This is a genomic window from Kribbella sp. CA-294648 (assembly GCF_050943845.1).
In the GTDB taxonomy this organism is placed as follows: Bacteria; Actinomycetota; Actinomycetes; order Propionibacteriales; family Kribbellaceae; genus Kribbella.
The window spans coordinates 7,291,749-7,347,387 of sequence record NZ_CP191981.1 but is presented as its reverse complement, the minus strand read 5'-3'; the positions used below and the strand labels follow the sequence as shown (position 1 = coordinate 7,347,387).

Below are 55,639 nucleotides of genomic sequence, written 5' to 3'. Positions count from 1 at the left end.
GAAGGCGTGCTCCATGCCGTACTGCTGGTCCAGCATCATGCCGACCACGACAGCGAACGGATACTCGTCGAGGACCTGGTCGGCGGCCGGTTCGTTAGCGATCTGGAAGCCCATGCCGCCGATTCTCGCACCACCAGGGCCGCGGGTTAACCCGTGCGGCCGCGGCGATCCACGCCGAAAGCCGGGCGGGCCGGGGAATCGCCGCCTATGCTCAGCGAGGGCAGGACGACGTGGAGGAGCGCGGATGGACATCCGGGATCTGGATCGGCGGGCCGGCACGCTACTCGGCGAGGTGGTCATGCAGGTGCGGCCTGAGCACCTGTGGTTTCCCACTCCCTGCCCCGACTGGACGGTGCGCGGCCTGCTGCGGCACCTGGTCAGCGAGAACGAAGGCTTCGCCGCCGCGGCGATCGACGGCTCGGCCCCGGTCCAGGTCTGGACCGGCGGGCGGCTCGGCGACAACCCCGCGGGCGCCTACCGCCGCTCGAACGTCCGGGTCGCCGAGGCGTTCGCCGACGGCGGCGCGCTGGACCGGCCGATGGAGGTGCGCGAGTTCGGCACCTTCCCGCGCCGGGTCGCGCTCACCTTTCGGCAACTGGACTGCGTGGTGCACGCGTGGGACCTGGCGCGCGCCATCGACGCGCCGTTCGACCCACCGCGGGACATGGTGGAGATGGCGCTCACGCTGGCCCGCCGGATCCCCGACACCGACTCGACCCGCGGTCCCGGCGCGGCCTTCGAACGCAGCGTGAAGATCCCCGGCGACGCCTCCGACCTGGCCACGCTGCTCGGCCTGCTCGGCCGCAACCCCGACTGGATCTCGCCGCTCGACTGACCGACAGCCAATTGACTCGGCGGTAATTTACCGTAGAGTCAATTCACTGATCCGGTGTTCCGAGGGGGTAGGTCCGTGACGAGATCGTGGTGGGGCTGGGGAAACGTCGAGGACGCGGTGGCCGGCTCCGAGCGGGCGGCGCTCACCGAACGGGTGGCGGCGCTGCTGCCCGACGCGGACCTGACGGTGCACGAGCCACCCTCGACGGCCTCGCTGGAGGTCCCCGCGTCCCGGGTTCAGGCGCCGGCTCCGTTGGCCGCGCTGGCAGCGCAGGACATCGCCGATCGGGTCGCGCACGGACGCGGGCAGGCCTTCCGGGACGTGGTGCGCAACCTGCTCGGCCGCGTGAGCGACGTACCGGATCTCGTACTGCGGCCGGAAACCGAGCAGGATGTGTTGGCCATCATCGACTGGTGCGGCTCGGCCGGCATCGCCTTGATTCCGTATGGCGGGGGCACCTCGGTGGTGGGCGGCGTGGAGCCACGGAACTCCGCCGGCTACGCGGGTGCCGTCTCGCTGGACCTGGGGCGGCTTGACCGGGTCATCGAGATCGACCGGACCAGCCGGGCGGCGCGTATCCAGGCGGGCATCCTGGGGCCGGCGCTGGAGGCCGGGCTGCGGCCCGCCGGTCTGACCTTGCGCCACTTCCCGCAGTCGTTCGAGTTCTCGACGCTCGGCGGCTGGCTGGCCACTCGGGCCGGCGGGCACTATGCAACGGTCTACACCCACATCGATGACTTGGTCGAGTCCCTGCGGGTGGCGACCCCGGTCGGGGTCAGCGAGTCGCTCCGGCTGCCGGGCTCCGGGGCCGGTCCGTCGCCGGACCGGATGTTCCTCGGGTCGGAGGGCATCCTGGGGGTGATCACCGAAGCCTGGATGCGGGTCCAGGACCGGCCGCGCTGGCGAGCCGGCGCATCGGTGGTGTTCGACGACTACGGTCAGGCGGTCGCGGCGACCCGCACGATCGCCCAGTCGGGCTTGTTCCCCACGAACTGCCGGTTGCTGGACCCGGTGGAGGCCTTCCTCAACGCGGGCACCCAAAGCGCCGGCGGCGTACTGGTGCTGGGGTTCGAGTCCGCCGATCATCCGGTCGAAGAGTCGATGCGCCGGGCCGAGGCCATTTGCCGCGACCACGGCGGCCGGGCGCCCGACGGGATCAGCGTCACCGACTCGGCCGACGAGGCGGCCCGGCCGGGAGCGGCCGACACCTGGCGATCGTCGTTCCTGCGGATGCCCTATCAGCGCGACGCGCTCGCAGCGCAGTCGATGATCGTGGAAACCTTCGAAACCGCCTGTACCTGGGACCGTTTCGACGACCTGCGCGCTGCCGTCCTCGACGCGGCGATGGCCGCGTTCGCCGCCACCGGGACGGTCGGGGTGGTCAGTTGCCGCTTCTCGCACGTCTACCCGGACGGGCCGGCGCCGTACTTCGGTGTGTACGCCGCGGGACGGTGGGGGCAGACCGTCGAGCAGTGGGACGAGATCAAGATCGCCGTCTCCGAGGCCTTGGCCGGTAACGGTGCCACGATCACGCACCACCACGCGGTCGGCCGTGATCACCGCCCCTGGTACGACCGCCAGCGTCCCGACCCGTTCGCGGTCGCCCTCCGCGCGGCGAAGTCGGCCCTCGACCCGGCCGGCATCCTGAACCCGGGCGTCCTGATCGACCCGATCCGATGAGCCGGCCGGGCACTAAAGGTGTCCCGCGCGAGCAACGCGAACAGCAGATCCTCGAGATCGCCACCACCGAGTTCGGCAGCCGCGGGTACGCCTACACCTCGCTGACCGACATCGCCGCTGCCGCCGGAGTCTCCAAGCCGCTCATCTACACGTACTTCGGCTCGCGGGACGGCCTGCATGCGGCGTGCGTCCGGCAGGCGGGCAAGAAGCTCGTCGACGCTGTCGCCTCCGCTCAGAGCGTCTCGGGCGCCGACAAGGCGCTCGCGACGCTGACCGCGATCTTTCACGCTCTCGACGGGCACACGCAGAACTGGAAGCTCATCTACGACACCACGCTGCCCCGCCCGAGCGAGCCTTACGCGGTCGCCCGCAAGTACCAGGATGCTCTCAACAGGATGGGCGCGGAAGGCGTTGCGGAGGTTCTTGCCGGTAGCAACGATTCCGACGACCATTCGCTGCTGCTCGCGCTCTGGTTCAGCATCGTGTCCACCACGATCGGCTGGTGGAGCGAACACCCGGCCCAGACCCCGCAGCAGATGACCGAGCGCTGCCTCCGCTTGTTCACCGCCGTCCGGCAACCTGCTTGAGGGTGATGGCGTCGGGCTGGGTGGCGGCGAGCTTGGCGAGCAGGGGGCGGAACGGGCGGGACGTCATCAGCCGGGTCGAGGCGTCGCGCAGCCGGATCCCGATGGCGGTCATCGGCATCGCCATCTTGACCCCACCCGGCGGCAACTCCATCCGCTGCTCGACGTACGGCTGCAGTTCCCGTTGGTACGCCGGGAACGCGCGGGCGTGATCGCCTTGGTGCGCCGCGAGTTCGCCCGCCAGCACGTAGGCGCCGACCAGCGACAGCGCAGTACCGTGGCCGGCCAGTGGTGAACCGCAGTACCCGGCGTCGCCCAGCAGGACGATCCGGCCGCGCGACCACTCCGGTACGACGACGCGGCTGGTGGTGTCGAAGTAGAAGTCGTCCGCCTCGTGCAGCGCATCGAGCAGGTACGGGGCACGCCAGCCGACGCCGGTGAACGTCTTGGCGAGCAGGGCCTTCTGCTCGGTCTGGTTGAGCCGGGGGAGCAGCGGAGACCTGAAGCTGAGCAGGGCTTTCGCGTACTGCGGGTCGTGGTCCGGCCGCAGTCCGACCCAGCGGCCGCCCGGAGCCGAGTGGATCTTCATCCAGCCGTCGAGCGGCTCCGGGGTCTTGACGGTGAAGAACGAGCCGTAGCCGCCGAGGTGTTCGACGTACTGCGACTCCGGGCCGAACGCCAGCGACCGCACGCGCGAGTGCACGCCGTCGGCGCCGACCACCAGGTCGAAGCGACGCTCGGTGCCGCTGCGGAAGGTCACCTGTACGCCGGTGTCGTCCTGCTCGAGCTTGGTGATCGAGTCGCCGTAGAGGTACTCGACGCCGGTCGAGGTGGCGTCGAGCAGGATCTTCGAGAGGTCGCCCCGGAGGATCTCGATCTCGGCGACCGGGCCGGCACCGTCGAGGAAGTCGGCCGGCATCGCGGCGGTCCGGCGGCCGTCGGCGCGGACGTAGGCCAGGCCGCGTTCGTGCATCCGGCGGTCGAGGACGGCGGGCATCAGGCCCATCCGCTCGACCACCTCGCGGGCGATCCCGCGGATGTCGACGGTCTGGCCGCCGGGTCGCGGCGCCTCGGCGAGCTCGACGACGGTCGGCTCGAAGCCGGAGTGCCTGAGCCAGAAGGCGAGCGCGGGACCCGCGATCCCGGCGCCGGAGATGAGGATCTTCATGGTGGTTCCTTCCGTCGGGGTAGTGCACGTACGGCGTATACGTGACAGAGTCACAGATCTGCGGGTGTGCCGTCGGGGTGCACTAGTTCGGAGGAACCATGCCAGCGCCGTACCAAGAGATCGCCGCGGAGATCCGCCACCTGATCACCACCGGAAAACTCCAGCCAGGCGACCGCATCCCGTCCACCCGCGCACTAGTGCACACCCACGGAATAGCCATGGCCACAGCCACCAAGGTCCTGGCCACCCTCCACCAAGAAGGCCTAACCCAACCCCTCCCAGGAGTAGGCACCGTGGTCGCCCCAGCCAGCCATGCAACTGGACCAGCCGGTGAGGGATCGGGTGGTGCTGCCGCCTTCCCTCCCGGCTCCGCGCTCCGCACTGGCAGTGCGGGCGGTACGCCGGGCTCCGCGCTCCGTGCTCGTGGGGCATCTGGCTCCGCTGGGCTGGAGGGTGGAGTGGGGCTTAGTCGGGAGGGGGTGGTGGGGGCTGCTGTGGGGATTGCTGATCGGGAAGGGCTGGCGGGGCTTTCGATGCGGCGGGTGGCGGGGGAGTTGGGGGTTTCGACTATGGCGCTTTACCGGTATGTGGGGGGTAAAGAGGCGCTGGTGTTGCAGATGGTGGATGCGGCGATCGGGGAGTTTCCGTTGCCGGCTCAGCGGCCGGCCAGTTGGCGGGCCGGGATCGAGACGGCGGCGCGGCAGCAGTGGGCGGCGTACCGGGCTCATCTGTGGCTCGCGAGCGCGGTCACCATGGGACGGCCGCAGATGCTGCCCAACCTGCTGCCGCACACCGACGCCGTACTGCGTGCCGTCGCGGGCTTCGGCGTTGACCCCGCGACCTCCATGTACGCCGCGATCACCGTGTTCGGCTACGTCCGCGGTGTCGCGCTCAATCTCGAGCCGGAGGCGCAGGCCGAGCAGGACACCGGGATGACGGCCGACGAGTGGGCCAGGCACCAAGCGGACAAGCTGGCGACGATGGTCGCCGCGCAGGATCTGGCCGGGTTCCGCGCGCTGACCGGGCCTGAGGAGTTCGAGTTCGACTACGACCTGGACCAGTTGTTCGAGTTCGGGCTGGGAATCGTGCTCGACGGGCTGGCCGTGAAGCTGCAGAGGATGCGGACGCCGCTACGCTGAGTATCGCCAGCACGACACGTAGCGGCAGCAGACCCGAGGAGGTGCGATGGGCCCGGAACCGGTGTTCGCGCCGGACGTGCCGGTGGAGGTCCGCCGGTTGTTCGAGCGCAAGCCCGAGCTCTTCGTGCCCGCGAGCCGCCCGAAGCCGAAACGGCAGACCTCCTGGTCGACCGAGCCGGCCGCGACCTTCGGCTCGTTGCTGGTCTGGCTCGCGGTCTGTGTCGGCGGCTGGATCCTCGCGCTGATCATCTTCGCGATGACCCTGCCGACGGCCGTCGCCGCCTGGGCCGCGCTCGTGCTGGCGGGGGTCGCCGTCGTCACCACCGGCGCGGTCGCTGTCGGCTCCGCGGTCGAGAACCGCAGCCAGAAGGCGGTCCGGCTGCAGCACGGCAAGTACCTGCTGGCCGAGGACTTCGACGAGGAGTCCGGCCGGTTGCTGGCCCGCGCCCAGCGCGCCGTGAAATCGGTGCTACAGGCAACGGTCACCCAACAGGGCTTGCTCGACGACGTGAAGAACGAGCTGGTCCTGCCGGAGCAACTCTGGGACATCGGCCAGATCCTGCACGAGCAGTCCGTACTCCGCGCGCGCCAGCGCGAGGTGGCGAGCGGGATGGCGACGGCCGAACTGGAAGCCGTGCTCGGCCCGCAACGCCGCGCACTCAGCCGCTCGGTCGAGGCGATCAAACGCAAGATCGAGTTGCTCGAGCGGTACGCCGACCGCGTCCGCTCCGCCGACGCCGCGCTCCGAGCCGAAGCCGCCCTCGGAGACGGCGACCGCTACATCGAGCTCCTCGCCCGCACCGAGCCGGTCGGCGACACCTCCGTAGTACAAGGCTTCGCCGACGAAGCAGCCATCCTCAAAGACACCCTCTCCCAAACCATCGCCGCCGCCCGAGCCGCCGGCCGCACCCTCGCCCTGCCCGACTAGAGCGCGAGGCGATTAGGGTGCGGGTATGACTGGGACTGTGGTGGTTGCCGGGGGCACCGGTGCGTTGGGGGTGGCGGTGACTGCGGAGTTTCTGGGGGCGGGGTGGCGGGTCGTCGTACCGGGGCGGTCGGAGGAGTCGCTGAGCGCGCTTCGGAAGGCTGACGGGCTGCAGACGGTGGTCGCGGATATCGCCGAGCCGGCGGGTGCTGCCGAGGTTGCGCGGGTGGCTGGGGCGGATGAGGGTGCGCCGGTGCGGGCGTTGGTGAATCTGGTGGGCGGGTTCGCTTCCGGTGGGCGGGTGCACGAGACGCCGATCGAGGAGTTCGAGGCGCAGTTCGCGCTCAACCTTCGGCCGACGTACCTGGTGACGCAGGCTGTCCTGCCGCTGCTGATCGCCGCGGGTGGCGGATCGATCACCTGTACGTCGAGCGGTGCGGCGCTGAAGCCGTTCTCGGGAGCGGCCGGCTATGTCACCGCGAAGGCGGGCGTGCTCGCGTTCGTGGATGCGCTGGCGGTCGAGTACAAGAAGGACAACGTGCGGGTGAACGCGATCCTGCCGGGCGTCATCGACACCCCGGCGAACCGGCGCGCGATGCCGTCGGCGGACACCGCGAAGTGGACGCCGCCGGCGCAGATCGCGACCGTACTGCGTCTGCTCGCCGAGACTCCCGGCGTGACGGGCGCTCATCTGCCGGTCTGACTTGCGCTGTATTCGAATGCATGTGCGATGCTTGATCCATGGGGAGCAACAGGCGCTATCCGCGCGAGCCGCCGCCTGACAACCGCCGCCGGCACTGCTGGGTGCTCGGTACGGCGTACGAGCGCGGGCCCTGGCCGGGGCTGATCCTCGAGTGGCGCCGGAACAACTCCGACGACTGGATGGCGCGGGTGGTGTACGTGCCGAATCCGAAGGAGGCGAAGTCGGTCGAGGCGTGGTTCGCGGCGGGCCTGCTGCGGCCGCTGGACCCGACGCGGGTGCCGCAGGGGCAGGTGGACTTCCGCTGAAGGTAAACCGTTTGAGCGCCCACGGCGTCTGAAGAAGTGTGCGGCTTGGGTACCGGTCGCAGGAATCTTCGGGCGACAGGGGAGTCCATGGGACGTCGTTCCCGCGCAAAGCGCACCCAAGAACCCCCCACGCCCACCACCCCTGGGCTGGCCGGCCCTGACCGGTCCAACGGTCAGCAGCAACAAGCCGACACGGCGGACGACGTCCGCAGTGGTGAGGGGGATGGCGGTGCTGCAGACAACGCTGGTGAGGTGGCTCGCGCTGCTCGGAACGATGCTGCGGGCGACGCCCGCGAGGCGGCTGGCCCGGCTCCGGCCGGTGACCTTGTGGCCGGGCCCGCTGGCGCGGATCCTGGAGGGGCGACTGGCGCTGACCTGAGTCGCGCCGTTGGCGCTGGAGCAGGTGCGGATGGTGGCCGTGATGGCGGGAGCCAACGCGACGGCGCGGGCGGTGGCGGCGAAGGTACTGGGGGTGGTGGGAACCGGGGTGGTGTGGACGGCGTCGGTAGTGGTGGAGGCGTTGGTGGTTGGGGCGCTGGTGGTGACGGTGGCAGTCTGGGGGACGGGGGAGTTGTGGGGGACGGGGATCGGCGGGATCGGGGGGCGGCTGAGCGGTTGGCTCGGCGGGCTCGGTCGGTACCTCGGGCGTTGGGGTTGACGCTGCTCGGTGCGTTGATGCCTGGGCTTGGGTTGATTCTTGGCGGGCGTAAGAAGCTCGGTGCGTTCGTGCTGACCGTGTCGGCGGGACTGGTCGGGCTCGGGGTGTACGTCGGGCTGACCCGGCGTGACGAGGTGCTCGCGGCTGCCGTCGTACCGAGTCGGCTGCTGGCCACCAGTCTGGTGATCGGCGTCATCGTGCTGTCCTGGATCGCGGTGATCGTCGGTTCGCACCGTTTGTTGCGTCCGGCAACTGTCGCACCCGGTGGACGGGCGGTCGGCGCGCTGTTCGTCGGCATCCTGTGTTTCGCCGTCACCGCCCCCGCGGCGATCGCCGTGCAGAGCGTGCTGGCGCAGCGCGACCTGGTCCAGGACGTGTTCGTCTCGCAGAGCGAGAGCAAGAGCGCGACCCGGCCGAAAACGGTCAACGTGAAGGACCCGTGGGAGAACCGGCCGCGACTCAACCTGCTGCTGCTCGGCGGCGACGACGCCGAGGACCGCGTCGGCGTCCGCACCGACACGGTGATCGTGGCCAGTATCGACACCGCGACCGGCGACACCGCGCTGATCTCGATGCCGCGGCAGCTCACCTTCATGCCGTTCCCGAAGGACTCGCCGCTGCACAAGTTCTACCCGAACGGGTTCGGCAAGGAAGGGCTCAGCCTGGAAGGCCGGCTGGAGTGGATGCTCACCGCGATGTACCAGAACATCCCGGACGCGCATCCCGGCATCCTCGGCCCGTCCGACAACGAGGGCGCCGACGTGCTGAAGCAGTCGGTGGGCGAGGCGGTCGGGCTCAAGCTCGACTACTACCTCCAGGTCAACCTGCAGGGTTTCGACCAGATCGTCGACGCGCTCGGCGGGATCACCGTCAACGTCAACGAGCGGGTCGCGATGGGTGGCAACACCAGCGCGGGCATCCCGCCCAGCCAGTGGATCGAGCCCGGCCCGAAACAGCATCTGGACGGCCGGCGCGCGCTCTGGTTCGCCCGCGGCCGGTACGGCGCCGACGACGACCAGCGGCAGATCCGGCAGCGCTGCACGATCAAGGCCATCGTCGATGCCGCCGACCCGCGGACGCTGGCGACGAAGTACCAGGCGGTCGCGAAGGCGGGCAAGAACCTGCTCCGGACGGACATCCCGCAGGAGCTGTTGCCGGCCTTGATCCAGCTGGCGCGGAAGGTGAAGGCGGGCACGGTGTCGAACGTGTCCCTGGATGTTTCGAAGCTCCGCCTCAAGTACCTCCACCCGGACTACGAAGGCCTGCGCGCTACCGTTGCCGCGGCGCTCGCCCCGAAGGCCGAAGAGCCGACCACGACTCCGACCACGACGCCGACCACGACCCCGGCGGAGACGCCGAGCACGAAGTCGCCGAAGACCCTCGCCCGTCCCGGCACCGGCAAGGCCACGCCGCCCGCTCCCACCGAAGACCTCGCCGAGTCCTGCGCCTACAACCCGAACGGCGACTAGCCCAACTGATCAACCCCGCTCGATTGATCAACCCGCGGAGTCATCCCCGGCCGGCGCGGGGATGGGGCGGCCGAAGAGCGCGGTGGCCACCGCGGCGAGATGCGGAGCCAGCTCCTCAAGGCCGGCCTTGGTGAGTTCCGGAGTACCGACGGCCGTGCGCAGAATGCCGATGCCCAGCAGCCAAGCGCCGAACAACTCGGTCCGCAGCGCCGCGTCATCGTTGCCCTCGGCAAGCTCTTCCAGTGCGCCGAGATACCCGTCGCAGACCTGCTGACGAACCCGGTCGCGCATGTCCTCGTGACCGGCCGACCGCAGCATCGCGATCAGCGGGTGCTCGCCGGCGTACTCCGCCCAGTCCTCGAACACGAGTTGCTGCAGCAACTTGCCCGGCAACTCCTCGACCGGTCCCGACGGCAGGACGACAGGCTCCGACGAACCCGCCATCGCCTCGGCGAACAGGTTCGACTTCGACCCGAAGTACCGGAACACCAGGGCCGCGTCGACCCCGACGTCGCCGGCGACATCGCGCACGCTGGCGCCGTCGTACCCGTCGCGGGCGAACCGCAGCCGCGCGCACTCCAGCAACCGCGCCCGGGTCGCCTCCCGGTCCCGCTTGTGCGCCACCGCCGCCTCCAAGTCATCGATCGTTGACATGGTACTCCGCCGCTGCCTACAGTGAAGCCAAGTCATCGATCGATGACTTACCTCTCCAGGCAAGGGAAGCACCGATGAAAGATGTCTTCGTCGCCGGTGGTACGACCGGCATGGGCCGCGCGATCGCCCTGCACTACCTGCGCCAAGGCGCCCGCGTGACAGTCGCCGGCAGTACTGCGGCGCGCGGCGAGCGTTTCCTCGCCGACGCTGCCGCGCTGGCCGCCGGCACTCGGGAGCGGGCCGCCTTCATCCAGGCAGACCTGTTGTCGATCGCGGAGAACCACCGGGTGATCAAGGAGGTCGAGGCGCGCCACGACTCACTCGACGCGCTGGTGCTGACCGCGATGCTGCCGTTCCCGAAACGGCACGAGACACCCGACGGGTACGAGGGCACCTTCACGCTCTACTACCTCAGCCGCTTCGTCCTCAGCTACGGCCTGACGCCACTGCTCGAGCGGGGCGAGCGACCGATCATCGCGAGCATCGGCGCGACCGGGCTCAAGGGATCGGTCGACTGGGACGACCTCAACAGCGCCCGCAAGTACAGCATGATCCGCGCCACCGTCCGGGCCGGCCGCGCGAACGACCTGCTGGGCGTGCACTACGTGAACAACCATCCCGAGGGCCGGACCAAGTTCCTGCTGCAGCGACCGCCGTACACGAAGAGCGGCAACAACCACCTCCCGCAGCCGTACCGCGCTGCTGCCCGGACGCTGGCCGCGCTCTTCGCCAAGGCGCCCGAACAGAGCGTGCGCTCCACGATCGCCGTACTGGACAACCAGCCGGCCGAGCGCCTGATCCTGCGCGCCATCGACCGTCCCGTCGACCCGGCGCTGCCGACGTTCGACCCCGAGGACGCCCGCCGCCTGTACGACGCCACTTCCCAGGTGCTCGCCGAGAGCTGAAAACTGTTGCTCGCGGGGTGTCGATCTGGTGCTGACCCGGTCGACGTGAGATCACAAGGGTCGACACCATTGACGAGGGAGTTGCACAGATGCGTTACATGATCATCAACAAGGCCGATGCCGAGTCCGAGGCCGGAGTGATGGCGAGCCAGCAGGTTGTCGAGGGCGTCGGCAAGGTCATCGACGACCTGTCGAAGGCGGGTGTGCTGCTGTTCGCCGAAGGGGTGCACCGCAGCTCGCTGGGCGCCCGGGTGAAGGTGGCCAGTGGTAAGCGCACGGTCACCGACGGGCCGTTCGCCGAGACCAAGGAGCTGATCGGCGGCGTCATCGTCGTCGACGTCCGCTCCAAGGAGGAGGCGATCGAGTGGGCCGCCCGGCTGGCCGAGGCGCTCGACGACGAGGTCGAGGTCCGCCGGGTCGTCGAAGAGGCCGACTTCGCCCCCGACGCCGACGTGTTCCAGCAGCGCTGACCGCCCGCCTCTGGTGGGTTTGAACACCTGATGGCGACCTTGAACAAGTAATACCGTGTCCAAGGTCGCCGCTTGGGGCACGAACCCACCAGATCTGGGCGCGGGCGGGCAACCGGGTTGTGGTTGCGGCTGGGGTGTTGTTCTATCGGTCGGGTGACGGTTACCGAGACTCATGGGGCGATCGACGCGGTCTGGCGGATCGAGTCGGCCCGGATCATCGCCGGAGTGGCGCGGATCGTGCGTGACGTCGGCCTGGCCGAGGAGCTCGCCCAGGACGCGCTGGTGGCGGCGCTGGAGCAGTGGCCGGAGTCCGGCGTACCGAACAATCCGGGTGCCTGGCTGATGGCGATCGCCAAGCGGCGCGCGATCGACCTGATCCGGCGCAAGGAGACCTACCAGCGCAAGCTCGCCGAGCTCGGTCACGACCTGGAGATCGACGGCGAGAGCGTCGAGGATGACGTGGAAGCGATCCTCGAGGACACCATCGAGGACGACCTGCTGCGGCTCGTGTTCACCGCGTGCCACCCGGTGCTCACCACCGACGCCCGGGTCTCGCTCACGCTGCGGCTGCTCGGCGGCCTGAAGACCGACGAGATCGCCCGCGCCTTCCTGGCTCCCGAGGCGACCATCGCGCAGCGGATCGTCCGGGCCAAGCGCAACCTGGCCAAGGCCGACGTGCAGTTCGAAGTACCGACCGGTGAGGACCTGGTCGCGCGCCTGTCCTCGGTGCTCGAAGTCATCTACCTGATCTACAACGAGGGCTACTCGGCGACGGCCGGCGACGACTGGATGCGCCCGGCACTCTGCAACGAGGCTCTCCGGCTCGGTCGTCTCCTCGCCGAACTGATGCCGGCCGAGCCCGAAGTCCACGGTCTGCTGGCCCTGATGGAGATCCAGGCGTCGCGTGCGAACGCGCGCGTCGGCCCGAACGGCGAGCCCGTCCTCCTGCTCGACCAGGACCGCCGCCGCTGGGATCGCCTGCTGATCCGTCGCGGCCTGGAGAGCATCGATCGAGCCTGGGCCATCGAAGGCACGCCGGGGCCGTACCTGCTCCAGGCTGCCATCGCGGCCTGTCACGCGAGAGCCGCCGAACCCGAGGACACCGACTGGGCCCGAATCGCCGGCCTGTACGCCGTACTGGCGCAGGTCGTCCCGTCGCCCGTGGTCGAGCTCAACCGGGCGGTCGCGATCTCGATGGCGTTCGGCCCCGAGCGTGGGCTGGTCGCGGTGGACGCGCTGGCCGACGAACCGTCGCTGAAGGACTACCACCTGCTGCCGAGCGTCCGGGGCGACCTGTTGTTCAAGCTCAACCGGCTCGACGAGGCGCGCGCCGAGTTCGAGAAGGCGGCCGGGCTGACCCGCAACGAGCGCGAGCGGACGCTGCTGCTCGACCGCGCGGCGGCCTGCTGAAAGTTTTTTCGCGACCGTGTCGATTTGCGCCCTGGTCGTCCGACGCAGCAGTGAAGGCCAGATGACAGGCATCGGCCGCTGCGAAGGAGCACACCATGGAAAAGGTCATCTCGGCCGACGGCACGACGATCGCGTACGACCGGCTCGGCGACGGCCCCGCGGTCGTCCTGGTCTGCGGCGGATCGGTCGACCGGATGTCGAACGCCCCGCTGGCCGCGTTGCTGGCGCAGAACTTCACCGTCTTCAACTACGACCGGCGCGGCCGCGGCGACAGCGGTGATGCCGAGGTCTACGCGGTCGAGCGCGAGTTCGAGGACCTGGACGCGATCTTCGCCCTCGCCGGCGGCTCGGCGCACCTTTACGGTACGTCGTCCGGCGCCGCACTCGCGTTGCTGGCGACCGCGGCCGGCCGGCCGGTGAACCGCCTGGCGCTGTGGGAGCCGCCGTACTTCCTCGAAGGTGCGGAGGGGCGTCCGCCGACCGACACCGCGTCGATCTACCGCGCCTTTGTCGCGGAGGGCCGGCGCGACAAAGCCGCGGAGTACTTCATGGCCGAGGTTGTGGGGATGCCCGCCGAGTTCGTGGCGCAGGCGAAGGCTTCGCCCTGGTGGCCGGCGCAGGAGGCGATCGCGCACACGCTCGCGTACGACGCGACGGTGATGGGCGACTACTCGATCCCGTTCGAGGCGGTCAAGGCGATCCATCAGCCGACCCGCGTGCTCACCGGGAGTGTGGCGTGGCCGTGGATGGTGGAGAGCAACAAGGCTCTGGCCTCGTTGCTGGAGGACGGCAGTCACGTAGTACTGGCTGAGCAGCAGCACAATGTTGACCCCGCAGTACTGGCGCCGGCGCTGAAGGAGTTCTGGTCATGAACACCGTGGTCTCGAAGGACGGAACGACGATCGCGTACGACCGGGCTGGTGAGGGTCCTGCGGTGGTGTTGGTTGATGGGGCGCTGTGCAGTCGCGCGCAAGGGCCGCTGCCTGAGTTGGCCGCTTTGCTGTCGACCGGGTTCACGGTTTACCACTACGACCGGCGCGGGCGGGGGGACAGTGGCGACGCAGCGGAGTACGAGGTGGAGCGGGAGATCGAGGACTTGGCCGCGGTGATCGAGGCGGCTGGTGGGTCGGCGTATGTCTACGGGACGTCGTCTGGGGCGGCGCTTGCGTTGCGGGCTGCCGCGGCTGGGGTGCCGATCACCAAGCTGGCGGTCTTTGAGGCGCCGTTCGTGGTTGATGGGAGTCGCAAGCCGATCCCGTCTGAGTGGGTCAGCGAGTTGCGGGGGTTGGCGGATCGGCCTGGAGATGCGATCCGGTACTTCATGACGAAGGGGATCGGGCTGCCCGGTGTTGTTGTCTCGCTGATGAGGCTGATGCCGGCCTGGAAGGGGATGAAGGCGGTCGCGCACACCATCTGGTACGACGCCTCGGTCGTGGGGGACAACGCGTTTGGCCGGCCGCTCGATGCGTCCCAGTGGGCCGGGATCGAGGTGCCGGTGCTCGTCGTGGGTGGCGGGAAGAGCCCGGCGTGGATGCGGACTTCGGTGCGGGCCGTCGCGGACGCAGTACCGGGGGCTTCGTATCGGGAGATTGCTGGGCAGAACCACATGATCAAGGCCGCGGCGATCGCGCCCGTGCTGACCGAACACTTCGGAGGCTGAGATGCGGTTCACGACGACACTGGTCGGTACGACGACAACGGGGATCGTGGTACCGGCCGAGGTGATCGAGGCGTTCGGGCGCGGGAAGAAACCGCCGGTGGTGGTGACGGTGAACGGGTATCGGTATCGCAACACGGTGGCGGTGATGGGCGGGCGCTACATGATCTCGCTGAGCGCCAAACACCGCGAGGCGGCTGGGTTGGCGGCCGGGGATGAGGTCGAGGTCGAGCTCGAGATCGACGATCAGCCGCGGGAGGTCAACGTACCGGAAGACTTCGCGGCAGCCCTGGACGCTGACCCGAAGGCACGAGCGTTCTTCGACGGGCTGTCGTACAGCCAACGCAGCTGGTTCGTCCTCGGCATCGAAGACGCGAAAAAGCCAGAAACCCGAGCCAACCGGATCACCAAAGCAGTAGAACGCCTAGCCTCAGGCCGAGGCCAACGCTAACCACCTCGCGCGATGCGGGCTCGTGACGCTGGGCGTCACGTCGCAGTCAGACGATGCGACACGGGCAAGGCGAGCCTTCAACCAGGTTGGACTGCCCGAAGTTCGATCAGCCGCTGCGCTCACACCGCCATGCCGACCACTGGCCTCCTGCACGTGCCCCGCAGCCATGTCCGGGCGACCGCGGTCGCATCAACTGATAGCGAGGCGACGCGTAGCGTCACGAGCCCGGACCAAGACGGCCCGAAGAACCCCGGCGGCAAACCGGGGATTCTTCGGGCCAGAGGTGTGTCAGGCGACGGTGATCAGGCCGCCGGCGTTGGCGCGAGCCGCGTCGAAGCGGGCTTGGGCGTCGGCCCAGTTGACGACGTTCCACCAGGCCTTGACGTAGTCCGGCTTGACGTTCTTGTACTGGAGGTAGAAGGCGTGCTCCCACATGTCCAGCATGACGATCGGGATCTGGCCGGCCGGCAGGTTGCCCTGCTGGTCGTAGAGCTGGTGGATCAGGAGCTGGCCCTGGAGTGCGTCCCAGCCGAGGATGGCCCAGCCGGAGCCCTGGATGGTGGTTGCGGCTGCAGTGAAGTGGGCCTGGAAGGCGTCGAACGAGCCGAACGACTCGTCCAGCGCGGCGGCCAGTTCGCCGTCGGGCTTGTCGCCGCCGTCCGGGGAGAGGTTCTTCCAGAAGATGGAGTGGTTGACGTGGCCGCCGAGGTTGAAGGCGAGCGTCTTCTCCAGCCCGACGATCGAGCCGAAGTCACCCTTCTCGCGGGCCGCGGCCAGCTTCTCCAGGGTGTCGTTCAGGCCGTTCACATAGGTCTGGTGGTGCTTGGAGTGGTGCAGCTCCATGATCTCGCCGGCGATGTGCGGCGCCAGCGCGCCGTAGTCGTAGCCGAGGTCCGGAAGCGTGTACGACGTAGTCAACTCTGCTCCTTCGTCAGGGCCCCGAAGGGCCGTGTTCTGCGAGATCCGGACGATCTGGCGCCTGTGCCCATTCCGGCGCAGGCCAACCAATCCTCCGAGGTCTACCTTCAAACTTCAACCAGTGTTGAGGTCAAGTGGACACGCAGTGCCGCCTCGACCCGGTCTGGCCAGTCCCGGCCAGGGAGGCCGCTACAGCCACCCCGACCGCTCCTAGTCTGCCCCGTCCGCCCACTGGTCAGTAGGCCGCCTCGCGACAGTTCACCCTGTGGTCGCTTCCGGGCGCCCTCAGCACTCGGCCAGTACTGCGCGCAGTACCGGCTCGAAACCCTTGGCATCCTCGGCGAAGCCAGTGTGATCGCCGGGGAAGCGGGTCGGGGTGATGCCCAGTCCGGTGGCCAGCGCGGTCGAGGTGCGCCCGCAGAGCTGGCCAGTCGAGTCCACGCCGATATCGACCACGATGTGGACGGGCTGTCTCGCAAGGCGGCGATGTCCGGCTGCCAGCTGACGCTCTCGCCCAGTTCGTGCGCGAACCAGAAACCGCTCGTCCGCGACCGACTGCGGGTCGCGCTCCCCGCCGAACATGCCCTCGAGCGCCCCCTCGGGCAGGATCGGAGCGGGAGGAGTTGTGGGCCTTTGAAGGGTTTCTCTGTCGCTTGAGGGCAGCGAACTAGAGAACGACGGCTGCGAGGAGAGGTGTCGTCATGCGGCCAGGGTAGTCGTCGTGTGGCTCTGCTCGGTGGGAGTTCCGAAGGGGGCGAGCATCAGGTCTGTCACGCCGGTGGAGCCGAGCCGTTTGATCGCCGCGGCGACCTCCGCCTCCGAGCCGGCGATCAGGAGGTCGGCGGGAGAGTCGACGCCTTCGCGTTCGAGCATCGCCCGGTACTCCGAGACCTGCCCGGCCATCGCGAACTGTGCACCGAATCGCGCCCGCACCTCGGCCGCGTCATCGGTGACGCAAACAGCCAGCCCAGCCACCACCCGAGGGACCGGCCGTCCAGAAGCGGTGGCCGCGGCGGTGACCGACGGCACGATGTGCTCGGCCAAGGTTCGCGGCCCGGTCATCCAGGTCACCACCCCATCCGCCAGTTCGCCCGCCACCCGCAACATCCCTGGACCCAACGCCGCCAGTAGTACCTGTGGTGGGTGTTGTTGCTGGGGTGGCAGTTGGATGCTGCCCCTCGCGGTGAGGGTTTCGCCGGTGAAATCGACGGGCTCGCCTTCCAGAAGTGGGCGTAGTACTTGGAGGTATTCGCGCATTCGGAGGAGCGGACGGTCGGTGGGGAGGCCGTACATGCCGCCGACCATGGCTGCGATGCCGGTGCCGATTCCGAGGGTTAAGCGGTTGCCGGTGGCTGCCTGGACGGTCAAGGCCTGGCCGGCCAGCATCAGTGGGTGACGCTGGGCGACGGGCACTACCGCAGTACCGAGCTCGATTCCGCCGACTTCGCGTCCCGCGACGGCCAAGGCGGTCAGTGCGTCGACCCCGAGCGCCTGCGAGATCCACGCCGTCGCGAAACCGTCCGCCGCCTCCCGCACCTGCTCGACGACCCCGTCGAGTGATGCCGTGCCGCGGATGTCGCCAACTGCCAGGCCAATCTTCATCCAGGACCTCCACAAGCTAAGTGGGGTGCCACCCCAGTTAAGGATCCGTACAATATGGGGGACCACCCCATTTAGCAATCTGGAGTCTGGATGCGAGCCGATGCGCGGCGGAACTTCGAGCGACTGCTCGAAGTGGCCGCTGAGGTGGTCTCCGAGCAGGGTGCCGACGCCTCGATGGAGGAGATCGCGCGGCGTGCGGGGGTCGGCTCGGCCACTCTGCACCGGCACTTCGGCGGTCGCGCGGCGATGCTCGAGGCCGTGTTCGAGAGCAGCATCAACACTGTCTGCGCGAAATCCGACGAGTTGCTGGAGGCCACCGACCCCGGCGAAGCGCTCCGAACCTGGCTGTACGCCGTCGTCGCGCACGCCACCAAGAACCGCGGTCTCGGCTCCGCCCTGGCCATGAGCGCAGAGCGCGGATCCGACGTCCACGCCCGGATCACCAAGGCCGGGCAGCAGCTCCTCGACCGCGCTCAGCAGCACCGCGCGGCCGACTCCGAGACGACGATCGGGGACCTGCTCGGGCTGGTGAATGCCATCTCCGCGACCACGGAAGGTGACACCGCGCGCGCCCACCGGTTGGTCACGCTGGCAATCCGTGGTGTGACTCCCGTCGCGGTCTCATAGACTGCGGCCCTCGTCCCCGAATTTCGACCGAACCTGAGGAAGTTGTTCGTGCTCACCATGCAGGACGCGCTGCTCGCGCTGACGAAGTACTGGACCGATCGCGGCTGCATGGTGGTGCAGCCGTTCAACACCGAGGTGGGAGCCGGCACGCTGAACCCGGCCACCATCCTGCGGGTGCTCGGTCCCGAGCCGTGGCGCGTCGCGTATGTCGAGCCCTCGGTGCGCCCCGACGACGCCCGCTACGGCGAGAACCCGAACCGGCTGCAGACGCACACCCAGTTCCAGGTGGTGCTCAAGCCGGACCCGGGCAACCCGCAGGAGCTGTTCCTGTCCAGCCTCCAGGCGCTGGGGATCGACATCGACGCGCACGATGTCCGCTTCGTCGAGGACAACTGGGCCAACCCGGCGACCGGTTCGTGGGGGCTGGGCTGGGAGGTCTGGCTGGACGGCCTGGAGATCACCCAGTTCACCTACTTCCAGCAGGCCGGCGGGATGACGCTCGACCCGGTGTCGGTGGAGATCACCTACGGCATCGAGCGGATCATGATGGCGCTGCAGGGCGTCTCGCACTTCAAGGACATCGCCTACGCGCCGGGGATCTCGTACGGCGAGGCGTTCGGCCAGGCGGAGTACGAGATGAGCCGGTACTACCTCGACGACGCCGATGTGGAGAGCCAGAAGCGGCTCTTCGAGGAGTACGCCGCCGAGGCCCGCCGGATGCTCGACGCGCGGTTGCCGGTCCCCGCGCACGTCTACGTCCTGCGCTGCTCGCACACCTTCAACGTGCTCGACGCCCGTGGTGCGGTCAGTACGACGGAACGCGCGAAGGCGTTCGGCCGGATGCGCACCCTGGCCCGCGAGGTCGCCCAGCTGTGGGCCGAGCGGCGGACCGAGCTCGAGCACCCGCTCGGGGTCGCCGAGCTGCCTGCCGCGGCGCCGGCGCCGACCGAGTTCCCGACGATGAGCGGTACCCGGCAACTGCTGTTCGAGATCGGTACCGAGGAGATGCCGCCGTCGGAGGTGACCAAGACGGCTGCTGCGGTCAAGGCCGCGCTGACCGAGAAGCTCGCGGCGACACGGCTCGGCCATGGCGAGGTCACGACGTACGCGACACCGCGCCGGGTGGTCGCGTTCGTGGCGGCCGTCCAGGCGAGTGAGCCGGATGCCGAGAAGGTCTCCCGCGGCCCGCGCAAGTCGGCGGCTTTCGATGCCGAGGGCAACATCACGAAGGCGGCCGCCGGCTTCGCGCGCGGTCAGAAGGTCGACCCGAGCGAGCTGCACGACCTCGAGGTGGACGGTGTCGAGTACGTCGCGGTGACCAAGCCCGACCCGGGTCGCGGTGCCGCCGAGGTGCTGAGCGGCGTCCTGGCCGAGATCGTCACCGGGCTGCGCTCGGACAAGAACATGCGCTGGAACGACTCCAAGCTGTCCTTCACCCGGCCGGTTCGCTGGCTGGTCGCGCTGCTCGGTGACCAGGTCGTACCGGTCTCGGTGTCGACGCTCGCGGCCGGCCGCACCACTCGCGTGCACCGGACGGCTGCGCAGCCGATCGTCGAGATCGCGGCCGCCGAGGGGTACCTCGACCTGCTCCGGATCCACGGCATCGAGGCCGACCCGGCCAAGCGGCGCGCGACCATCGTCGAGGCGGCGCAGGCGCTTGCGGCAGAGGTCGACGGCAGCATCGACGTCGACGGCGAGTCCGCGCTGATCGATCAGATCGTCAACCTGGTCGAGGAGCCGACCGCGATCCTCGGCAACTTCTCCGCCGACTACCTGGACCTGCCGGCCGAGATCCTGACCACGGTGATGCGCAAGCACCAGCGCTACCTGCCGGTCCGCGCGGCCGACGGCAAGCTGCTCCCGCACTTTGTTGCCGTCGCCAACGGTTCGGTCGACGAGGCCACCGTGCGCAACGGCAACGAGGGTGTACTGCGGGCCCGCTACGAGGACGCCGCGTTCTTCTGGCGCGCTGACCTGCAGAGCACGCCGGAGGCGATGAAGCAGGGGCTGGACAAGCTCGCCTTCGAGGAGCGGCTGGGCTCGATGGCGCAGCGGGCCGGACGGATCGGCGCGGTGGCCAAGTCGCTGGCGGCGACCGTCGAGCTGCAGGGCGACGACCTGACCGCGCTGAACCGGGCGGCGGAGCTGGCCAAGTTCGACCTCGGCTCGCAGATGGTGGTCGAGCTGACCAGCCTGGCCGGCACGATGGCGCGTGAGTACGCGCGGCGCAGTGGCGAGACCGAGGCCGTTGCTCAAGCATTGTTCGACATGGAGCTGCCACGGTCGGCGGGCGACCCGCTGCCGTCGACAACGCCGGGTGCGCTGCTGGCGCTGGCCGACCGGTTCGATCTGCTGGCCGGGCTGTTCGCGATCGGTGCCAAGCCGACCGGTAGCTCTGATCCGTTCGCGTTGCGGCGTGCGGCCGCTGGTGTGGTCGCGATCCTGCGTGAGCACCCGGAACTGCGGGCCATCACGTTGTCGACCGGCCTTGCCGCGGCTGCTGAGCAGATCGGTGCCCAGGGCATCGAGGTGTCCGAGGCATCGCTGGCCGAGGTTGCCGAGTTCACGATCCGGCGCTATGAGCAGCAGTTGATCGATCGCGGTGACGACCACTTGCAGGTCGCGGCCGTGTTGCCGTTGGCCGAGGCGCCCGCGACTGCCGACGAGACGCTGGCCGAGTTGCAGCGTCAGGTGGCGAGTGATGGGTTTGCGGAGCTGGTCGCAGTACTGCAGCGGGCGCGGCGGATCGTGCCGGCGGATGTTGTTGCGGAGTACGACCCGAGCAAGCTGACCGAGCCGGCCGAGCTGGTGCTGCACGAGGCGGTGCAGAAGGTCGGTACTGCGCCGACGGCGCTCGGTGAGTTCGTCAGCGCGACCGAGGTGCTGGTGGAGCCGATCACCAACTTCTTCGAGGAGATCCTGGTGATGGCCGAAGACCCCGAGGTCCGCGCCGCCCGCCTCGGCCTGCTGGCCACCATCCGCGACCTCGCCGCCCCCGTCCTCGACTGGCAAGCCCTCGGCACCAGCCTCACCAAAGAAAACTGACCCGCGCCGCCCGCCGCTACCCGGCGGGCGGCACGGACAGTTGCAGGGCCAGCGGCGCCGAGGTGCGTGTGCTTGCGTCTCCGGTTGGGGGAGGCCGGAGAGTGTTGCGCGGTACGGGCGTCGGTGGTGGGAGGGGTGAGTGGTGTGGGTGTGGTGGCAGGGGTGCGAGGGTTGGGGATGCAGCATTGTGAGACGACGGCGCTTGGGGTGTTGTTGCGACATGTTGGGGTTGAGCTGTCTGAGCCGATGGTGTTTGGGCTTGGGGCTGGGGTGTCCTTTGTTTACTGGGACAGCAAGGCGATGGGGTTTCCGTTTCTGGGTGGGCGGGTCAAGCCGTTTGAGTTGACCAGGAATCTTGCCGACGTGCTCGGGCTCGAGTTGCAGGTCGAGGAGACATCCTCCGCGCGCAAGGCTTGGCAGAACGTGGTGGCACCGCTGGACGCCGGGCGACCGGTTGGGCTGCAGCTCGACAGCTATCACCTCGACTACTTCAGCACCAAGGTGCACTTCGGCGGTCACGTCGTGGCCATGTACGGCTATGACGAAGAGAATGCCTACCTGGTGGACACCGAGCAGCAGGGCGGAAAGGTCTCGACGAGCCTCGCCAGCCTGGCCAAGGCAAGGGCCGAGCGGGGCCCGATGACCGCCAAGCACCGTTCCTTCACCATCACGGCACCCAGCAGCCTGCCGTCACTACGAGACCGGATCATCCCAGCCATCAAGACCTGCGCCCACGCCTTCCTCAACCCACCCATCGCGAACCTGGGTCACCGGGGCATCGACAAGACCGCCAAGCAGGTGCCCAAGTGGCTGGAGCGCACCGACAACCCGGCGGAGGACCTGCCCCGAGCAGCCCTCCTGATGGAGAAGGCCGGCACCGGCGGCGCCCTGTTCCGCAACCTCTACCGGGACTTCCTCGCCGAGTGCGCCCAACACCTCGACAACACCCACCTCCGCACGGGCCACACCCTGTACGCCGAGGCGGCCACCCTTTGGACAGAGGTAGCCGCACTCGTCGCGAAAGCAGGCGAATCCAGCGACGCGAAGCACCTCACCCAGGCCGCATCAATCCTCCACGACCTCGCACGCATCGAACGCGAAGCAATGCAAGCACTCAGCGAGCTCTAACGCTGGCTTGCATCCTGATGGTGCAGGAGAACCAGTCCGTCGGCTTGGGCGATCACGTCACCGGCGCGGACCCAGGCGGTGTGGTCGGGGTCCGTGACCGGTGTCAGCGTCCACTCGGTCTGGTGGCGGGCTTTCAGCAGGTAGACGTCGGTACGGGACGTCAGGTGTGGGGCGATGGTGTCTGTCGTGCTGACCGTGGCGTTGTCCGGGATCAGTGCTGCCAGACGATCCGCGGAGGCAGTGAACGGCCGGCGATGACCCGGCCCGTCTGCTGCTGAGGACTGGACGAAGAGAGCCAGACAGGTGGCTGCCAGTGCGCCCGTGATCGCTCGCCGCGTCCAGAGCCCCGCGCGCCCCGCCATGCGCGGCCGGAGTAGCGCCAAGGAGTGCACCAGGGCACAGAAGAGCACAGGCATCAGTACTGCGTCGTAGTGGAACGTCGGGATCCAGTACAGGTTGTAGGTACTGCCGAGCCGCCACGTGAGCGTAGGCAGGAGCAGCAGGATCAGCGGTGACCGCAGGGCCAGGAAGAGCGTTGGCAGCAGCAACAGCAGGACCAGATGCAGCTTGCCCGGATCGAAGAGCTGTCCGGCCAGTGCGGGATCCGGTGCTTTGAGACCCCCCTCACTCAGGTAGCCATAGTTGCCATAGGCACTGAATGCCGGGATGACCACGAACACCGCCGTCAGCGAGGCGATCGTGCCGCCCGCGGCAGTGAGCAATCCGAGCCGCCGGGTCTCCGGACGCAACGCGATCAGTACGCCCAGCGCGGCCAGGGTCAAGCCGAGATCCTCCTTGACGAGCACCAGTACCGAGGCGATGGCGACAGCTCGCCCCGGGCGCCCGGACAACCACTCGACCAACGCGAAAGCCACCAGCGGCACGGCGAACGCGATCTCGTGGAAGTCGAAGGTGATCGCGTTCAGCAGCCCCCAGGACAACCCGTAGCAACTCCCGAGCACCAGCCCTGCTCGCGTCCCCATGACCGCACAAGCTAGCCGCGTGATCGGAAAGATCGATGCCGCGAGCAACAATGCCTGCGCGACCAGCAGCGTCTCGGCGTGCGGGGACAGGCGGTAGAAGGGTGCCAGCACGACCAGGATCGGATGGAAGTGGTCACCGAGCAGGATCAGCTGAGGATCGCGCAGGGTCGACGGAGCGGGGATTCCGGTACCGGCGCGGGAGCAGGTGTTCGAGCGGTTCATCAGGCTGGACGAAGCGAGAAGCCGGGACGCCGGAGGGGTCGGCCTCGGACTCGCGATCGCCCACGAAATCGCCGAACGGCATGACGGGTCGCTGAAGATCGCCGATTCACCCGAGGGCGGAGCCCGCCTGACGCTGTCCCTCAGAGCAGAAGGGTGAGAGTGCCTGGACCGCCCCCACTCACCAACCCCCGCCGGGCGGTCACCTTGCGGTCGTGCTGAGCGGCTGGGGCCATTGGCGGACGAGCTTTGTGAGTGGCGGCGGTCCGGCGATGCGCGTGGTGTTCAGAGCGGGAGAGTGAGGAGGGGCGCCAGGCGGGTGGCGATGAGGCGGTAGCCGTCGGGGTTGGGGTGGACGTCGTCGGCGTACAGGGTCTGGGCTTCTTCGGTGGTGAGGATGGTGCGGCCGTCGATCAGTTGCAGGTCGGGGTCGCGGCGGGTGCGGGCACCGAGTTCGACGCAGGCGCGGATGTCGTCGAGGGTGAGGCCGAGGGCGTTCGGTTTGCCTTCGAGGTTCGGGGCGGTCAGCGGGGTGACGACGACGATCGGGGTGTGCGGGTGGCCGTCGCGCACGGTCGACAGAAACGCCTCGACCTGGCCGGGCAGGGTGCGGCCGCCGAAGGTCTCGCCGCCGTAGATGTTGATGCCGAGGCAGAGTGAGATCAATCGGGCCGGGGTGTCGCGGATGGTCCGGGCCGCGATCGGGTCGAGGTGGCACTCACCGGCGAAACCGAGCGCGACCAGATCCCACCCGTGCTGCCGCGCGACCAGCGCCGGCCAGGTCTCGGACGGCCCGGCGGAACCCGTGCACTGCGTGATCGAACTCCCGTAGGTGATCCACCGCGGCCCGACCGGCGGCAACGCCTCAGCCTCCCCGTCGAACACCACCTCCCGCACACCGATCGCACCCCCATGAGGCAACCAGATCTCCACCACAACCGACTCGACCGGCAGTTCGACTGTGATGCGTTGCTCGCCGGCTTGAACGGGGTGGCGTTGGTGGAGTTTGCCGTTCACGAGGAAGTCGACGGGGGCGATCTCCTGGTAGATGTCCAGCGATGCCCGCAGTTCCAGGGTCACCGACGACGCCGACGTACGCCACGTCGCCCGTACGCCGGCCGGTGTGGCGGCGCGTGACCACAGCCGGTGTCCCGGCCGCTCGGGCCGGCCCAGCCAGTCGTGGACTTCGAACGGTTGCTCCCGAGGATCCAGTCGCCAGAACGTCATCCAGCCGTCGGAGTCCACGGTTCGATGCCGGTAGCCGGTCCACAGCGGATGAGTCGCCACAGCGAACCAGGCTATAACGATCAGCCCGCCAGCAGCGGTTTCACCTCCGAGCCGAGGAACCGCGCAAACGCGTCGAGATCAGCCTCGTCGCTGCAGGGCTGGACAGAAATGCCCGTCACCCCGGCGCCCGCCAGGTCCAGCATCCGGTCGGCGATGGCACGAGCATCACCGGCAGCACCGACCTCCGGCCCGCCCGGCATGCCGTAGGTGCCCAGCTCCGCATCGACGCGGGCGCGCGCATCCGGCCCGGTGGCGACAATCAGGGTCGCGTACACCTCATGCCCGGACTCGGCCTTGGCGAGCGTGGCCGTGGTCGACTCCTTCACCGTGGCAACGTCCAGCCCGAGCGCGAGCATCGTGCCGGTGCCGAGCTCACCCGCCGCGCTGAGGGATTTCGGCCCGGCAGCGCCGATCAGCAGTGGCGGCGACTGCGACGGGGGATAGGTCAGTCTGACCTCCTCCAAGCGCACGTACTGTCCGGACACGGTCACCTCCTCACCGTCGAGCAACCGCCGCAGCGCCGTCGCATACTCCCGCAGCAACGTGAGCGGCGCCTCCGCGCGAACCCCGGCCTGCTCCATCCACAGCTGTACGCCGTGACCGATACCGCCCACGAACCGGCCGGGGAAGAGCCGATCGATGGTCGCGAGCTCCATGGCCGCCTGGGCGACGGATCTCAACGGCACCGGCAACAACGCGATGCCGACCCGCACCCGCTCGGTCGCAGCCAAAGCGGCCACCGCGCTGGCGACGGCGCTCTCCTTGAAACAGTCCTCCGACACCCAGAAGTCGTCCAGTCCGGCAGTCTCGGCCGAGACCGCCGCAGCCCTGATCGACTCCGGCGGCATCGACGGGGGAAACACCAGTCCGAGTCGCAGCTGATCAGTCATCACCCCATCGTCGCCGACCCCACCGACAGTTTCGGGCCCACAGAGTGCCAGCGCATCCAAGGACGCCGGCTTCAGCAGGAGACCGGCGCGCAAACGGTTCGAGAGCCCTCGCGATCGCCGGATAGCCTGGCCGGCATGACGCAAGAGCTCACCGAGGAACTGTCGCCCGCCCAGATCGCCGCCAGGTCGGAGCAGGTTGCGCTGCGGTTGCGGCCGCATCTGCCGCCTACGCCACTGCAGCGATTCGGAGCCTTCAGCGACGAGTTGGGCGCGGAGGTGCTGGTGAAGTGTGAGCATCTCCAGCGCACCGGCTCGTTCAAGGCGCGGGGAGCGATGGCGAAGATTCTGACGCTGACCGACGAGCAGCGCGAGCGCGGAGTGGTGACGGCCTCGACCGGCAACCACGCGCTCGGCGTCGGCAACGCGCTCGCCACGCTCGGCGGCCGCGGCATCGTCTACCTGCCGGAGAACGCCTCGCCCAGCAAGGTCGCCGCGCTGCGCCGGTTCGGGCTGGAGCTCCGTGCCGAGGGCAACGATTCCGGCGTACTGGAACCGGTGGCGCGGGCGTACGCCGCCGAGCACGGGCTGACCTACGTCTCGCCGTACAACGACCCGGACATCATCGCCGGGCAGGGCACCGTGGGCGTGGAGATCCTCGAGCAGCTGGCCGGTGAGAAGCTCGACGCCGTGGTGATCGCGGTCGGCGGCGGTGGCCTGGTCAGCGGAGTCGCCGCGGTGCTCAAGCGGCATCTTCCGGACGTGAAGGTGTACGGCGCTTCGCCGGTCGTGGACGCGGCGATGGCCGCGTCGATCGAGGCGGGGGAGATCGTCCAGGCCGACGGGCAGGACACCTTGGCGGACGGTACGGCGGGCAGCGTCGAGCCCGGCAGCATCACGTTCGAGCTGTGCCGCGAGCTGGTCGACGACTGGGTGCTCGTCCCGGAAGAGGCGATCAAGGACGCCCTGCGGATGGTCATCGACACCGAGCACCAACTGATCGAAGGCTCGGCCGCGATGGCGATCGCGGCGGCGCGACTCCGTAGTACGGAGCTGGCCGGGCAGCGGGTCGCGATCGTGTCTTGCGGCGGCAACATCTCGTCCAGCACGTTGGCAGCTGCACTAGCCTGAGCCGGTGCGAGAACTGGTTGTGCTGGGCACCAGTAGTCAGGTGGCGTCGCGCGAGCGGAACCAGAACGGCTACTTCCTGCGCTGGGACTCCGAAGGCTTCCTCTTCGATCCGGGCGAAGGCACCCAACGGCAGATGCTGTACGCCGGTGTCCCGGCGACCGCGATCACCCGGCTCTGCGTCACGCACTTCCACGGCGACCACTGCCTCGGCGTACCGGGCGTGATCCAGCGGCTCTCCCTCGACAAGGTGCAGCATCCGGTGCACGCGCACTATCCGGCATCGGGTCAGGAGTACTTCACCAGACTCCGGTACGCCGCCTCGTTCTTCGAGCGGGCCGAACTGCGGGAGGAGCCCGTCGAGGAGGACGGGCTGCTCTCGGTCGGGTCGTTCGGTCAACTCTGGGCGCGACGGCTTGAGCACCCCGTTGAGTCCTTCGGCTACCAACTGATCGAGCCGGACGGCCGGCGGATGCTCCCTGAACTGCTGACCCGGTACGGCGTGAGCGGGCCGGCCGTCGGTCGGTTGCAACAGGCCGGGTCGCTGGTCGTCGACGGGCGCAGGGTCAGCATCGAGCAGGTCAGCGAGCCGCGGCCGGGACAACGGTTCGCGTTCGTGATGGACACCCGGCTCTGCGAGGGCGTCTTCCGGCTCGCGGACCAGGCCGATCTGCTGGTGATCGAGTCGACCTTCCTGTCCTCGGAAGCGCAGCTGGCCAGGAACTTCGGCCACCTGACCGCACGCCAGGCGGCTCGGGTCGCTCAGGAGTGCGGGGTGCGCAAGCTGGTGCTCACCCACTTCTCCCAGCGCTACACCGATCCCACGCTCTTCTACCAGGAAGCCGCCGCCGAGTTCGACGGCGAGATCGTGGTCGCCGCCGACCTGGCTCGGATCCCGGTGCCGACTCGCCGGTGACCCTTGGTCGACGAGCGGGAACATCGGCTCCCGGATTATGGTTCTACTTTGTATTACCCGCGTAAGCAAGGAGATCGCATGCTGTACGGAGCAGAACACATCAAGCGCTACGAGGAGACCGACGGCGCGGAGGGCTACGACTGGGGTGACCACGGCGCGCACATCCTCATCCTGACCACCATCGGCCGCAAGTCGGGCGAGGAGCGGAAGAACGCACTGATCTACCGCGAGGTCGACGGCGGCTACGCGATCGTGTCCTCCTACGGCGGTGCGCCGAAGAACCCGGACTGGCACTTCAACCTGGAGGCCGACCCGAACGTCAAGGTCCAGATCAAGGCCGACAAGTTCGCCGCCAAGGCGCGCGTCGCCTCGCCGGAAGAGCGGGCGAAGATCTGGCCGCTGATGGCCGAGGTCTGGCCCGACTACAACGAGTACACCAAGAAGACCGACCGGGTCATCCCGATCGTCATCCTCGAACGCGCCTAGGCGGCGCCCACCTGATCGACGAACGGCAGCCCGCCCCGCAGGAAGGGCTGCCGTCGATCTCAGCCGGCGCCCGTGGTCCCGCCGGACGCGATGATGACACCGTTGCTCTTGTAGACGTAGCCCTCGGCGTTGAAGACGTAAGGGGCACCGCTGGCGCTCTGCGACAGCCCCGGGGTCGTGCAGCGTGTCTTGGGCGCGATTATCGCTCCGGTGCCGTTCGGGTCGGAGCACGCGAAGGTGTATTCCCGGCCGTCGTTCGGGTTGTAGAGGCGGACCAAGCCGTTGCCGTGCTCGCCGGTCCCCAGTTGCTGGTAGAGGATCACCCAGCCGTAGTACAGGTACTTGCCGTTCACTGGCCGCCTGCACATCTGGACGGCGCCGATGGCACGCGGCGTGCTTTCGAGCGTCTTGATGTACGCGGCGGCCAGTAATGCGCCGGTCCCGTACCCGGCGCAGTTCGGGTCCGCCGCGGCTACGGTCGGCGGGGCGCTCGGCCGGGCGGCGGTGGCGGTTGAACCGCCGGCCGAGGCAGTCAGGGCGGTTAGCAGGATGGCGGTCAGGAGCAGGCGGAGTTTCGTCACAGGGGGCGTCCCTTCGATCGGGTGCGGTGTGCGAAAGCCCATCGTGGCAGTGGGTCGCTGGTTGAAGCGGCCGAGAGCCTTGCAGGTTCATCCAAGTTCCGAGGGCACGCAGACCTTGCGTGCCCTCGGCATCCGTCCCTGACGTCCGAGCCCTAGCGCAGGTCGCGGAAGAAGTCGCGGACGTCGGTCATCAGCAGGTCCGGCTCCTCCAGGGCCGCGAAGTGGCCGCCGCGGTCGACGTCGGTCCAGCGGGTGATGGTGTTCTGGTCCTCGGAGTACTTGCGGATGCAGACGTCGTGCGCGAACGCGATCACGCCGGTCGGGACGCCCGAGTTCTCCGGCTGTACGCCCCACTCGGTCATCGCGTAGCCGACGTACGCCGCCGAGCCGGCCGTGCCGGTCAGCCAGTAGAGCATCACGTTGGTGAGCAGGGTGTCCCGGTCGATGATCTGGTCGGGCAGCGTCGCCCGCGGATGCGTCCACTCGCGGAACTTGTCCATGATCCAGGCCAGCTGTCCGACCGGTGAGTCGACCAGCGCGTACGCGATCGTCTGCGGCCGGGTCGACTGGATCGCGATGTAGCCGAACTCCTCCTGCATGAACGCCTTGATCCGCGCCATCCGGTCCTGCTCCAGCGGAGTCAGCGCGGCCAGCTCCTCCTCCGACAGCTGCATCGGCGGCAGGTTCGGCCCACCGTTCACGTGTACCCCGACGACGTGGTCCGGCGCCGACCGGGCCACCTCCGGCGAGACGGCTCCACCGATGTCGCCGCCCTGTACGCCGTACCGGTCGTAGCCCAGTTGCTCCATCAGCTTGGCCCAGGTCTTGCCGATCCGCGCTCTGGTCCACCCGGTCTCGCTGACCGGGCCCGAGAAGGCGAAGCCGGGCAGCGAGGGGATGACCAGGTGGAACGCGTCGGCCGCGTCGCCACCGTGCGCGACCGGGTCGGTCAGCGGGCCGATCAGGTCCAGGAACTCGACCACCGACCCCGGCCAGCCGTGCGTCAGGATCAGCGGCAGCGCGTCGGGCTCGGCCGACTTCACGTGCAGGAAGTGGATCTGCTGACCGTCGATCTCGGTGATGAACTGCGGATGGGCGTTGAGCTGCTTCTCCGCCGCGCGCCAGTCGTACTCCGTGCGCCAGTACTCGACCAGCTCGCTCAGCCAGCCGACCGGTACGCCGGTGTCCCAATCGTCACCGGGCAGCGGGGCCGGCAGCCGGACCTGGTCGAGCCGGGTCTTGAGGTCGTCGAGCTTGCTCTGCGGGATGTCGATGCTGAAAGGCTTCATGTCTCCGACTCTGCCGCCCACCTAGGTCAGCTTCCGTCCTAGCTAGATGACAGACTTGAAAACATGCTGGAAACCTCCGCACGTCTCCTCAAATTGCTCTCCCTGCTGCAGTCGCCGCGCGACTGGAGCGGTACCGCGCTGGCCGAGCAGTTGGGCGTCGGCGTACGGACCGTTCGTCGCGATGTCGAGAAGCTCCGCAACCTGGGCTACCCGGTCGACGCCGTACCGGGCGTGGCCGGCTACCGGCTCGGTGCCGGGGCCGCACTGCCGCCGCTGCTCCTCGACGACGAAGAGGCTGTCGCGGTGGCGATCGGACTGCGCGCGGCCGCGACCGGGAACGTGGCTGGGATCGAGGAGTCGTCGGTCCGGGCACTGACCAAGCTGGAGAAGGTACTACCGTCCCGGCTGCGTCATCGGGTGCGATTGCTGCAGTCGGTCGCCGTGACTCCATCGGTCGGCGCCTCCGTGTCACCCGATGTGGTGATGGCGGTCGCGACGGCCTGCCGGGATCACCAACGACTCCGCTTCGACTACCGCAGTCATGACGGCACCTCCACGGTCCGTACGACGGAACCGCATCGCCTCGTCCACACCGGCCGCCGGTGGTACCTGGTCGCTTGGGATCTCGACCGCGACGACTGGCGAACCTTCCGCCTCGATCGGCTGGAACCGCGCATCCCCACCGGTCCGCGGTTCACCCCGCGCGAGGCGCCCGACCTCGCCTCCACCACCCGCGGCGTCGCGTGGGGCGCCTATCGTCACCAAGCCCGCTTCATCCTGCAGGCCCCGGCGGCCGTGATCGCCGACCGCATCGCCCCCACAGTCGGATCGGTCGAGGCCATCGACGACACGAGTTGCGCCTTCACGACCGGGGCCAACACGCTCGACGAACTGCTCCTCTACGTCGGCCTGCTCGGCATCGACTTCCGCATCGAGTCGCCCCAGGAACTGATCGACCACGTCCCCGTCCTCACGGCCCGCCTCACCGCCGCGACGGGTTAGCCGGCCGGCTTGATGTTCTGGTTGAGGTGGAAGACGTTGGTCTGGTCCCAGATGGTCTTCAGGGTGGTGAGGCGGGCCAGCTTGGCGGGTGGGAAGGCGCGACCGATGCTGTCGCCGTTCATCATGTTGAAGTAGGCGCCACCGGCGTACTGCTCGAGGGTTGCGGCGTACGCGCGGACGGTGGCGATCCGGTCCTCGTCGTCGGCGGGGTCCTCCCAGCGCGCGGCCGTGACGAACTCGAACAGGGTGTCCCGGTGACTGAACGCGGAATCGTCGTCCGGTACGTCGGAGATCGCGCCGCCGTAGGCCTGCAGGCTCGCGCCGATGCCGGGGTTGCGCAGCAGGGCGCGGATCGCGTCGTCGGGGAGTGCCTTGAAATAGTGGCCCTTCCAGTACCGGCGATAGCGGTGGCCCTGGATGCTGTCCTCCCGGGTCTGCAGGGTCAGGTACGACAGTTCCTCGACGGTCTCGCTCGTCGCGGTGCCGAATGCTCTGAACGCTTCAAGCAGTGCGTCCGGGTTGCCGGGCTCACCGACCCAGACGAATCCGACAGTGACTTGCTCGGCGTTGAGGCTCGCGGTGAAGGTCGCCTGGCGGGGAGCCGAGGCGTTGAGGTCGCGCCAGGCCCGGAGTACCGGGAAGGCGTCGGCGATCGGATAGGTGAAGGCGGCGACGATCGCTCGGGTGCCGATGTGGTGCAGGCGGAACTCGAATTCCGTCACGATGCCGAAGTTGCCGCCGCCACCGCGCAGGCCCCAGAACAAGTGAGGGTTCTCGGTCGCCGACGCGGTGACGACCTCGCCGTCGGCGGTGACCAGTTCGTACGAGATCACGTTGTCGCAGGCCAGGCCGAACTGCCGGGCCAGCCAGCCCATGCCGCCGCCGAGGGTCAGACCGCCGACGCCGGTGTGCGAGACGTTGCCGGCGGTCGTGGCGAGACCGTACTTCTGTGCTTCCCGGTCGAGGTCGCCCAGGAGGGCGCCGCCTTGGACGCGGGCGACCTTGGCGCCTGGGTCGACCTCGACCGCGCCCATCGGCGTCAGGTCGATCATCAGGCCGCCTTCGGGAACGGCGAGGCCGGCGATGCTGTGCCCGCCGCACCGGACGGCGATCTCGAGTTGGTTGGCCCGGGCGTACCGGACGGCGGCAGCGACCTCCGCCGTACTGCGGCAGCGGGCGATCGCGGCCGGGTGGCGATCGACCATCGCGTTCCACACCGTTCGCGCCTCGTCGTAGCCGGCGTCACCGGGGTGCAACAGGGTCAGGGTCTCGGTCGCGGTCATCGTGCTGCTCCTCTACTCAATGTCCTGGTGCTCACCAGCCTGACAGCGGACCGGTACGCCGATAAGGTCCAGTTGTATGAGCCGATCCAGGACCAATTCCGGTACCGGCGAGCTGCTGGTCGAGCTTCGCCGGGACAGTGGGGTGCCGCTGCACCAGCAACTCGAGAGCGGGATCCGGGAGCGGATCCGGCAGGGTTTGCTGCGCGCCGACACGGTCCTGCCGGCCACCCGGGCGCTGGCGAGCGACCTCGGACTGTCCCGGGGTGTGGTGGTCGAGGCCTATCAGCAGTTGGTTGCCGAGGGCTACCTTGTCAGCCGGACCGGTGGGTATACCCAGGTCGCACCGGCGGCGGCCCGGATTCCTCAACATGACAAGGCGAAACCGTCGCTGAGTGGCCCACCGCGGATCGACTTCCGGTACAGCCGCCCTGATGTCAGCCAGTTCCCCCGAGCGGCCTGGTTGCGGTCGATCCGGAAGGTGCTCAACGAGACGCCGCACGACGCGCTGGCCTATCTGGACGGCCGGGGTTCGGTGGCGCTCCACGAGGCGCTCTCCGACTATCTCAACCGAGTGCGCGGAACGTCGGCGGTGGCCGAGAACATGCTGATCTGCAACGGGTTCGCGCAGGGTTCGCGACTGCTGTTGCAGGTGCTCGCCGCGGCCGGCTATCGGAAGCTGGCGGTCGAGGATCCGTCCGACAACGAGCTCCGCGCCGTTGCGGCCGCCGCCGGGCTGGAGTCGGTCGGAGTACCGGTGCTGGAGACAGGGCTGGACGTGGAGGCGCTCGAGCGGTCGGGGGCGGACGTCGTACTGGTGACGGCGGCGCACCAGTTTCCGACCGGAGCGGTGACGTCGGCGGGGACGCGGGCGGCGCTGGTCGAGTGGGCGAACCGGCGGGGTGGCCTGGTCATCGAGGACGACTACGACGCGGAGTACCGGTATGACCGGGAGCCGATCGGGGCGATGCAAGGGTTGGCGCCGGACCGGGTCGCGTATGCGGGGACGGCGAGCAAGACGCTCGCGCCGGGGCTGCGGCTGGGCTGGATGATCCTGCCGGACTGGCTGGTCGAACCGATGGCGGAGGCGAAGTTCGTCGACGATCGCGGGTCGTCGGTGCTGGACCAGATGACCTTCGCGGACTTCGTGGCGCGCGGGGAGTTCGACCGGCATCTGCGGCGGATGCGGCCGCGGTACCGGGTTTTGCGGGACACGCTGGTCGGGCGGCTGGCCGAGAAGGTGCCGGATCTGCAGCCGATCGGGGTGTCGGCGGGGCTGCACGTGATGACCTGGTTGCCGCCGGATCTGAGCGAGGCGGAGGTGGTGCGGGCCGCGCTCGAACGAGGGCTGGGGGTTTACGGGCTCGCGCCCTACTGGGTCGACGGCGGCCGGGAAGGGCTGGTCTTCGGGTACGGCGGGCTGACCGAGAAGGCGGTTGTCGAGGGCATCGATCTGCTGGCTGAGGCGGTGGCCGCGGTCCGGCGGTAGGTGGGCTAGGTCACTGCGCATTCTCAGGTGATTCATCGGTTGGGCCGCTGGTCCTCTCAGACTGCCGAGGTCTACTCGATCTCAGGCAGGAAACGCTGAGGAGGCAAAGGACATGGAGCCGCAGCAGTACTCGCAGTACGGGGCACCGCAGAACGGGCAGAACTACGGGGCGCCCGGTTATGGGCAGCCCGGTTATGGGCCGCAGTGGGGTCCGCAGTGGACGCCTCAGCAACCGCCGCGGCGGCGGAGGCGGGTGCCGATGGTGATCGGGGCGTTGGGACTGGCGGCTGTGCTGGCCACCGGTTCTGTTGCCTGGGGCATCGATCAGCACCTGGACCGGAACACCGCGACGATGGCACAGGTGATGAATCCGCCGGCGGTGGCGGCGGAGGTCTCGCCCGGGTTGGTGGATGTGAACACCGTGCTCGGGTTCGAGGGCGCTCGCGCGGCCGGCACCGGGATCGTGCTCACCTCCGACGGCGAGATCCTCACCAACCACCACGTGATCCAAGGCGCGACCGAAATCTCCGTTACCGATATCGGCAACGGCAAGACCTACTCGGCCGCAGTGGTCGGGTACGACGCTACGCACGACATCGCAGTACTGAAGTTGAAGGACGCCTCCGGGCTGGAAACGGCGAAGATCGGCGACTCGTCCAAGGTGGCGCTCGGGGATCAGATCGTGGGCATCGGCAATGCGGGTGGGGTCGGCGGTACGCCGAGCTTCGCGCCGGGCAGGGTCACGGGTCTCGACCAGGCGATCACCGCGACCGACGAGTCCGGCGCCGACCCCGAGCAGCTGACCGGGCTGATCCAGACGGACGCGAACATCCAGGCGGGTGACTCGGGTGGGCCGCTTGCCAATGCAGCCGGGGAGGTCGTCGGCGTCGACACCGCGGCCGGCACAAGCAATCCCGGCAACGGCACCTCCGGGCAGACTGCCTACCAGCCGAACCTCAACCCCAGCAACACATCCAGCACCACGATCGCCGCCCTCACCGCTTTCGGTAACCCAGGCAACGGCAACGGCTCGGCTGACAACCCAGGTTTCGGCAGCGGGTCTGGTGGCGGCAGCGGCTTCGGTGACCAGGGCAACGGCCAGGGGCAGGGCGCCGATGGCCAAGGCGCCGACGGGCAAGGCCAGGGCCAGGGGCAGGAGGCGACCGGGTATGCCGTGCCGATCAATGAGGCGCTGGAGATCGTCGGTCAGATCGAGGCCGGCAACGCGTCGACGGACGTGCACATCGGCAGCTCCGCGATGCTCGGCATCTCCGTCCTCGCGAACGCCAACGGCACCACCGGCGCCGTCGTCAACGACGTGATCGCGAACGGCAAAGCCGACCAGGCCGGCCTCGAACCAGGCGACGTGATCACCGCCTTCGCCGGCAAGCCAGTCACCACCCCCGACACCCTCTCAACCCTCCTCAACCAACGCCGCCCCGGCGACAAGGTCTCCGTCACCTGGACCGACCAAACCGGCCACCCCCACACCAAAACCATCGAACTAGCCACCGGCCCGGTCCGCTGACCCCCCTCCCGCCCAGCGGACCGCCCGACGGGCCCGGCGCACTCCACCCCCTCGGAGCGCCCGGGCCCGGTCACGCGACCAGCCCGGCGTACTGTCCCGGCCGACAGGAGGTGCCCGGCTCCGCATAGTGCGCTTGAGCGTGAGTCGGCACCCCGTATACGGCGTTCCGAAGCTGCACTACCTGTCCTTCGGGACATCCCGCCTTCGGAGCATTCCAATGTCCACTTCGGCACTGATTCCCTGGTCATTCACCGTGGCCGTCTCAGGATGGACAGGGTGGGTCTCAGCACTCGGTCGGGGGTTTCTGTATCGGTTGTCTCGATCAGTAAGATGGCGGTCCAGGTCGAGAGGCGCTGCGACGGGCCCGGAGGGTCCGCCACGCTCGGTCTGGCTTGACCGAGTAAGGGCGCCTCCGGAAACTCTTCTGGAGGTGGCCGAAAGGTGACGGATCGTCGGACCGAGAGCGCGCCCGCGCGGTTGCGGACCCTGCTGGACCAGCGGATCGCGATCCTGGACGGTGCCTGGGGCACCATGCTCCAGGACGCGAAGCTGACGCCGGAGGACTATCGCGGCGACCGCTTCGCCGAGCACACGCACGACGTCGCCGGCGACCCGGACCTGCTCAACCTGATGCGTCCGGACCTGATCCTGGACGTGCACCGGCAGTACCTCGACGCCGGCGCCGACATCACCACCACGAACACCTTCACCGCGACCAGCATCGGCCAGGCCGACTACGGGCTGCAGTCGCTGGTGCGGGAGATGAACCTGGAAGGCGTCCGGCTGGCCCGCCAGGCGGCCGACGAGGCCGGCGGCAAGTTCGTGGCCGGCTCGGTCGGCCCGCTGAACGTCACCCTGTCGCTGTCGCCGCGGGTGGAGGACCCGGCGTACCGGGCGGTGTCCTTCGAGCAGGTGCGGGACGCGTACGCCGAGCAGATCTCCGCGCTCGCCGAGGGTGGTGTCGATCTGCTGCTGATCGAGACCATCTTCGACACGCTGAACGCCAAGGCCGCGATCGCCGCCGCCCGGGAGGTGGCGCCCGAGGTGCCGCTGTGGATCTCGCTGTTCGTCGACATCTCCGCTCGGACGCTGTCCGGGCAGACGGTCGAGGCGTTCTGGAACTCGATCGAGCACGCCAAGCCGCTGGTGGTCGGGGCGAACTGCTCGCTCGGTGCCGCCGACCTGCGTCCGCACGTCGCCGACCTCGCCCGCTTCGCCGACACCTACGTCGCGACCCACCCGAACGCGGGCCTGCCGAACGCCTTCGGCGGGTACGACGAGACGCCGGACGAGACCGGCGGGATGCTCGGCGAGTTCGCGGAGTCCGGGCTGGTCAACATCGTCGGCGGCTGCTGCGGTACGACGCCGGCGCACATCGCCCAGATCGCCAAGGCGGTCCAGGGCGTCGCGCCGCGGCAGGTCGTCGCGCCGTCCGGGCAGACCCGGTTCAGCGGGCTGGAGCCGTTCACGATCGGCCCCGACACCGGCTTCGTGATGATCGGCGAGCGGACCAACGTGACCGGCTCGGCCCGGTTCCGCCGGCTGATCGAGTCCGGTGACCACCAGGCCGCGCTGGACGTCGCGCTGGAGCAGGTCCGCGGCGGCGCGAACCTGCTGGACGTGAACATGGACGCCGACCTGCTCGACAGCGAGGAGGCGATGACCACCTTCCTCAACCTGGTCGCGACCGAGCCCGAGGTGGCCCGGATCCCGATCATGATCGACAGCTCCCGGTGGTCGGTGCTCGAGGCGGGACTGAAGTGCGTGCAGGGCAAGGGCGTGGTCAACTCGATCAGCCTGAAGGAGGGCGAGGAGCAGTTCCTCGAGCAGGCCCGGCGGATCCGCGACTACGGCGCGGGTGTGGTCGTGATGGCCTTCGACGAGCAGGGCCAGGCCGACACGGTCGAGCGCAAGGTGGAGATCTGCGGCCGCGCCTACGACCTGCTCACCCAGAAGATCGGCTTCCCCGCCGAGGACATCATCTTCGACCCGAACGTGCTCGCCGTCGCCACCGGCATGTCCGAGCACAACGGCTACGCCAAGAACTTCATCGAGGCGCTGCCGCTGATCAAACAACGCTGTCCGGGCGTCCACCTCAGCGGCGGCATCTCGAACCTGTCGTTCTCGTTCCGCGGTAACGACATCGTCCGCGAGGCGATGCACTCGGCCTTCCTGTACCACGCGGGCAAGGTCGGCCTGGACATGGGAATCGTGAACGCCGGCCAGCTCGCGGTCTACCAGGACATCCCGGCGGACCTGCTGGAACTGGTCGAGGACGTCATCTTCGACCGGCGCGAGGACGCGACCGACCGGCTGGTCAGCTTCGCCGAGAACGTGAAGGGCAAGGGCACCCAGCGCGAGGTCGACCTGTCCTGGCGCGAGGGCACCGTCGAGGAGCGGCTGTCGCACGCGCTCGTGCACGGCATCGTGGACTTCATCGAGGAGGACACCGAGGAGGCCCGGCTGACCCGCAAGCGGCCGCTCGAGGTGATCGAGGGCCCGCTGATGGACGGGATGAAGATCGTCGGCGACCTGTTCGGCGCGGGCAAGATGTTCCTGCCGCAGGTGGTGAAGAGCGCGCGGGTGATGAAGCGCTCGGTGGCCTACCTGGAGCCGTTCATGGAGGCCGAGAAGGAGCTGGCCCGGCAGGAGGGCCGCGCGGAGGCGATCCGCGGTCAGGGCAAGGTCGTGCTGGCCACGGTCAAGGGCGACGTGCACGACATCGGCAAGAACATCGTCGGCGTGGTGCTCGGCTGCAACAACTACGAGGTGATCGACCTCGGCGTGATGGTGCCGGCGGCAAAGATCCTGGACACCGCGATCGCCGAGGGGGCCGATGTCGTCGGGCTGTCCGGGCTGATCACCCCGTCGCTGGACGAGATGGTTGCGGTCGCCGCCGAGATGAACCGGCGCGGGCTCAAACTTCCTTTGCTGGTGGGTGGTGCGACCACCTCGAAGCAGCACACCGCGGTCCGGATCGCACCGGCGTACGACAACACGACGGTGCACGTGCTGGACGCGTCGCGGGTGGTCGGTGTGGTCGCCGACCTGCTCGACGACGACCGTGCCGAAGCGCTTGCCGTCAGCAACCGTGCGGCCCAGGAGGTACTGCGCGAGCAGCACGCCAACAAGCAGCGCAAACCGCTGCTGACCATCGAGGCGGCGCGGGCGAACCGGGAGCGGGTCGACTACGGCGAGATCCCGGTCCCGGAGTTCACCGGGTTGCGGCGGGTGTCGCCCGACCTGGAGACGCTGCGCGCGATGATCGACTGGCAGTTCCTGTTCCTGGCCTGGGAGTTGAAGGGCAAGTACCCGGCAATTCTGGAGCAGCCGGTCGCGCGCGAGCTGTTCGACGACGCGAACGCGATGCTCGACCAGATCGTCGCCGACAAGTCGTTCACCGCCGAGGGGGCCTACGCGTACTGGTGGGCGCACAGCGAGGGTGACGACATCCTGCTGGACGACCTTGGGGTGTCGTTCCCGATGCTGCGGCAGCAGACCGAGAAGCCGGCCGGCCGCGAGAACCGTTGCCTGGCCGACTACATCGCACCGTCGGGTGACCACCTCGGTGGGTTCGCGGTGGCAATCCATGGTGCGGAGGACCTGGCCGCGCAGTACGAGGCACAGAACGACGACTACAAGGCGATCATGGTGAAGGCGCTGGCCGACCGGCTCGCCGAGGCGTTCGCCGAGTGGATCCACCTGGAGGCGCGCAAGGGCTGGTTCGAGCCGGACGCGGAGCCGCTGCTGGAAGACCTGCACGCGGAGCGGTTCCGTGGCATCCGGCCGGCGCTCGGTTACCCGGCGAGCCCGGACCACAGCGAGAAGAAGTTGCTGTTCGACCTGCTCGAGGCGGACAAGCTCGGCCTCGGCCTGACCGACTCGTACGCGATGACACCGGCCGCGGCGGTCAGCGGCCTGATCTTCGCCAGCCCGGCGGCGAAGTACTTCAGCGTCGGCCGGGTCGGCAAGGACCAGATCACCGACTACGCCGAGCGTCGCGGTCTCCCACTCGAGGAGATCGAACGCTGGCTCCGTCCCAACCTCGCCTACGAGCCCGACTAGTTTCGCTGCGTTGCAAGAAGCTGCAATTTGGCAGGGGTGGCTGGTTGCCGGCCGGAACCTCTGGGATGGTTCGAGTCTCTGGCCTGCGAGCCCGTTCCTGAGGAGAAGCCTTGAAGCCTGTCCGCCTGTCTGTGTTGCTAGCAGCTGTTGCCGGCCTGCTCGGTGCCCTGCTCGTCGGTACTCCGGCCAGCGCCGCCGGTACCTCGTTTCACGCTTGGATCACCTGCGATGCGGGGACGAACAAGATCACCACCGGCGTCACCGGCCAGTACGGCGTGCCCGCCAACACGGCGGTGAAGGTGGAGTTCAAGGTCGAGTCGGGGTACTACGCGACGGCGACCGCCTCGGCCAAGATTCCGGCGACGGGTAGCGTCATCACGGTCGCCGGCAAGTCGAGCGCGACCGGCGATCTGACGGTCAACGGGTACACCCGCGACTTCCCGATCAGCGGCTACCTCTTCTACACCGAGAAGGTGACCGCCACGGTGAAGGACACAGCTGGTGGCATCCTGACCAGCCGGAGCGCCAGCTGCAACTACGACCATCACACCACCGTCACGCTGACCTGCGACCACGACACCCAAACCATCACCGCCCGGCTCGACGGCGCGCAGTACGGCGAGGCGCAGCCGATGGGGCTGGACATCAAGTGGGACCGCAGTACCACCTCACAGGCCTCGGCAACCGACCCCGTCTTCACCATGCAGCGCTTCACGTGGGCCACGCACAACGTGACCCCCGCCAACGGCACCATCACCGACGTCGGCTTCTCCAGTCCTGCCACCGACCGCTACTACCAGTCGCAGACAGTCTGGGCGACGGTCAGCTCGCCGTACACAGGTCGAACCCTCGGCAGCGGCACCGCCACCTGCGTCTACTCCGACCACCGCAACGACTGACCCACTCGACCTGGCCGGTACTGCGAACCGGCCAGGTCTACAGTGACGGGATGACTGTCACCCTGCGCGCCGCCACCGCGGGCGATGCCGACGCGATCGCCTCGATTTGGTACTCCGGCTGGCCCGACGGGCATCTGGGTAACGTGCCGGACGAGCTGGTCGCGATCCGGACCGAGGAGTCGTTCTGGGAGCGGGTGCCGGACAAGATCGCGGACACCACCGTCGCGGTGGTCGGTGAGCAGATCGCCGGTTTCGTGATGGTGGTGGCCGACGAGGCCGAGCAGGTCTATGTCTCCAAGGAGCACCGCGGGACGGGAGTCGCCGCCGCGCTGCTCGCCGAGGCCGAGCGGCTGGTCAAGGCGAACGGGTACGACGAAGCCTGGCTGGCGGTTGCTAACGGCAACGATCGGGCCCGGCGCTTCTACGAACGCAGTGGCTGGACGCACGCGGAGGAGTTCGACTACCCGGCGCCCACCGACAACGGCCCCATCGCCGTCGCCTGCCACCGCTACGTCAAGCAGGTCTGAGCAAACCCGGGTCAGACGGGCGGAGGGCGCCGACCTCGAGCTGCCGAGCCGGTCGTGGGGAAACCAGCGGGTCAGCGCTGGGTAGGTCTGGCGGCTTCGGTTGATTCGTCGCATTCGGTGCCGGCCAGGATGGTGTCCAGCAGGCCGGGGTAGCGCGCCTCCAGGTCCTCGCGGCGCAGGGTGAGCAGGTTCTCCCGGCCGGACTGGCGCTGCCAGATCACGCCGCTCTCGCGGAGCACCCGCCAGTGGTGCGTCATCGTCGACTTCGACGAGAGCCCCAGCTCGGTCAGCACCGTCGTGCAGTTGTGGTCGCCACCGCTGTTCAGGATCCGGATCACCGCCAGCCGGACCGGGCTGCCGAGCGCTGACAGCACGCCGTCGATCCGGATCTGGTCGCGGTCGGGATGCCGGTAGCTCATAGTCCAACTGTACCTAAACAGTCCAACCTTTGGATCTCGCTTGCCTCGACGGTTCGGCTGTACGAGAGTATTCGTACTATCGAACTCACGAAAGGGCGCAAGCCTGTGACAACCACCGCCGTCCCGCCCGCCGCGCCACCGGTCACCCGACGGCTCGGCTGGGTGCTGACGCTGCTCGCGCTGGCCCAGTTGATCTTCGCGCTGGACCTCAACATCGTTTTCGTCGCACTCCCCGAGATCGGCCGCGATCTCGGCTTCCCCGGCCAGACCCAGCAACTGGTGGTCAGCGCGTACGTCGTACTGGCCGGTGGTTTCCTGCTCTTCGGCGGTCGCGCGGCCGATCTGCTTGGGAGGCGCCGGATGTTCGTGCTGGCGCTGACCATCTACGCGGTATCGTCGCTGGCGGGCGGTCTCGCGAACAGCGCTGAGCTGATCATCGCGGCCCGGGTGGTGCAGGGGATCGGCGGTGCGTTGCTGCTGCCGTCGACGCTCGCTCTGGTCACCACGCTGTTCGAGGAAGGGCCGCGGCGGAACCGGGCGCTCGCGGTCTGGGGTGGTGCCGGTGCCAGCGGCCTCACGCTCGGGGCGCTGCTCGGAGGTCTGCTCACCGAGCACTTCGGCTGGCCGGCCGTGTTCTTCGTGAACGTCCCGCTCGCCGGGATCGTCGCGCTCGCGGCGCTGGCCGTCATCCCGCGCGATCCGGCCCGCACGGTACGCCGCAAGTTCGACCTCCCGGGCGCCTTCAGCGTCACGGCCGGTGCGACCTTGCTCGTCTTCGGCCTGGTGGAAGGTCCCGAGCTCGGCTGGGGCGATCCGGTGATCGTCGGTGCGTTGGGATTGTCGGTCGTCGCGCTGGTGATCTTCGCCCTGGTGGAGTCGCGGAGCCTGGATCCGCTGATGCCGTTCCGGTTGTTCCGCAATCGCAGTCTCACCGTCGGGATGACCATCACCTTCCTGTTCATGGGGACGTTCGGGGTGCTGCCCTACTTCCTCACGATCCTGCTGCAGACGGTCCACGGCTTCAGCGCGCTGCAGACCGGCCTGGGCTTCCTGGTTCCGTCCCTGGCCATCGCCGCCGGGACCCAAATCGGCGAACGGCTGACCACCCGGATCGGCACCCGCGTGACGTTGCTGATCGGCTTCGCGGGCGGAGCCGTCGGTACCGTCGTCCTCGCGTTCGGCTTCGACGACCAGGCCGAGTACGGCGTACTGGTGCCGGGCCTGATCGTGATGGGCATCGGGCAGGGCATCGTCTGGACCGCGATGTGGATCGCGTCGTCCACCGGGATCGCGGCCGCCGAGCAGGGCGTCGCCAACGGGATCGCCTCCACCACGCTGAACCTGGGCAACGCGATCGGGCTGGCGGTCTTCACGGTCATCGCAGGCCGAGCGACCGAGGGCAAGACCGGTGATGCGCTGCGCGGCGCGATCGCGAACGGTGGGTTCCTGGTCGTACTGCTCTGCGCGGCCGTGATGTTGCTCGGCCTCCTGATCACACTGGCGCTCGACAAGGCCGGACCGCCCCCACTCACAAACCTCGATTGATCGCCCCCGGCCAAGCGTGTGCCGCCATGCGCCTGGGTGGAAACAGCACCTTTGTGAGTGGGGGCGGTCCGGGCCATTCCTCAGTGAAAGGCCTTAGTCTGCGGGGATGAGCGAATGGTCGCAGGGAGAGATCTACGAGTCGTACGTCGGACGGTGGAGCCGGCTGGTCGCGAAGGAGTTCGTGCGTGAGCTCGACCAGTCGCCCGGGTTGCGGTGGCTCGATGTGGGGTGTGGGACGGGCGCGTTGACCAGTGCGGTGCTGGCCTCGGCGGCGCCGGCCGAGGTGGTCGGGGTGGATCCGTCGGAGGGGTTCGTCGGGTACGCGCGGCGTACGGTGGCTGACGAGCGGGCACGGTTCGAGGTGCGGTCGGCGGCGCAACTGGCCGACTTCGGGGAGACCTTCGACGTCGTGGTGTCCGGGTTGGTGCTCAACTTCATCCCGGAACGCGTGGAGGCGTTGCGCATCCTGCGATCGATCGGCAAGACCGTCGCCGTCTACGTCTGGGACTACGCCGAGGGCATGCAGTTGATGAAGTACTTCTGGGATGCGGCCGGTGACGTCCGCCCGCAGGATCGGGAGCTGGACGAGGGCCGGTCGTTCCCGTTCAACAATCCCGCCGGGCTGGAGGGGATGTTCGCCGAGGCCGGCTTCACCGACATCGTCACCGGCGCGATCGTCGTACCGACCGTGTTCGAGTCGTTCGACGCTTACTGGAAGCCGTTTCTCGGCGGACAGGGAGTCGCGCCGGCGTACCTGCGCGGGCTCGACGACGAGAGTCAGCAGGCGATCCGCGCGCTGCTCGAGTCGCGGTTGCCGGCCAAGCCGGACGGCTCCATCGAACTCACGGCCCGCGCCTGGTCAGCCCGCGGTACGAGCTGATCGCCAATCCCTTCGCAGCAAGCCGAACAGCAGGTCGTCGGTCCACTCGTTCTTGAACCAGCTGTACTCCGGCCGGAACCCCTCCGGCCGGAAGCCGAGACGCTGCAGCAACCGCGCTGACGTGACGTTGCGGGCATCGCACTCGGCCGAGACGCGATGCAACTCGCGCTCGGTGAAAAGCTGCTCGAGCAGAGCACCGACCGCCTCGGTCGCATAGCCCTTGCCCTGGTACGCCGGTGCGAGGGTGAAGCCGAGATCGGCCTGCATCAGGTTGTCGGCGGTGTTGAGTCCGATATCGCCGATGAGCCGGCCATCGAGGTCGATCGCGTACTGGAACCAGCCAGGTGCCAGCGGATCGCCGGTCGCGAAGCCGGCCACCGTCGTACGGGCGTTGTCGAGGCTGAACGGCGCTTCCCACGACTGGTAGCGGGCGACCTCCGGAACCGAACGGTAGGCGGCGAAGGCTTCCGCGTCCTCGGGGCGGAAGTGGCGCAGCTCCAGTCGTGCGGTGGTGATCATCCACCCAGTATCGCGATGTCAAGAACGGCGGCTCGGCTGCGTCCTTGGGGTAAGGGCCGCAACGTGCGGCCGGGACGGAGGAGGGTGATGAGGTACTTGCTGGTCCTGCGGGTCAGCGGCGCGGTACTGGAGCAACTGACGGCCGAGCAACGCGAGGCGGTGCAGACCGGGCACCGGGAGCTGCAGCGGACCGCGACCGAGGCGGGAGAGTTGATCGGTACCGAGACGCTGGCCGACCCGTCGACAAGCACGATCGTCCACACTCAGAACGGCCGGCCGAAGGTATCGGTCGGCCACGCGGCGGACGAGTTCATGAGCAGCTACTACCTGGTCGACGTGGACAACCTGGACCGCGCCCTCGAACTGGCCAACCTCCACCCCGCCACCCGAATCAACGGCCTCGCCATCGAGATCCGCCCCGTCATGTCCACCAACACAACAGATCTCTGAACCTGCCGGCTCACACGACGCGGAACCACAGGTTTGTGGCGAGGGGGGCGGCTGTTGTGGTGAGGCGTTCGAGGTGGACGGTGTGGCCGCCGGGGTGGTTGAAGAGGGGGACGCCGTCGCCGAGCATGACCGGTGCGATGCAGGTCAGGACCTCGTCGAGTTCGCCCGCCTCCAGACACTGCCTGGCGATGTCGGCGCCGAGCACGTTCACGTACTTGTCGCCCGCGGCTTGCTTCGCCTGTGCCAACGCGGTGGCGAAGTCGTCGACGAAGTACAGGTCCTCGGGTGCGCTGTCCGGCACGCGGTGGGTGACGACGTACTGCGGGCCGTCCCACCCGCCGCCGAATGCTTCACCTTCGCCGCGTTCGCCCTTGTGGGGATCGTCCCCGTCGAAGGTCCGCCGCCCGACCAGCAGCGAGCCGATCCGCCCGACCAGCTCGTCGATCTCCGGATTGGGCCCGAGGTAGGGGGTCATCCACTGCATGTCCCCGCCCGGGCCCGCGATGTAGCCGTCCAGCGACATCGTCACCGAGTAGAGCACCTTCGCCATGATTCCCTCCGGCAGGTCGTCGGTGATCCATCATGACGACCCGGCCGGAAGAAGCTCATCGCGGCTGGTTGGACCAGACCAGGGTTCGGTGGCAGCTGGCGGGGTTCGGATTCGGCGTCTTGCCCGTCTTGAGGACCTTGGTGCCGTACGGATCGGCGTAGCAGTCGTCCGGCGACGGTCGTTGTTCGACCGAGTCGTAGATCAGCTTGCCGGCTTTGTCGTACGCGCGCACGGTCGCCGCCTTGGCATCGGCCAGCGAAGTGAACCAGAACCCGTCACGGAGCCGGGCCTCGACCAACGGCCCACCTGGTTTCTGGAGCGTGATCCTGGCCACCGGCGCGGTGTACAGACCGCTGCTCCCGCCCCGCACCTCCGCCGGCGCGAACAGGAAGAGGCCCCTGCCGGTTGGGCCCGTGATGGACCAGCGCTCGACCACCTTGCCTTGAGCATCCAGAGCGCAGACCAGCGAGGACCCGTAGCTCCCACTGACCGTGAAGAACCAGCGCTTCGGCGTACCGGGGGCGGTGTCCGTCTTGTACTCGAAGGCCTTGCCGCCCGTGTAAGGCAGGATTGGCTCCCGTAGACGGGGATTTTCCCTGACGCCCATGAGGCAGGCGGACCAGGTCAGCTTGGTCGCCAAGGCGTCGAGCGCCTGGGCCGGCGCACTCCTGGCCAAATCGCTGCCGGTCGACCCGCTCACGGCGGGCTCACTCCCATCGCCTCGCAGAGCCGGTACGCCGACCGCGAGGCCGGCGACCACCGCGACGACTGCCGCGGCCGCGGCGAGAGGGACGAGGCGACGGCGGGGTGTGCCCTGGTGGGACTCGTGCGCGACGATGGCGATCAGTTCCTCGCGCTGGCGCTCGCGGGTGGTGGAGCGGAGGTCGTGCTCCGGGGGCGGGGTCAGCAGGTTGTTCATGACTGGTTCTCCACGGCTGGGAAGTGCGCGAGGTCGCGCAGGTGCTTGCGGGCCCGGGAAAGTCGGGACTTGACGGTGCCGAGCGGGATGTCCAGCGCGACGGCCGCGGCTTGCTGGTCGAGGCCGGCCCAGACGCAGAGTTCGACGATCTCCTGCTCCTGTTTGGGCAACTTGCGCAGTGCTGCCCGGGCCCGGCGGATCTGCTGGTCGTCGTCGATCCGGCCGGCCACCTCGTCCGCGTGATCCCGCTCGTGGTCCGCGAGCAGGTGGGCGGCGGCGAGGGCGCGGCGGTAGCGGGACTTCGAGCGCCACTCGTTGCGGGCGGTGTAGTCCGCCGTACGGATCAGCCAGGGCAGCGCTGATTCCCGGTCCAGCTCGATCTCGGCCCGCCGGCGCCAGGCGTGCAGGAACACCGCCGAGGTGAGATCCTCGGCGTCGCTCCAGGACGCGGTCCGGCGGTACAGGAAGTTGTAGATCGCCCGGGCATGCCGGTCGTAGAGCTGACCGAAGGCCTCCGCATCACCCTCGGCGGCGCGGTACCACAAAGAGCGATCGCTGCCGGCTGTCATCGTCCGCCCATACTGTCCCGGCTGCAGGCCGATCATCGTCGCCGCCTGGTCATTGTCTGACGCATCAGGTTCCTCTCGGTGCTCAGTTCTCCGGTCCGGTCTGCCTGTCTGTGTCGCCCGGCTCGGGAAGGTTCCCGATCCGGGCCGGACATCTGGAGATCGGGGCAGGCTGGGGCAGGTCGTGGGCAGATCGCCGTTCGAGGCCCTGACGTCGTGTACGGAGCGCGATGCTGCGATAGCCTCCGGTAATTGCGATTTTCGGATTCCAGGCGGTGGAGATGGACCAGGGGGCTGACGATCGGCGCGGACGAGCGCCGGACGTCGATATGCAGCGGCCGAGCGACGCGCGCGTCTACGACCTGTTCCTTGGGGGCAAGGACAGCTTCGAGGTCGACCGGCAGCTCGCCCAGCAGGTGCTGAAGGTGGCGCCGGAGATGCCCGCGCTGCTCCAGGCGAACCGGCGCTGGCTGGCCGAGGTGGTCGAGCGGGTACTGCGCGAGGCCGCCGTGGTCCAGTTCCTGGACCTGGGGTCCGGGTTGCCGACCGCGGACAACACGCACGAGATCGCGGCCCGGGTGAACCCGAAGGCGACCGTCGTCTACCTCGACAAGGATCCGACCGTGATCCGGCACGGCCAGGCGCTGCTCGCCGACGACCGGTACAGCTTCTTCGCCGCCGGCGACCTGACCGACCCGGCCGCGGTGCTCGCCGACCCGATCGTCACCGGGGCGCTGGATCTCACCCGGCCGGTCGCGGTGATCCAGTGTCTGGTGCTGCACCACGTTCGCGAGACCAAGCGCGCGCGGGAGATCGTGACCGGCTACCTCGACGCGTTGCCGTCCGGCTCGTACCTCGCCCTGACCCACCCGTGCAACCCGCGCGACGGCAGCCGCAGCGCGGAGTTCGCGACCCGGGTGGAGGAGAAACTGCGACTCGGCTTCAGCAGCGTCACCTTCCGTACGCCGGCCGAAATCGGCTCCCTCTTCGAAGGCCTGGAACTGCAAGACCCAGGCCTGGTCAGCCTCGGCGACTGGTGGCCCGCCCCCACCACCACCCCCACCGGAGCCAGTCAACTAATCCTCGCCGCCCTGGCCCGCAAACCCTGACCCCACGCCCCGCTCGGCGCCTCGCCCCACCCGGCGGCCGGCTCGAAAGCCGGTGGCGGATCGGCGAGTGGGCGCCGATGATGGGTGGCATGTCTGCTGAGAAGGCTGCTGCCGCTTTCTGATCCGCCGCTGAGTTCCACAGCGTTCGCGTGATCGACGACCCTGCCCCGCGCCGGGTCCTTCAAGCGTGCAGTCTTTCCTTCTCAGGGAGCCCCATGTCCTCGCGACACCGCGAGATCGCCTGTGACGAGTCCGGATTCACCGGCTCCAACATGCTCGATCCCGATCTCGAAATCATCACCCATGCCGGTCTCCACCTCGACCAGGAGACGGCAGCGGAGTACGTCGCCCTGATCCGCGCGAGGTTCCGCCGCTACTCAGCCAGGGAGTACAAAGCCAGCCAACTCCTGCGGCACCGCATCGCCGTCGAGTGGCTGCTCGGCACGCTCTCCGGCCAAGCAACCGTGCATCTCACGGACAAGACCTACTTCACCGTGACCAGGCTGGTCGACCTGCTCATCGGCGACCCGTCGTACGCCGCCGGCACGAGCCTCTCGCTCGACCTGCGCCCAGTCGCCCGCACTCTGCACCGCGCCGGACCGGTCGTCTTCGGTGCGCCGAGATGGCGCGCCTTCCTCGCCACCTTCGTCATGATGATGCGCCACAAGCGCTATCGCGGGATCGACGGCCCATGGGTCGCTCGCTTCCTCCAGACCCTCGACGGGATGCGTTCGGAGCGGCTCGATCCGTTGCTGCAGCCGCTGCGTGACGCCCGGCCGCAGTTGTTCCACGTACTCAACGAACTCCGCGACGATCGCTCACCGGTCCCGCCGCCACTCGAACCGCTGATCCCGGCACTGTTCGAAACCGCGCGACTGTGGAGCGCCGACGGGTCGTCGGTGCGGATCCTCCATGACGAGCAGAGTGCGCTTACGCCGTACCGGGTCGCGCAGGTCGGCGCCCTGCTCCGGACCGTCTCGCCGAACCCGGAACCCCTGCTGGGCCTGACGATGCTGGACTCCCGCACCGATCCCCGCATCCAGCTGGCCGACTTCCTGGCCGGCGTCGCGCGCCACCTCGCCACCGCCGAACTCCGCAACCAGGCAGACCCCTACCTGACCTCCTTGCTCCGTCCCTACCTCGCCCCCACCTCGCTCTGGTGCCACCAGTCAAGCTGGCACCGGCTGACCACGAGCCGTTGACGGAGAGCCCACGGGCTGCAATCTTTGGCTACTGACTCGCAAAATATTTGCAGATCTCTGCAATTTGCGAGTCTCCGCCCCTTCCGTCGTGAGGACAGCCATGAAACGCATGCTCGGTGGCCTGCTCGCCGCCGCCCTGATCGTGATCGGACTCGTGCCGACCGTCGCCTCCGCCGCCGCGACGGCGGTCCTGACCAAGACCCTGACCGCCAACAGCTCCCTGGGCGACTACCCGGTCGGCAACGCCGGTGACGGCAACCAGAACTCGTACTGGGAAAGCACCAACAACGCCTTCCCGCAGTGGATCCGCGCCGACCTGGGCAGCGCCAAGGCAGTCGACCGAGTCGTGCTGAAGCTGCCGGCCGGCTGGGGCGCACGGACCCAGGCGCTGGCCGTCCAAACGAGCAGCGACGGTACGACGTACTCGGAGCTGGTCGCTAGCGCCGGCTACAACTTCACGCCCGCAAGCAACAACACCGTCACCATCACCTTCCCGGCGGCGACCACCCGCTACGTGCGGCTCAACATCACTGGCAACACCGGCTGGGCAGCCGGCCAGCTGTCCGAGTTCGAGCTCCACGGCCCGGACACCGGCGGCGACACCCAGGCGCCGACCGCGCCGGGCAGCCTCGCGCTGACCGAGCCGACCGCTGGGCAGATCCGGCTCGCCTGGAACGCCGCGACCGACAACGTCGGCGTAACCGGCTACACCGTCTACCGCAACAACGCCGCGGTCACCACGGTCGCCGGCAACGTCCTGACCTTCACCGAATCGCAGCCCGCGTCGGCGACGGTCGAGTACTACGTCCGCGCCCGTGATGCCGCCGGCAACGAGTCGGGCGACAGCAACCGGGTCCGCCGCGCCGGTCAGACGACCGGCTCCAATCTCGCCAACGGCAAGCCGATCGAGGCGTCCTCCACGATCCACAACTTCGTCGCGACCAACGCCAACGACAACAACACCGGCACCTACTGGGAGTCCAACGGCTTCCCGGCCACGCTGACCGTCAAGCTCGGCTCCAATGCCGACATCAGCTCGGTCGTCGTCAAGCTCAACCCGGACCAGATCTGGGGCCCGCGCACGCAGAGCATCGAGGTACTCGGCCGCGACCAAGGCGCCACCGCCTTCACGGTTCTGAAGGCGCGCGCCACCTACGACTTCAACCCCGCATCGGGCAACAGCATCGAGATCCCGGTCAGCGGCCGCGTCGCCGACGTACGGGTGCAGGTCTTCAGCAACACCGGCGCTCCTGGTGGTCAGGTTGCCGAGTTGCAGGTGATCGGTACGCCGGCGCCGAACCCGGACCTGGTCGTCACCGCGGCCAGCTGGACACCCGCGTCACCCAGTGAAAGCACGCCGATCACGCTCTCCGCGACCGTCCAGAACATCGGCTCGGCAGCGGCCGGCGCGACCAGCCTCAACTTCAACCTCGGCGGGACCGTCGTCGGCACCGTGCCGGTGGGCGCGCTCGCCGCCGGCGCTTCGGCCACGGTCTCGTTCAACGCCGGCACCCGCGCCGAAGGCACCTACAGCGTGTCCGCGGCAGTCGACCCGACCAACACGATCGTCGAGCAGAACGACACCAACAACACCTTCACCGCGGCCACGCAACTGGTGATTGCGCAGGCTCCCGGTCCCGATCTGCAGGTCACCGGCATCACCTCCAACCCGCCGAACCCGGCCGTCGGAGCCCCGGTCAGCTTCACCGTCGCCGTCCACAACCGCGGCACGTCCGCAGCAGCAGCCAGTACTACGCGGCTGACGGTCGGCAGCACCACTCTCACCGGAGCCACCGGAGCAATCGCCGCCGGTGCCACCGCCAACGTCGCCATCAGCGGTAGCTGGACCGCCACCAACGGCGGAGCGACTCTCACCGCAACGGCGGACTCGGCCAACGCCGTCACCGAGACAAACGAAACCAACAACTCGCTGGCACGATCCATCGTGGTCGGCCGGGGAGCGGCGGTTCCGTGGGTCTCGTACGAAGCGGAGGCCGCGAACTACCAGGGCACCTTGCTGGTCACCGACCAGCTGCGCACCTTCGGCCACACCAACTTCGCCACCGAGTCGTCCGGCCGGTCATCGGTCCGGTTGACCAGCCAGGGCCAGTTCGTCGAGTTCACCTCGACCAACCAGTCCAACTCGATCGTCGTCCGCAACTCGATCCCCGACTCGGCCAACGGACAGGGGCTTGAGGCAACGATCAGCTTGTACATCAACGGGACCTTCTCGCGGAAGCTCACCCTGTCGTCGCGCCACAGCTGGCTCTACGGCAACAGCGACGGACCCGAGGCGCTGACGAACACCCCCGGTGGCGACGCGCGCCGGCTGTTCGACGAGTCGCACGCCTTGCTGGCACAGTCCTACCCGCCGGGCACGAAGTTCAAATTGCAGCGCGACGCGGGGGACACCGCGGCGTTCTACATCATCGACACGATCGACCTCGAGCAAGTGGCAGCACCGTCGAGCCAGCCCGCGGGCTGCACCAGCATCACGCAGTACGGGGCGGTGGCAGGGGACGGGATCGATGACGCGGACGCCATCCAGCGTGCGGTCACCGACGACCAGAACGGCGTGATCTCCTGCGTCTGGGTCCCGGCCGGTCAGTGGCGGCAGGAGAAGAAGATCCTCACCGACGACCCGCTCAACCGGGGTCAGCACAACCAGGTCGGGATCAGCAACGTCACCATCCGCGGCGCGGGGATGTGGCACTCCCAGCTCTATTCCACGATCGAGCCGCAGAACGCCGGCGGCATCAACCACCCGCACGAAGGCAACTTCGGGTTCGACATCGACAAGAACACGCAGATCTCGGACATCGCCATCTTCGGCTCCGGGCGGATCCGCGGCGGTGACGGCAACGCCGAGGGCGGTGTCGCGCTGAACGGCCGGTTCGGGACCGGCACGAAGATCAGCAACGTCTGGATCGAGCACGCCAACGTCGGTGCCTGGGTCGGCCGGGACTACGACAACATCCCCGAGCTGTGGGGTCCGGCGGACGGTCTCGAGTTCAGTGGGATGCGGGTGCGCAACACCTATGCCGACGGCATCAACTTCAGCAACGGCTCGCGCAACTCCAAGGTGTTCAACTCGTCCTTCCGGACCACCGGTGACGACGCGCTGGCCGTCTGGGCGAACAAGTACGTGAAGGACCAGTCGGTCGACGTCGGCCACGACAACGCGTTCACCAACAACACCGTCCAGCTGCCCTGGCGCGCGAACGGCATCGCGATCTACGGCGGCTACGGCAACAAGATCGAGAACAACCTGATCTACGACACGATGAACTATCCCGGCATCATGCTCGCCACCGACCACGACCCGCTGCCGTTCTCCGGTACGACCCTGATCGCGAACAACGGCCTGTACCGGTGCGGGGGAGCGTTCTGGAACGAGGACCAGGAGTTCGGCGCGATCACCCTCTTCCCGTCCAACCTCCCGATCCCCGGCGTCACCATCCGCGACACCGACATCGTCGACTCCACCTACGACGGCATCCAGTTCAAGACCGGCGGCGGCGAAATGCCGAACGTCGCCATCACGAACGTCCGCATCGACAAGTCCAACAACGGCTCCGGCATCCTCGCCATGGGCGGCGCCCGCGGCAACGCAGTCCTGGCAGGAGTCACCATCACCAACTCCCGCGACGGCGACATCACCAAGGAACCAGGCTCAACCTTCACCTTCACCGGCCAGTAACCCGTCCCGACCGACAGGACGTAGTCCCCGTACTGCGCCCGGACGCCGCTCTCGTGAGCGTGGCGCTCGGGCGCACGGCGACTATGTCCTGTCGGTAGGCACAGTCACCCTCGGGCAGGATGGCGGGAACCATCGGCGAAAGGGTGTGCTGGATGTCGGTTTGTGTGGTGACGGGTGGGGGCGGGCCGCGGATCGGGAACGGGATCTGCCGGGCGCTGGTGGGTAAGGGGTGGTCGGTGGTGGTTGCCGATCTCGATCTGGCGGCCGCCGAGGGCGTGGTCGAGGAGTTGCGGGCGGCGGGCGGGGTCGCAGTACCGGTTGCTCTTGATGTCACGGATGTTGAGTCGGTACGGACTTGTGTGGCGGCGGCGGTGGGTGAGTTCGGGCGGATTGATGCCTGGGTCAACAGTGCTGGTGTCGGGCTGCGGAAGGACGGGGCCGAGGCGACGCCGGAGGAGTTCGATCGGTTGCATGCCATCAACTACCGCGGGCCCTGGACGTGCATCCGGGAAGTGCTGCCGGTCATGGTCGAGAACGGTGGCGGGAGCATCGTCAACATCGGGTCGGTGCACGCGGCCGGCGCGGCCGAGACCTTCACCCTGTACGCCGCGACGAAGGCCGCGCTCACTGCGTTGACGCGTGGGATCGCGCAGGACTACGGACGGCGCGGTATTCGCTGCAACATCGTTCAGCCTGGCGCGGTTGAGAGCCGCGGCAATGCGCACCTGCTCGACGAGTTCGTCGCGACCCGGCAGATGCTGCCGACGGCCGTCGAGTCGATCGACATCGGCAACGCGGTCGCGTTCCTGCTCTCCGCGGAGGCCCGCGCCATCACCGGCGTCGAACTCTTCGTCGACGCCGGTACGACGGCCATGCTGTTCGAGCGAGACGCTTCGGGCCGGCGGATGTAGGTGCGGCCGAGACGCTTCGGGCCGGCGGGCGAGACCCTTGAGGTCAGCGGGTGTAGGTGCGGGCCACGTCGATGCCGAGGATGGTCGGTGCGCCGGCCGGCTCGGGTCCGAGGGCCTTGGCCAGCGCGGGGCCGAGGCGTTCGGCGAAGAAGCGGTCGGCGTGGGCCTTCGACTCCCACAGGGTGACGACGCGGACGCCGTCCTCGGTCGTTCCGGCGTACCTGGCCTGCAGGCCGTCGGGCTCCGGGCCCAGGTTCTCCATCACCCGGTCGAACTGGTCGATGGTGGCGAAGGGCGGGGTGGCGACTGCGATCCATTGCATGACTGACTCCTCTGCTCGGGCGGCCGGTTGCCGGCCACACGAGTCACGCTACGAATTCGCGAGCTAGCGCGAATCCGCCGAATCACTCATCGGGGTACTCATTCCGCCCCGCGCCGCCCAGGTCGCGATCTGGCTGCGGGTGGCGAAACCGAGTTTGGTCAGGATGTGCTGGACGTGGTTCTGCGCGGTCCGCTCGGAGATGACGAGCTCGGCCGCGATCTGCCGATTGGTGAGACCGTCGGCGACCAGGGTGGCGACTTCGGCTTCGCGGGTGCTCAGCACAGACTTGGGGCTGGTCGGCGGTTTGTCCTGGAAGGCGGTCATGCCCAGCGACTCGGCCAGCCGGGCAGCCTCCTGGGCAATGGCGTCGGCTCGGGTTCGATCGCCCGGCCCGTTGCGGTGTCGTAGAGCCTGTGCAAGGTGGTACTGCGCCTCGGCCACGAACCCCGGTGCGCCCGCGCGACTGGCTTGATGGACTGCGGTGGTCAAGTCCTCGACGGCATCGCCCAGTCGTCCCAGTGCAGCGGCGCCACGACCCAGCGCCAGTTCGACCGGGCCGAGGTAGGCGACTCCGTTGCCTACGGCATGTTCACCCCGGAAGGGCTCCAGTCGCTCCAGGAGTACCGCCAGATCGTCGTGCCGGCCGATGCCCGCGCAAGCGAGTGCGGCGTACACGTAGCCGGGCATGACGAAGAAGGCGGGCAGCGACCACGTCTCGAGAGGACCTGCCTGCCGGTACGACGCTGTCGCCTCCTGGATGCGGCCGGTGCAGCTCTGCAGGTAGGCGCGGGAGAGGTGAGCCATCGTGGCGAACCGCGGCGGTGGGTCGAACACCTGGCCGATCGTGGCGTCGGGGGTGCCGACATGACCGGCCATGGCGATGAGCAGGGCGTAGTACGCGCCGGTCGCAGGGGCCGGCTCGACGACTCGCATCCGCTCGAATCCGCGCCGGGCGATCACCGCGGCCTCGGCGTACCGGCCGCGGGCCTGCGCGATGCAGGCGGCGACGCGATCGTGGTGCCAGGCGCTGACCGGACCGCCGACGCGGTCGACGGCGACCTTGAGGGCTGGGAGTTCCTCGGCCGCGCCGGCGAGCCTGCCGCTCTCGATCAGGGCATCGAGGCGCCAGAGCTCGCCCCACATCGCGGCGCGGGGGTTGTCGGTCCGTTGGGCGAGTTCGAGCATTTCTGTTGCTAACAGCAATCTTTCGGCGCGGCCCGATGGTCCCGGGCAGGCTTCTTGCCGGGCATGCAGGGCGTCGGCCAGTGCGCGGTCGTCGTTTGTGCGGCGGGCTAGTTCCAGTGCCTCCAGGCTGAGGCTGTCGAGCCGGTCCTGCTCGCCGTCGTAGAAGGCGAGATGGCTTCGCTGAGCCAGCAACCTCGCCCTGGTCGCGTCGCGCACGTCAGCGGCGAGGGCCTCCTCGCACAGTCGCTTCGCAGTGGTGTTGATGCCAGGATCGGGGACCGCCTCCAGGACGAGCGCTGCTTCCGCCTTCTGTTCCGGATTCTGTGCGGCCTTCGCGGCTTCGGTCGCCGCCTTCACACAGGTCTGCAGGTCGCCCGCGAGATAGGCCGCGCGACCGAGGGCTACTTGCCTGGAGCAACGTTCCTCCGCCGGTGTGGGCGCGATCTCCAGCGCGGCCTGGTAG

General features: G+C 68.6%; 55 protein-coding genes and 1 pseudogene (2 of these 56 only partly in view). 37 read left to right on the top strand and 19 right to left on the bottom strand.

Annotated features, from left to right (window positions below; translation table 11 throughout):
* Positions 1-114, bottom strand: partial view of an HhH-GPD-type base excision DNA repair protein gene (locus tag ACQPYM_RS34920; RefSeq protein WP_433009264.1) — the start only. 456 nt of this gene lie to the left of the window's left edge; only the first 114 of its 570 coding nucleotides appear in the window; it begins with the start codon at positions 112-114; its stop codon lies off the left edge, out of view.
* A gap of 130 nt (positions 115-244) precedes the next feature.
* Between ACQPYM_RS34920 and ACQPYM_RS34915 the strand changes: the two genes are divergently transcribed.
* From ACQPYM_RS34915 to ACQPYM_RS34905, 3 genes are all read left to right on the top strand, one after another.
* Complete coding sequence (locus ACQPYM_RS34915; RefSeq protein WP_433009262.1) at positions 245-835, top strand: TIGR03086 family metal-binding protein; 591 nt, start codon at positions 245-247, stop codon at positions 833-835.
* 75 nt (positions 836-910) lie between these two features.
* Positions 911-2,515, top strand: a complete 1,605-nt coding sequence (locus tag ACQPYM_RS34910) for an FAD-binding oxidoreductase (protein ID WP_433009259.1) — start codon at positions 911-913, stop codon at positions 2,513-2,515.
* Positions 2,512-3,102: a TetR/AcrR family transcriptional regulator gene (locus ACQPYM_RS34905; protein ID WP_433009256.1), complete on the top strand. Its 591-nt coding sequence runs from the start codon at positions 2,512-2,514 to the stop codon at positions 3,100-3,102. The genes ACQPYM_RS34910 and ACQPYM_RS34905 overlap by 4 nt, the downstream gene beginning before the upstream one ends.
* Here ACQPYM_RS34905 and ACQPYM_RS34900 read toward each other — a convergent pair.
* Complete coding sequence (locus ACQPYM_RS34900; protein WP_433009253.1) at positions 3,077-4,267, bottom strand: FAD-dependent monooxygenase; 1,191 nt, start codon at positions 4,265-4,267, stop codon at positions 3,077-3,079. The two genes, ACQPYM_RS34905 and ACQPYM_RS34900, sit on opposite strands and share 26 nt — an antisense overlap.
* A gap of 98 nt (positions 4,268-4,365) precedes the next feature.
* Between ACQPYM_RS34900 and ACQPYM_RS34895 the strand changes: the two are divergent.
* The 8 genes and pseudogenes from ACQPYM_RS34895 to ACQPYM_RS34860 form a co-directional block, all read left to right on the top strand.
* A pseudogene (locus ACQPYM_RS34895) lies at positions 4,366-4,824 on the top strand (GntR family transcriptional regulator); the annotation flags it as partial.
* Positions 4,825-4,836: 12 nt separating this feature from the next.
* Entirely contained in the window at positions 4,837-5,406 is a 570-nt protein-coding gene (locus tag ACQPYM_RS34890; RefSeq protein ID WP_433023454.1) for a TetR/AcrR family transcriptional regulator C-terminal domain-containing protein, read from the top strand.
* Positions 5,407-5,452: 46 nt separating this feature from the next.
* Positions 5,453-6,334: a hypothetical protein gene (locus tag ACQPYM_RS34885; protein WP_433009250.1), complete on the top strand. Its 882-nt coding sequence runs from the start codon at positions 5,453-5,455 to the stop codon at positions 6,332-6,334.
* Between the two features lie 25 nt (positions 6,335-6,359).
* Positions 6,360-7,034 carry an SDR family NAD(P)-dependent oxidoreductase gene (locus ACQPYM_RS34880; protein ID WP_433009248.1) on the top strand — a complete coding sequence of 225 codons (675 nt, stop codon included), beginning with the start codon at positions 6,360-6,362 and terminating at the stop codon, positions 7,032-7,034.
* 38 nt (positions 7,035-7,072) lie between these two features.
* Positions 7,073-7,339: a hypothetical protein gene (locus ACQPYM_RS34875; protein WP_433009245.1), complete on the top strand. Its 267-nt coding sequence runs from the start codon at positions 7,073-7,075 to the stop codon at positions 7,337-7,339.
* A 223-nt stretch (positions 7,340-7,562) separates the two neighbouring features.
* Positions 7,563-7,718 (top strand): hypothetical protein, encoded by a 156-nt coding sequence (locus ACQPYM_RS34870; RefSeq protein ID WP_433009242.1) that lies wholly within the window; start codon positions 7,563-7,565, stop codon positions 7,716-7,718.
* A gap of 9 nt (positions 7,719-7,727) precedes the next feature.
* Positions 7,728-7,997 (top strand): hypothetical protein, encoded by a 270-nt coding sequence (locus ACQPYM_RS34865; protein WP_433009240.1) that lies wholly within the window; start codon positions 7,728-7,730, stop codon positions 7,995-7,997.
* Positions 7,998-8,014: 17 nt separating this feature from the next.
* Entirely contained in the window at positions 8,015-9,466 is a 1,452-nt protein-coding gene (locus ACQPYM_RS34860; protein ID WP_433009238.1) for an LCP family protein, read from the top strand.
* A 27-nt stretch (positions 9,467-9,493) separates the two neighbouring features.
* On the opposite strand, the gene ACQPYM_RS34855 is transcribed toward ACQPYM_RS34860, so the two are convergent.
* Positions 9,494-10,120, bottom strand: a complete 627-nt coding sequence (locus tag ACQPYM_RS34855; protein WP_433009236.1) for a TetR family transcriptional regulator — start codon at positions 10,118-10,120, stop codon at positions 9,494-9,496.
* Between the two features lie 74 nt (positions 10,121-10,194).
* Between ACQPYM_RS34855 and ACQPYM_RS34850 the strand changes: the two genes are divergently transcribed.
* The 6 genes from ACQPYM_RS34850 to ACQPYM_RS34825 all read left to right on the top strand — a co-directional run bounded on the left by ACQPYM_RS34850 (position 10,195) and on the right by ACQPYM_RS34825 (position 15,013).
* Positions 10,195-11,025, top strand: coding sequence for an SDR family NAD(P)-dependent oxidoreductase (locus ACQPYM_RS34850; RefSeq protein WP_433009233.1), 831 nt, complete (start codon positions 10,195-10,197; stop codon positions 11,023-11,025).
* Between the two features lie 89 nt (positions 11,026-11,114).
* Entirely contained in the window at positions 11,115-11,495 is a 381-nt protein-coding gene (locus tag ACQPYM_RS34845) for a YciI family protein (protein ID WP_433009230.1), read from the top strand.
* 153 nt (positions 11,496-11,648) lie between these two features.
* Positions 11,649-12,905 (top strand): RNA polymerase sigma factor, encoded by a 1,257-nt coding sequence (locus ACQPYM_RS34840; RefSeq protein WP_433009227.1) that lies wholly within the window; start codon positions 11,649-11,651, stop codon positions 12,903-12,905.
* A gap of 95 nt (positions 12,906-13,000) precedes the next feature.
* Entirely contained in the window at positions 13,001-13,777 is a 777-nt protein-coding gene (locus ACQPYM_RS34835) for an alpha/beta fold hydrolase (RefSeq protein WP_433009224.1), read from the top strand.
* A complete protein-coding gene (locus ACQPYM_RS34830) occupies positions 13,774-14,565 on the top strand; it encodes an alpha/beta fold hydrolase (protein ID WP_433009221.1) in 792 nt (263 codons plus the stop codon). The genes ACQPYM_RS34835 and ACQPYM_RS34830 overlap by 4 nt, the downstream gene beginning before the upstream one ends.
* Position 14,566: 1 nt before the next feature.
* Positions 14,567-15,013 carry a YdeI/OmpD-associated family protein gene (locus ACQPYM_RS34825; RefSeq protein WP_433009218.1) on the top strand — a complete coding sequence of 149 codons (447 nt, stop codon included), beginning with the start codon at positions 14,567-14,569 and terminating at the stop codon, positions 15,011-15,013.
* A gap of 288 nt (positions 15,014-15,301) precedes the next feature.
* Here the strand turns inward: ACQPYM_RS34825 and ACQPYM_RS34820 are convergent, their stop codons facing one another.
* From ACQPYM_RS34820 to ACQPYM_RS34810, 3 genes are all read right to left on the bottom strand, one after another.
* Positions 15,302-15,931: a superoxide dismutase gene (locus tag ACQPYM_RS34820; protein ID WP_020390045.1), complete on the bottom strand. Its 630-nt coding sequence runs from the start codon at positions 15,929-15,931 to the stop codon at positions 15,302-15,304.
* Positions 15,932-16,216: 285 nt separating this feature from the next.
* On the bottom strand, positions 16,217-16,513 hold the full coding sequence (locus tag ACQPYM_RS34815) for a hypothetical protein (RefSeq protein WP_433009214.1): 297 nt from the start codon (positions 16,511-16,513) through the stop codon (positions 16,217-16,219).
* Between the two features lie 117 nt (positions 16,514-16,630).
* Positions 16,631-17,533, bottom strand: coding sequence for a TIGR03564 family F420-dependent LLM class oxidoreductase (locus ACQPYM_RS34810; protein WP_433009211.1), 903 nt, complete (start codon positions 17,531-17,533; stop codon positions 16,631-16,633).
* A gap of 90 nt (positions 17,534-17,623) precedes the next feature.
* Here ACQPYM_RS34810 and ACQPYM_RS34805 point away from each other — a divergent pair, with 90 nt between their 5' ends.
* From ACQPYM_RS34805 to ACQPYM_RS34795, 3 genes are all read left to right on the top strand, one after another.
* Entirely contained in the window at positions 17,624-18,160 is a 537-nt protein-coding gene (locus ACQPYM_RS34805; RefSeq protein WP_433009208.1) for a TetR/AcrR family transcriptional regulator, read from the top strand.
* 57 nt (positions 18,161-18,217) lie between these two features.
* A complete protein-coding gene (locus ACQPYM_RS34800) occupies positions 18,218-21,205 on the top strand; it encodes a glycine--tRNA ligase (RefSeq protein ID WP_433023452.1) in 2,988 nt (995 codons plus the stop codon).
* Positions 21,206-21,328: 123 nt separating this feature from the next.
* On the top strand, positions 21,329-22,333 hold the full coding sequence (locus ACQPYM_RS34795) for a BtrH N-terminal domain-containing protein (protein ID WP_433023450.1): 1,005 nt from the start codon (positions 21,329-21,331) through the stop codon (positions 22,331-22,333).
* Here ACQPYM_RS34795 and ACQPYM_RS34790 read toward each other — a convergent pair.
* Positions 22,330-23,538, bottom strand: a complete 1,209-nt coding sequence (locus tag ACQPYM_RS34790; RefSeq protein WP_433009205.1) for a DUF2079 domain-containing protein — start codon at positions 23,536-23,538, stop codon at positions 22,330-22,332. The genes ACQPYM_RS34795 and ACQPYM_RS34790 overlap by 4 nt on opposite strands.
* Here ACQPYM_RS34790 and ACQPYM_RS34785 point away from each other — a divergent pair.
* On the top strand, positions 23,522-23,695 hold the full coding sequence (locus tag ACQPYM_RS34785) for an ATP-binding protein (RefSeq protein ID WP_433009202.1): 174 nt from the start codon (positions 23,522-23,524) through the stop codon (positions 23,693-23,695). The two genes, ACQPYM_RS34790 and ACQPYM_RS34785, sit on opposite strands and share 17 nt — an antisense overlap.
* A gap of 125 nt (positions 23,696-23,820) precedes the next feature.
* Here the strand turns inward: ACQPYM_RS34785 and ACQPYM_RS34780 are convergent, their stop codons facing one another.
* Positions 23,821-24,822: a GDSL-type esterase/lipase family protein gene (locus ACQPYM_RS34780; RefSeq protein ID WP_433009200.1), complete on the bottom strand. Its 1,002-nt coding sequence runs from the start codon at positions 24,820-24,822 to the stop codon at positions 23,821-23,823.
* A 20-nt stretch (positions 24,823-24,842) separates the two neighbouring features.
* The gene (locus ACQPYM_RS34775; protein ID WP_433009197.1) at positions 24,843-25,712 is read right to left on the bottom strand and encodes an LLM class flavin-dependent oxidoreductase; all 870 of its coding nucleotides are present in this window, start codon (positions 25,710-25,712) and stop codon (positions 24,843-24,845) included.
* A 135-nt stretch (positions 25,713-25,847) separates the two neighbouring features.
* Here ACQPYM_RS34775 and ACQPYM_RS34770 point away from each other — a divergent pair, with 135 nt between their 5' ends.
* From ACQPYM_RS34770 to ACQPYM_RS34760, 3 genes are all read left to right on the top strand, one after another.
* Entirely contained in the window at positions 25,848-26,840 is a 993-nt protein-coding gene (locus ACQPYM_RS34770) for a threonine/serine dehydratase (protein ID WP_433009194.1), read from the top strand.
* A gap of 4 nt (positions 26,841-26,844) precedes the next feature.
* Positions 26,845-27,753, top strand: coding sequence for a ribonuclease Z (locus tag ACQPYM_RS34765; RefSeq protein ID WP_433009191.1), 909 nt, complete (start codon positions 26,845-26,847; stop codon positions 27,751-27,753).
* Between the two features lie 78 nt (positions 27,754-27,831).
* Entirely contained in the window at positions 27,832-28,239 is a 408-nt protein-coding gene (locus ACQPYM_RS34760; protein WP_433009188.1) for a nitroreductase family deazaflavin-dependent oxidoreductase, read from the top strand.
* A gap of 59 nt (positions 28,240-28,298) precedes the next feature.
* On the opposite strand, the gene ACQPYM_RS34755 is transcribed toward ACQPYM_RS34760, so the two are convergent.
* Positions 28,299-28,820 (bottom strand): hypothetical protein, encoded by a 522-nt coding sequence (locus ACQPYM_RS34755; RefSeq protein ID WP_433009185.1) that lies wholly within the window; start codon positions 28,818-28,820, stop codon positions 28,299-28,301.
* 152 nt (positions 28,821-28,972) lie between these two features.
* Positions 28,973-30,109 (bottom strand): epoxide hydrolase family protein, encoded by a 1,137-nt coding sequence (locus tag ACQPYM_RS34750; protein ID WP_433009183.1) that lies wholly within the window; start codon positions 30,107-30,109, stop codon positions 28,973-28,975.
* A gap of 63 nt (positions 30,110-30,172) precedes the next feature.
* On the opposite strand from ACQPYM_RS34750, the gene ACQPYM_RS34745 reads away from it, so the two are divergent.
* The gene (locus ACQPYM_RS34745) at positions 30,173-31,111 is read left to right on the top strand and encodes a helix-turn-helix transcriptional regulator (RefSeq protein WP_433009180.1); all 939 of its coding nucleotides are present in this window, start codon (positions 30,173-30,175) and stop codon (positions 31,109-31,111) included.
* On the opposite strand, the gene ACQPYM_RS34740 is transcribed toward ACQPYM_RS34745, so the two are convergent.
* Positions 31,108-32,394 (bottom strand): FAD-binding oxidoreductase, encoded by a 1,287-nt coding sequence (locus ACQPYM_RS34740; RefSeq protein WP_433009177.1) that lies wholly within the window; start codon positions 32,392-32,394, stop codon positions 31,108-31,110. The genes ACQPYM_RS34745 and ACQPYM_RS34740 overlap by 4 nt on opposite strands.
* A gap of 76 nt (positions 32,395-32,470) precedes the next feature.
* On the opposite strand from ACQPYM_RS34740, the gene ACQPYM_RS34735 reads away from it, so the two are divergent.
* The 5 genes from ACQPYM_RS34735 (at position 32,471) to ACQPYM_RS34715 (ending at position 40,899) form a co-directional block, all read left to right on the top strand.
* Positions 32,471-33,880, top strand: a complete 1,410-nt coding sequence (locus tag ACQPYM_RS34735) for a PLP-dependent aminotransferase family protein (protein ID WP_433009174.1) — start codon at positions 32,471-32,473, stop codon at positions 33,878-33,880.
* A 112-nt stretch (positions 33,881-33,992) separates the two neighbouring features.
* Positions 33,993-35,408: a S1C family serine protease gene (locus ACQPYM_RS34730; protein WP_433009171.1), complete on the top strand. Its 1,416-nt coding sequence runs from the start codon at positions 33,993-33,995 to the stop codon at positions 35,406-35,408.
* Positions 35,409-35,849: 441 nt separating this feature from the next.
* Positions 35,850-39,473 carry a methionine synthase gene (gene metH, locus ACQPYM_RS34725; protein ID WP_433009168.1) on the top strand — a complete coding sequence of 1,208 codons (3,624 nt, stop codon included), beginning with the start codon at positions 35,850-35,852 and terminating at the stop codon, positions 39,471-39,473.
* Positions 39,474-39,583: 110 nt separating this feature from the next.
* Positions 39,584-40,372: a hypothetical protein gene (locus tag ACQPYM_RS34720; RefSeq protein WP_433009165.1), complete on the top strand. Its 789-nt coding sequence runs from the start codon at positions 39,584-39,586 to the stop codon at positions 40,370-40,372.
* 50 nt (positions 40,373-40,422) lie between these two features.
* A complete protein-coding gene (locus ACQPYM_RS34715; protein ID WP_433009162.1) occupies positions 40,423-40,899 on the top strand; it encodes an N-acetyltransferase family protein in 477 nt (158 codons plus the stop codon).
* Between the two features lie 71 nt (positions 40,900-40,970).
* Here ACQPYM_RS34715 and ACQPYM_RS34710 read toward each other — a convergent pair whose 3' ends face one another.
* On the bottom strand, positions 40,971-41,318 hold the full coding sequence (locus tag ACQPYM_RS34710) for an ArsR/SmtB family transcription factor (protein WP_433009159.1): 348 nt from the start codon (positions 41,316-41,318) through the stop codon (positions 40,971-40,973).
* Between the two features lie 105 nt (positions 41,319-41,423).
* On the opposite strand from ACQPYM_RS34710, the gene ACQPYM_RS34705 reads away from it, so the two are divergent.
* Positions 41,424-42,863 carry an MFS transporter gene (locus ACQPYM_RS34705; RefSeq protein ID WP_433009156.1) on the top strand — a complete coding sequence of 480 codons (1,440 nt, stop codon included), beginning with the start codon at positions 41,424-41,426 and terminating at the stop codon, positions 42,861-42,863.
* A gap of 106 nt (positions 42,864-42,969) precedes the next feature.
* Positions 42,970-43,743, top strand: a complete 774-nt coding sequence (locus ACQPYM_RS34700; protein ID WP_433009153.1) for a class I SAM-dependent methyltransferase — start codon at positions 42,970-42,972, stop codon at positions 43,741-43,743.
* Here ACQPYM_RS34700 and ACQPYM_RS34695 read toward each other — a convergent pair.
* The gene (locus tag ACQPYM_RS34695) at positions 43,723-44,262 is read right to left on the bottom strand and encodes a GNAT family N-acetyltransferase (protein ID WP_433009150.1); all 540 of its coding nucleotides are present in this window, start codon (positions 44,260-44,262) and stop codon (positions 43,723-43,725) included. The genes ACQPYM_RS34700 and ACQPYM_RS34695 overlap by 21 nt on opposite strands.
* Positions 44,263-44,349: 87 nt before the next feature.
* Here ACQPYM_RS34695 and ACQPYM_RS34690 point away from each other — a divergent pair, with 87 nt between their 5' ends.
* The gene (locus ACQPYM_RS34690) at positions 44,350-44,712 is read left to right on the top strand and encodes a YciI family protein (RefSeq protein WP_433009147.1); all 363 of its coding nucleotides are present in this window, start codon (positions 44,350-44,352) and stop codon (positions 44,710-44,712) included.
* Between the two features lie 10 nt (positions 44,713-44,722).
* Here the strand turns inward: ACQPYM_RS34690 and ACQPYM_RS34685 are convergent, their stop codons facing one another.
* Genes ACQPYM_RS34685 through ACQPYM_RS34675 form a run of 3 tightly spaced genes read right to left on the bottom strand, consistent with a single transcriptional unit; the run spans position 44,723 to position 46,750 of the window.
* Positions 44,723-45,262, bottom strand: a complete 540-nt coding sequence (locus ACQPYM_RS34685; RefSeq protein ID WP_433009144.1) for a dihydrofolate reductase family protein — start codon at positions 45,260-45,262, stop codon at positions 44,723-44,725.
* A 55-nt stretch (positions 45,263-45,317) separates the two neighbouring features.
* Positions 45,318-46,181 carry a hypothetical protein gene (locus tag ACQPYM_RS34680; protein WP_433009142.1) on the bottom strand — a complete coding sequence of 288 codons (864 nt, stop codon included), beginning with the start codon at positions 46,179-46,181 and terminating at the stop codon, positions 45,318-45,320.
* Positions 46,178-46,750 (bottom strand): RNA polymerase sigma factor, encoded by a 573-nt coding sequence (locus ACQPYM_RS34675; RefSeq protein ID WP_433009139.1) that lies wholly within the window; start codon positions 46,748-46,750, stop codon positions 46,178-46,180. Before ACQPYM_RS34675 ends, ACQPYM_RS34680 begins: the two co-directional genes overlap by 4 nt.
* Before the next feature lie 278 nt (positions 46,751-47,028).
* Here ACQPYM_RS34675 and ACQPYM_RS34670 point away from each other — a divergent pair, with 278 nt between their 5' ends.
* From ACQPYM_RS34670 to ACQPYM_RS34655, 4 genes are all read left to right on the top strand, one after another.
* Positions 47,029-47,856: an SAM-dependent methyltransferase gene (locus ACQPYM_RS34670; protein WP_433009136.1), complete on the top strand. Its 828-nt coding sequence runs from the start codon at positions 47,029-47,031 to the stop codon at positions 47,854-47,856.
* A 215-nt stretch (positions 47,857-48,071) separates the two neighbouring features.
* Entirely contained in the window at positions 48,072-49,058 is a 987-nt protein-coding gene (locus tag ACQPYM_RS34665) for a hypothetical protein (protein WP_433009134.1), read from the top strand.
* Positions 49,059-49,158: 100 nt separating this feature from the next.
* Positions 49,159-52,758, top strand: a complete 3,600-nt coding sequence (locus ACQPYM_RS34660; protein ID WP_433009131.1) for a CARDB domain-containing protein — start codon at positions 49,159-49,161, stop codon at positions 52,756-52,758.
* A 152-nt stretch (positions 52,759-52,910) separates the two neighbouring features.
* Positions 52,911-53,669 (top strand): SDR family NAD(P)-dependent oxidoreductase, encoded by a 759-nt coding sequence (locus tag ACQPYM_RS34655; protein WP_433009128.1) that lies wholly within the window; start codon positions 52,911-52,913, stop codon positions 53,667-53,669.
* A gap of 43 nt (positions 53,670-53,712) precedes the next feature.
* Here the strand turns inward: ACQPYM_RS34655 and ACQPYM_RS34650 are convergent, their stop codons facing one another.
* Positions 53,713-53,991 (bottom strand): hypothetical protein, encoded by a 279-nt coding sequence (locus ACQPYM_RS34650; RefSeq protein WP_433009126.1) that lies wholly within the window; start codon positions 53,989-53,991, stop codon positions 53,713-53,715.
* A 63-nt stretch (positions 53,992-54,054) separates the two neighbouring features.
* Positions 54,055-55,639 carry the 3' portion of an ATP-binding protein gene (locus tag ACQPYM_RS34645; RefSeq protein ID WP_433009123.1) on the bottom strand. 1,151 nt of this gene lie beyond the right edge of the window, so the window shows 1,585 of its 2,736 coding nt (coding positions 1,152-2,736); its start codon lies off the right edge, out of view; it ends in the stop codon at positions 54,055-54,057.

Excerpts from the sequence above, each read along its gene's own strand:
- ACQPYM_RS34835 (WP_433009224.1), top strand. The coding sequence starts at position 13,001 with ATGGAAAAGGTCATCTCGGCCGACGGCACGACGATCGCGTACGACCGG.
- ACQPYM_RS34890 (WP_433023454.1), top strand. The coding sequence starts at position 4,837 with ATGGCGCTTTACCGGTATGTGGGGGGTAAAGAGGCGCTGGTGTTGCAG.
- ACQPYM_RS34695 (WP_433009150.1), bottom strand. The coding sequence starts at position 44,262 with ATGATCACCACCGCACGACTGGAGCTGCGCCACTTCCGCCCCGAGGAC.
- ACQPYM_RS34810 (WP_433009211.1), bottom strand. The coding sequence starts at position 17,533 with ATGAAGATTGGCCTGGCAGTTGGCGACATCCGCGGCACGGCATCACTC.
- ACQPYM_RS34850 (WP_433009233.1), top strand. The coding sequence starts at position 10,195 with ATGAAAGATGTCTTCGTCGCCGGTGGTACGACCGGCATGGGCCGCGCG.
- ACQPYM_RS34680 (WP_433009142.1), bottom strand. The coding sequence starts at position 46,181 with ATGAACAACCTGCTGACCCCGCCCCCGGAGCACGACCTCCGCTCCACC.
- ACQPYM_RS34855 (WP_433009236.1), bottom strand. The coding sequence starts at position 10,120 with ATGTCAACGATCGATGACTTGGAGGCGGCGGTGGCGCACAAGCGGGAC.
- ACQPYM_RS34885 (WP_433009250.1), top strand. The coding sequence starts at position 5,453 with ATGGGCCCGGAACCGGTGTTCGCGCCGGACGTGCCGGTGGAGGTCCGC.
- ACQPYM_RS34740 (WP_433009177.1), bottom strand. The coding sequence starts at position 32,394 with ATGACCGCGACCGAGACCCTGACCCTGTTGCACCCCGGTGACGCCGGC.
- ACQPYM_RS34675 (WP_433009139.1), bottom strand. The coding sequence starts at position 46,750 with ATGACAGCCGGCAGCGATCGCTCTTTGTGGTACCGCGCCGCCGAGGGT.
- ACQPYM_RS34735 (WP_433009174.1), top strand. The coding sequence starts at position 32,471 with ATGAGCCGATCCAGGACCAATTCCGGTACCGGCGAGCTGCTGGTCGAG.
- ACQPYM_RS34770 (WP_433009194.1), top strand. The coding sequence starts at position 25,848 with ATGACGCAAGAGCTCACCGAGGAACTGTCGCCCGCCCAGATCGCCGCC.
- ACQPYM_RS34845 (WP_433009230.1), top strand. The coding sequence starts at position 11,115 with ATGCGTTACATGATCATCAACAAGGCCGATGCCGAGTCCGAGGCCGGA.
- ACQPYM_RS34715 (WP_433009162.1), top strand. The coding sequence starts at position 40,423 with ATGACTGTCACCCTGCGCGCCGCCACCGCGGGCGATGCCGACGCGATC.
- ACQPYM_RS34905 (WP_433009256.1), top strand. The coding sequence starts at position 2,512 with ATGAGCCGGCCGGGCACTAAAGGTGTCCCGCGCGAGCAACGCGAACAG.
- ACQPYM_RS34790 (WP_433009205.1), bottom strand. The coding sequence starts at position 23,538 with ATGAACCGCTCGAACACCTGCTCCCGCGCCGGTACCGGAATCCCCGCT.
- ACQPYM_RS34915 (WP_433009262.1), top strand. The coding sequence starts at position 245 with ATGGACATCCGGGATCTGGATCGGCGGGCCGGCACGCTACTCGGCGAG.
- ACQPYM_RS34860 (WP_433009238.1), top strand. The coding sequence starts at position 8,015 with ATGCCTGGGCTTGGGTTGATTCTTGGCGGGCGTAAGAAGCTCGGTGCG.
- ACQPYM_RS34760 (WP_433009188.1), top strand. The coding sequence starts at position 27,832 with ATGCTGTACGGAGCAGAACACATCAAGCGCTACGAGGAGACCGACGGC.
- ACQPYM_RS34830 (WP_433009221.1), top strand. The coding sequence starts at position 13,774 with ATGAACACCGTGGTCTCGAAGGACGGAACGACGATCGCGTACGACCGG.
- ACQPYM_RS34775 (WP_433009197.1), bottom strand. The coding sequence starts at position 25,712 with ATGACTGATCAGCTGCGACTCGGACTGGTGTTTCCCCCGTCGATGCCG.
- ACQPYM_RS34805 (WP_433009208.1), top strand. The coding sequence starts at position 17,624 with ATGCGAGCCGATGCGCGGCGGAACTTCGAGCGACTGCTCGAAGTGGCC.
- ACQPYM_RS34825 (WP_433009218.1), top strand. The coding sequence starts at position 14,567 with ATGCGGTTCACGACGACACTGGTCGGTACGACGACAACGGGGATCGTG.
- ACQPYM_RS34710 (WP_433009159.1), bottom strand. The coding sequence starts at position 41,318 with ATGAGCTACCGGCATCCCGACCGCGACCAGATCCGGATCGACGGCGTG.
- ACQPYM_RS34750 (WP_433009183.1), bottom strand. The coding sequence starts at position 30,109 with ATGAAGCCTTTCAGCATCGACATCCCGCAGAGCAAGCTCGACGACCTC.
- ACQPYM_RS34690 (WP_433009147.1), top strand. The coding sequence starts at position 44,350 with ATGAGGTACTTGCTGGTCCTGCGGGTCAGCGGCGCGGTACTGGAGCAA.
- ACQPYM_RS34745 (WP_433009180.1), top strand. The coding sequence starts at position 30,173 with ATGCTGGAAACCTCCGCACGTCTCCTCAAATTGCTCTCCCTGCTGCAG.
- ACQPYM_RS34880 (WP_433009248.1), top strand. The coding sequence starts at position 6,360 with ATGACTGGGACTGTGGTGGTTGCCGGGGGCACCGGTGCGTTGGGGGTG.
- ACQPYM_RS34900 (WP_433009253.1), bottom strand. The coding sequence starts at position 4,267 with ATGAAGATCCTCATCTCCGGCGCCGGGATCGCGGGTCCCGCGCTCGCC.
- ACQPYM_RS34670 (WP_433009136.1), top strand. The coding sequence starts at position 47,029 with ATGGACCAGGGGGCTGACGATCGGCGCGGACGAGCGCCGGACGTCGAT.
- ACQPYM_RS34685 (WP_433009144.1), bottom strand. The coding sequence starts at position 45,262 with ATGGCGAAGGTGCTCTACTCGGTGACGATGTCGCTGGACGGCTACATC.
- ACQPYM_RS34700 (WP_433009153.1), top strand. The coding sequence starts at position 42,970 with ATGAGCGAATGGTCGCAGGGAGAGATCTACGAGTCGTACGTCGGACGG.
- ACQPYM_RS34660 (WP_433009131.1), top strand. The coding sequence starts at position 49,159 with ATGAAACGCATGCTCGGTGGCCTGCTCGCCGCCGCCCTGATCGTGATC.
- ACQPYM_RS34815 (WP_433009214.1), bottom strand. The coding sequence starts at position 16,513 with ATGTTCGGCGGGGAGCGCGACCCGCAGTCGGTCGCGGACGAGCGGTTT.
- ACQPYM_RS34875 (WP_433009245.1), top strand. The coding sequence starts at position 7,073 with ATGGGGAGCAACAGGCGCTATCCGCGCGAGCCGCCGCCTGACAACCGC.
- ACQPYM_RS34730 (WP_433009171.1), top strand. The coding sequence starts at position 33,993 with ATGGAGCCGCAGCAGTACTCGCAGTACGGGGCACCGCAGAACGGGCAG.
- ACQPYM_RS34870 (WP_433009242.1), top strand. The coding sequence starts at position 7,563 with ATGGCGGTGCTGCAGACAACGCTGGTGAGGTGGCTCGCGCTGCTCGGA.
- ACQPYM_RS34665 (WP_433009134.1), top strand. The coding sequence starts at position 48,072 with ATGTCCTCGCGACACCGCGAGATCGCCTGTGACGAGTCCGGATTCACC.
- ACQPYM_RS34800 (WP_433023452.1), top strand. The coding sequence starts at position 18,218 with ATGCAGGACGCGCTGCTCGCGCTGACGAAGTACTGGACCGATCGCGGC.
- ACQPYM_RS34650 (WP_433009126.1), bottom strand. The coding sequence starts at position 53,991 with ATGCAATGGATCGCAGTCGCCACCCCGCCCTTCGCCACCATCGACCAG.
- ACQPYM_RS34655 (WP_433009128.1), top strand. The coding sequence starts at position 52,911 with ATGTCGGTTTGTGTGGTGACGGGTGGGGGCGGGCCGCGGATCGGGAAC.